General features: G+C 40.3%; 54 protein-coding genes and 1 pseudogene (1 of these 55 running past the window's edge). 14 read left to right on the top strand and 41 right to left on the bottom strand.

Annotation, left to right across the window (positions count from 1 at the left end; genetic code table 11):
- Both A5N88_RS18475 and A5N88_RS18470 read left to right on the top strand, forming a co-directional pair.
- Positions 1–212, top strand: the 3' end of a protein-coding gene (locus A5N88_RS18475; protein ID WP_066268694.1) for a YesL family protein. It extends 436 nt beyond the left edge of the window; only the last 212 of its 648 coding nucleotides appear in the window; its start codon lies beyond the left edge, outside the window; its stop codon occupies positions 210–212.
- A gap of 214 nt (positions 213–426) precedes the next feature.
- The gene (locus A5N88_RS18470; protein WP_066268692.1) at positions 427–1,254 is read left to right on the top strand and encodes an STAS domain-containing protein; all 828 of its coding nucleotides are present in this window, start codon (positions 427–429) and stop codon (positions 1,252–1,254) included.
- Positions 1,255–1,327: 73 nt separating this feature from the next.
- Here the strand turns inward: A5N88_RS18470 and A5N88_RS18465 are convergent, their stop codons facing one another.
- Together A5N88_RS18465 and A5N88_RS18460 are read right to left on the bottom strand one after the other, a co-directional pair.
- The gene (locus A5N88_RS18465; RefSeq protein WP_066268690.1) at positions 1,328–2,395 is read right to left on the bottom strand and encodes an AI-2E family transporter; all 1,068 of its coding nucleotides are present in this window, start codon (positions 2,393–2,395) and stop codon (positions 1,328–1,330) included.
- Between the two features lie 231 nt (positions 2,396–2,626).
- Positions 2,627–3,877 carry an aminopeptidase P family protein gene (locus A5N88_RS18460; protein ID WP_066268689.1) on the bottom strand — a complete coding sequence of 417 codons (1,251 nt, stop codon included), beginning with the start codon at positions 3,875–3,877 and terminating at the stop codon, positions 2,627–2,629.
- A gap of 412 nt (positions 3,878–4,289) precedes the next feature.
- Here A5N88_RS18460 and A5N88_RS18455 point away from each other — a divergent pair, with 412 nt between their 5' ends.
- Positions 4,290–5,339 carry an ATP-binding protein gene (locus A5N88_RS18455; protein ID WP_066268686.1) on the top strand — a complete coding sequence of 350 codons (1,050 nt, stop codon included), beginning with the start codon at positions 4,290–4,292 and terminating at the stop codon, positions 5,337–5,339.
- A gap of 160 nt (positions 5,340–5,499) precedes the next feature.
- Here the strand turns inward: A5N88_RS18455 and A5N88_RS25100 are convergent, their stop codons facing one another.
- Positions 5,500–5,673 carry a hypothetical protein gene (locus A5N88_RS25100; RefSeq protein WP_232317595.1) on the bottom strand — a complete coding sequence of 58 codons (174 nt, stop codon included), beginning with the start codon at positions 5,671–5,673 and terminating at the stop codon, positions 5,500–5,502.
- Positions 5,674–5,913: 240 nt separating this feature from the next.
- Between A5N88_RS25100 and A5N88_RS18450 the strand changes: the two genes are divergently transcribed.
- Together A5N88_RS18450 and A5N88_RS18445 are read left to right on the top strand one after the other, a co-directional pair.
- Complete coding sequence (locus A5N88_RS18450) at positions 5,914–6,492, top strand: hypothetical protein (RefSeq protein WP_066268685.1); 579 nt, start codon at positions 5,914–5,916, stop codon at positions 6,490–6,492.
- 369 nt (positions 6,493–6,861) lie between these two features.
- The gene (locus tag A5N88_RS18445) at positions 6,862–7,179 is read left to right on the top strand and encodes an RNA polymerase sigma factor (protein ID WP_066268684.1); all 318 of its coding nucleotides are present in this window, start codon (positions 6,862–6,864) and stop codon (positions 7,177–7,179) included.
- Positions 7,180–7,424: 245 nt separating this feature from the next.
- Here A5N88_RS18445 and A5N88_RS18440 read toward each other — a convergent pair whose 3' ends face one another.
- From A5N88_RS18440 to A5N88_RS25615, 16 genes are all read right to left on the bottom strand, one after another.
- Positions 7,425–8,252, bottom strand: a complete 828-nt coding sequence (locus tag A5N88_RS18440) for an anti-sigma factor domain-containing protein (RefSeq protein WP_066268683.1) — start codon at positions 8,250–8,252, stop codon at positions 7,425–7,427.
- Positions 8,249–8,812 (bottom strand): RNA polymerase sigma factor, encoded by a 564-nt coding sequence (locus A5N88_RS18435; RefSeq protein WP_066268681.1) that lies wholly within the window; start codon positions 8,810–8,812, stop codon positions 8,249–8,251. The genes A5N88_RS18440 and A5N88_RS18435 overlap by 4 nt, the downstream gene beginning before the upstream one ends.
- 144 nt (positions 8,813–8,956) lie before the next feature.
- Positions 8,957–9,451 (bottom strand): NUDIX hydrolase, encoded by a 495-nt coding sequence (locus A5N88_RS18430; protein ID WP_066268679.1) that lies wholly within the window; start codon positions 9,449–9,451, stop codon positions 8,957–8,959.
- 461 nt (positions 9,452–9,912) lie between these two features.
- Positions 9,913–10,878, bottom strand: a complete 966-nt coding sequence (locus A5N88_RS18425) for an ABC transporter ATP-binding protein (RefSeq protein ID WP_066268677.1) — start codon at positions 10,876–10,878, stop codon at positions 9,913–9,915.
- Complete coding sequence (locus tag A5N88_RS18420) at positions 10,875–11,849, bottom strand: ABC transporter ATP-binding protein (protein ID WP_066268675.1); 975 nt, start codon at positions 11,847–11,849, stop codon at positions 10,875–10,877. The genes A5N88_RS18425 and A5N88_RS18420 overlap by 4 nt, the downstream gene beginning before the upstream one ends.
- A gap of 6 nt (positions 11,850–11,855) precedes the next feature.
- Positions 11,856–12,785 (bottom strand): oligopeptide ABC transporter permease, encoded by a 930-nt coding sequence (gene opp4C, locus A5N88_RS18415; RefSeq protein WP_066268673.1) that lies wholly within the window; start codon positions 12,783–12,785, stop codon positions 11,856–11,858.
- 13 nt (positions 12,786–12,798) lie between these two features.
- Complete coding sequence (locus tag A5N88_RS18410) at positions 12,799–13,755, bottom strand: ABC transporter permease (RefSeq protein WP_066268671.1); 957 nt, start codon at positions 13,753–13,755, stop codon at positions 12,799–12,801.
- A gap of 269 nt (positions 13,756–14,024) precedes the next feature.
- Positions 14,025–15,731, bottom strand: a complete 1,707-nt coding sequence (locus A5N88_RS18405) for an ABC transporter substrate-binding protein (protein ID WP_066268670.1) — start codon at positions 15,729–15,731, stop codon at positions 14,025–14,027.
- A 305-nt stretch (positions 15,732–16,036) separates the two neighbouring features.
- Entirely contained in the window at positions 16,037–16,174 is a 138-nt protein-coding gene (locus tag A5N88_RS25095) for a hypothetical protein (protein WP_157090721.1), read from the bottom strand.
- 798 nt (positions 16,175–16,972) lie between these two features.
- Positions 16,973–17,608: a PAQR family membrane homeostasis protein TrhA gene (gene trhA / locus A5N88_RS18400; RefSeq protein WP_066268667.1), complete on the bottom strand. Its 636-nt coding sequence runs from the start codon at positions 17,606–17,608 to the stop codon at positions 16,973–16,975.
- A gap of 269 nt (positions 17,609–17,877) precedes the next feature.
- A complete protein-coding gene (locus A5N88_RS18395; RefSeq protein ID WP_066268666.1) occupies positions 17,878–18,078 on the bottom strand; it encodes a cold-shock protein in 201 nt (66 codons plus the stop codon).
- Between the two features lie 272 nt (positions 18,079–18,350).
- On the bottom strand, positions 18,351–19,181 hold the full coding sequence (locus A5N88_RS18390; RefSeq protein ID WP_066268664.1) for a carbohydrate ABC transporter permease: 831 nt from the start codon (positions 19,179–19,181) through the stop codon (positions 18,351–18,353).
- A 12-nt stretch (positions 19,182–19,193) separates the two neighbouring features.
- Complete coding sequence (locus A5N88_RS18385) at positions 19,194–20,123, bottom strand: carbohydrate ABC transporter permease (RefSeq protein ID WP_232317640.1); 930 nt, start codon at positions 20,121–20,123, stop codon at positions 19,194–19,196.
- A gap of 416 nt (positions 20,124–20,539) precedes the next feature.
- Positions 20,540–21,829: an extracellular solute-binding protein gene (locus tag A5N88_RS18380; protein WP_066268662.1), complete on the bottom strand. Its 1,290-nt coding sequence runs from the start codon at positions 21,827–21,829 to the stop codon at positions 20,540–20,542.
- Positions 21,830–21,988: 159 nt separating this feature from the next.
- A complete protein-coding gene (gene argH, locus A5N88_RS18375) occupies positions 21,989–23,527 on the bottom strand; it encodes an argininosuccinate lyase (protein ID WP_066268660.1) in 1,539 nt (512 codons plus the stop codon).
- 859 nt (positions 23,528–24,386) lie between these two features.
- Positions 24,387–24,554, bottom strand: coding sequence for a hypothetical protein (locus tag A5N88_RS25615; protein WP_198160319.1), 168 nt, complete (start codon positions 24,552–24,554; stop codon positions 24,387–24,389).
- A gap of 335 nt (positions 24,555–24,889) precedes the next feature.
- Between A5N88_RS25615 and A5N88_RS18370 the strand changes: the two are divergent.
- A pseudogene (locus A5N88_RS18370) lies at positions 24,890–25,629 on the top strand (AAA family ATPase).
- Positions 25,630–26,713: 1,084 nt separating this feature from the next.
- Here A5N88_RS18370 and A5N88_RS18355 read toward each other — a convergent pair.
- From A5N88_RS18355 to A5N88_RS25610, 3 genes are all read right to left on the bottom strand, one after another.
- Positions 26,714–26,914: a cold-shock protein gene (locus A5N88_RS18355; RefSeq protein WP_066268654.1), complete on the bottom strand. Its 201-nt coding sequence runs from the start codon at positions 26,912–26,914 to the stop codon at positions 26,714–26,716.
- A 247-nt stretch (positions 26,915–27,161) separates the two neighbouring features.
- Entirely contained in the window at positions 27,162–27,386 is a 225-nt protein-coding gene (locus A5N88_RS18350; protein ID WP_066268651.1) for a hypothetical protein, read from the bottom strand.
- Between the two features lie 45 nt (positions 27,387–27,431).
- Positions 27,432–27,581: a hypothetical protein gene (locus A5N88_RS25610; protein ID WP_198160318.1), complete on the bottom strand. Its 150-nt coding sequence runs from the start codon at positions 27,579–27,581 to the stop codon at positions 27,432–27,434.
- A gap of 292 nt (positions 27,582–27,873) precedes the next feature.
- On the opposite strand from A5N88_RS25610, the gene A5N88_RS18345 reads away from it, so the two are divergent.
- A complete protein-coding gene (locus A5N88_RS18345) occupies positions 27,874–28,350 on the top strand; it encodes a CarD family transcriptional regulator (RefSeq protein WP_066268650.1) in 477 nt (158 codons plus the stop codon).
- 923 nt (positions 28,351–29,273) lie between these two features.
- On the opposite strand, the gene A5N88_RS18340 is transcribed toward A5N88_RS18345, so the two are convergent.
- The 12 genes from A5N88_RS18340 to A5N88_RS18285 all read right to left on the bottom strand — a co-directional run bounded on the left by A5N88_RS18340 (position 29,274) and on the right by A5N88_RS18285 (position 45,188).
- Positions 29,274–30,509 carry an IS110 family RNA-guided transposase gene (locus tag A5N88_RS18340; protein ID WP_066268646.1) on the bottom strand — a complete coding sequence of 412 codons (1,236 nt, stop codon included), beginning with the start codon at positions 30,507–30,509 and terminating at the stop codon, positions 29,274–29,276.
- 383 nt (positions 30,510–30,892) lie between these two features.
- A complete protein-coding gene (locus A5N88_RS18335) occupies positions 30,893–31,525 on the bottom strand; it encodes a LysE family translocator (RefSeq protein ID WP_066268644.1) in 633 nt (210 codons plus the stop codon).
- A gap of 577 nt (positions 31,526–32,102) precedes the next feature.
- Positions 32,103–32,483: a hypothetical protein gene (locus A5N88_RS18330; RefSeq protein ID WP_066268641.1), complete on the bottom strand. Its 381-nt coding sequence runs from the start codon at positions 32,481–32,483 to the stop codon at positions 32,103–32,105.
- Between the two features lie 428 nt (positions 32,484–32,911).
- A complete protein-coding gene (locus tag A5N88_RS18325) occupies positions 32,912–33,664 on the bottom strand; it encodes a LamB/YcsF family protein (protein WP_066268640.1) in 753 nt (250 codons plus the stop codon).
- Between the two features lie 63 nt (positions 33,665–33,727).
- Positions 33,728–34,732 (bottom strand): 5-oxoprolinase subunit C family protein, encoded by a 1,005-nt coding sequence (locus tag A5N88_RS18320; protein ID WP_066268639.1) that lies wholly within the window; start codon positions 34,730–34,732, stop codon positions 33,728–33,730.
- Positions 34,732–35,439, bottom strand: coding sequence for a 5-oxoprolinase subunit PxpB (pxpB, locus tag A5N88_RS18315; protein WP_066268638.1), 708 nt, complete (start codon positions 35,437–35,439; stop codon positions 34,732–34,734). Before pxpB ends, A5N88_RS18320 begins: the two co-directional genes overlap by 1 nt.
- Before the next feature lie 243 nt (positions 35,440–35,682).
- The gene (gene pcp, locus A5N88_RS18310) at positions 35,683–36,330 is read right to left on the bottom strand and encodes a pyroglutamyl-peptidase I (protein WP_066268636.1); all 648 of its coding nucleotides are present in this window, start codon (positions 36,328–36,330) and stop codon (positions 35,683–35,685) included.
- Between the two features lie 16 nt (positions 36,331–36,346).
- Positions 36,347–37,111 (bottom strand): IclR family transcriptional regulator, encoded by a 765-nt coding sequence (locus A5N88_RS18305; protein ID WP_066268634.1) that lies wholly within the window; start codon positions 37,109–37,111, stop codon positions 36,347–36,349.
- A gap of 50 nt (positions 37,112–37,161) precedes the next feature.
- Positions 37,162–38,118, bottom strand: a complete 957-nt coding sequence (locus tag A5N88_RS18300; RefSeq protein ID WP_066268632.1) for a DUF979 domain-containing protein — start codon at positions 38,116–38,118, stop codon at positions 37,162–37,164.
- 3 nt (positions 38,119–38,121) lie between these two features.
- A complete protein-coding gene (locus tag A5N88_RS18295) occupies positions 38,122–38,823 on the bottom strand; it encodes a DUF969 domain-containing protein (protein WP_066268630.1) in 702 nt (233 codons plus the stop codon).
- A gap of 194 nt (positions 38,824–39,017) precedes the next feature.
- Positions 39,018–42,482, bottom strand: a complete 3,465-nt coding sequence (locus tag A5N88_RS18290; RefSeq protein WP_232317594.1) for a M14 family metallopeptidase — start codon at positions 42,480–42,482, stop codon at positions 39,018–39,020.
- A 552-nt stretch (positions 42,483–43,034) separates the two neighbouring features.
- Positions 43,035–45,188: a glycosyltransferase family 39 protein gene (locus tag A5N88_RS18285; RefSeq protein WP_066268628.1), complete on the bottom strand. Its 2,154-nt coding sequence runs from the start codon at positions 45,186–45,188 to the stop codon at positions 43,035–43,037.
- A 484-nt stretch (positions 45,189–45,672) separates the two neighbouring features.
- On the opposite strand from A5N88_RS18285, the gene A5N88_RS18280 reads away from it, so the two are divergent.
- Positions 45,673–45,879 carry a hypothetical protein gene (locus A5N88_RS18280; RefSeq protein WP_066268626.1) on the top strand — a complete coding sequence of 69 codons (207 nt, stop codon included), beginning with the start codon at positions 45,673–45,675 and terminating at the stop codon, positions 45,877–45,879.
- Positions 45,880–46,350: 471 nt separating this feature from the next.
- Here the strand turns inward: A5N88_RS18280 and A5N88_RS18275 are convergent, their stop codons facing one another.
- Positions 46,351–46,977 (bottom strand): NUDIX hydrolase, encoded by a 627-nt coding sequence (locus A5N88_RS18275; RefSeq protein ID WP_066268622.1) that lies wholly within the window; start codon positions 46,975–46,977, stop codon positions 46,351–46,353.
- A 149-nt stretch (positions 46,978–47,126) separates the two neighbouring features.
- Positions 47,127–47,267, bottom strand: coding sequence for a hypothetical protein (locus A5N88_RS25090; RefSeq protein WP_157090720.1), 141 nt, complete (start codon positions 47,265–47,267; stop codon positions 47,127–47,129).
- Positions 47,268–47,625: 358 nt separating this feature from the next.
- Here A5N88_RS25090 and A5N88_RS18270 point away from each other — a divergent pair, with 358 nt between their 5' ends.
- Positions 47,626–48,471, top strand: coding sequence for a C39 family peptidase (locus tag A5N88_RS18270; RefSeq protein WP_083953216.1), 846 nt, complete (start codon positions 47,626–47,628; stop codon positions 48,469–48,471).
- A 775-nt stretch (positions 48,472–49,246) separates the two neighbouring features.
- A complete protein-coding gene (locus tag A5N88_RS18260; protein ID WP_328006920.1) occupies positions 49,247–50,980 on the top strand; it encodes a S9 family peptidase in 1,734 nt (577 codons plus the stop codon).
- Between the two features lie 79 nt (positions 50,981–51,059).
- Here A5N88_RS18260 and A5N88_RS18255 read toward each other — a convergent pair whose 3' ends face one another.
- Both A5N88_RS18255 and A5N88_RS18250 read right to left on the bottom strand, forming a co-directional pair.
- Positions 51,060–51,692, bottom strand: coding sequence for an SdpI family protein (locus tag A5N88_RS18255; protein WP_066268617.1), 633 nt, complete (start codon positions 51,690–51,692; stop codon positions 51,060–51,062).
- A gap of 1 nt (position 51,693) precedes the next feature.
- Positions 51,694–51,975 carry an autorepressor SdpR family transcription factor gene (locus A5N88_RS18250; protein ID WP_066268613.1) on the bottom strand — a complete coding sequence of 94 codons (282 nt, stop codon included), beginning with the start codon at positions 51,973–51,975 and terminating at the stop codon, positions 51,694–51,696.
- A 492-nt stretch (positions 51,976–52,467) separates the two neighbouring features.
- Here A5N88_RS18250 and A5N88_RS18245 point away from each other — a divergent pair, with 492 nt between their 5' ends.
- Complete coding sequence (locus A5N88_RS18245; protein ID WP_066268611.1) at positions 52,468–52,671, top strand: heavy-metal-associated domain-containing protein; 204 nt, start codon at positions 52,468–52,470, stop codon at positions 52,669–52,671.
- 205 nt (positions 52,672–52,876) lie between these two features.
- On the opposite strand, the gene modB is transcribed toward A5N88_RS18245, so the two are convergent.
- Both modB and modA read right to left on the bottom strand, forming a co-directional pair.
- A complete protein-coding gene (gene modB, locus A5N88_RS18240) occupies positions 52,877–53,539 on the bottom strand; it encodes a molybdate ABC transporter permease subunit (RefSeq protein WP_066268610.1) in 663 nt (220 codons plus the stop codon).
- 2 nt (positions 53,540–53,541) lie between these two features.
- Positions 53,542–54,339, bottom strand: coding sequence for a molybdate ABC transporter substrate-binding protein (gene modA / locus A5N88_RS18235; protein ID WP_066268608.1), 798 nt, complete (start codon positions 54,337–54,339; stop codon positions 53,542–53,544).
- A 137-nt stretch (positions 54,340–54,476) separates the two neighbouring features.
- Between modA and A5N88_RS18230 the strand changes: the two genes are divergently transcribed.
- From A5N88_RS18230 to A5N88_RS18225, 3 genes are all read left to right on the top strand, one after another.
- Entirely contained in the window at positions 54,477–55,412 is a 936-nt protein-coding gene (locus A5N88_RS18230; protein WP_066268605.1) for a substrate-binding domain-containing protein, read from the top strand.
- Positions 55,413–55,813: 401 nt separating this feature from the next.
- Positions 55,814–55,972 (top strand): hypothetical protein, encoded by a 159-nt coding sequence (locus A5N88_RS25085; protein ID WP_157090719.1) that lies wholly within the window; start codon positions 55,814–55,816, stop codon positions 55,970–55,972.
- A 602-nt stretch (positions 55,973–56,574) separates the two neighbouring features.
- The gene (locus A5N88_RS18225) at positions 56,575–57,120 is read left to right on the top strand and encodes a DUF2062 domain-containing protein (RefSeq protein WP_066268603.1); all 546 of its coding nucleotides are present in this window, start codon (positions 56,575–56,577) and stop codon (positions 57,118–57,120) included.
- A 69-nt stretch (positions 57,121–57,189) separates the two neighbouring features.
- Here the strand turns inward: A5N88_RS18225 and A5N88_RS18220 are convergent, their stop codons facing one another.
- Entirely contained in the window at positions 57,190–57,522 is a 333-nt protein-coding gene (locus A5N88_RS18220; RefSeq protein WP_066268602.1) for an MGMT family protein, read from the bottom strand.
- Positions 57,523–57,671 lie beyond the last annotated feature (149 nt).

The following is a 57,671-nucleotide window of genomic DNA, read 5'->3' as shown; positions in this document are numbered from 1 at the left end:
ATAAGCTTCACATGACCCTGCTAAATGTCATTGTGGTCGGTGCCGTGCTGCTTTTATCCTTGCGCTTCTCATTCCTGCTAGTGGTTCTGTCATTTAGTACATCTGCCTATATTACAGCTTGGTTTTTTAATAAAAAGGTTAAGCTTTTCCTGCATACCATTGACGAGCAAAAAGCGGAAGACACTAGAAAGAAGCCTTATATGATCCTTTAGTTTAGAGAAGGGAAAAACAAGCATTCACGCTGTTTTTTCCTTTTCTTTTTTAGGCTTTTTTCCTAAACCTATCTGCCAGGCAGGGAAAAGAAACCCTTCTCACCTTTTTTGCGTTCAGCAGAAAAACACTATAAGATTAAAGCAGGAATTCCGATAAAAATAAAGAAATACATATAATGATTTGAACTATACAAACACGAGAGGAGTTTTCAACTTGGAAAAGACCTTTGATAATAAAAAGGCAATTATAGATTTTATTACAAAAAATAAAGTTTCTTTTGAAAAAAAGCTATTATCAGAAGCTGTTAATGTGGCAGAAAAAATTAATGATATTTTAAAGAAAGGGAATATTAATCTCTTAAAAAATGCTGAGAGATTAGTGGCGTATGTTGTTCAAACAAATGAAAAGGATTTGACTGAATTCGCGAAACAGGAAGGGATCGCCTGGGCACAGCATGCACTCACTCTTTCATTTAAGCTGGAATGGGTACAGGCGATTAGGAGGACGATATGGGATTTCCTCTTTCAATTCGAAAAGGAACAAAAATATCCTAGCAGCCACGAGGATTTTTTTCAGCTTGAAAAGACCATTAACGACAGCATCGACCAGTTTTTGAATACTTTTTTTATTAGTTATTCAGATTACAAAGATGAATTAATAAACAAACAACGCAAAAATGTTGAACATCTCTCCGTTCCCGTTATCCCGATCAGCCAAACGACAGCCATACTGCCTTTGGTTGGCTTCATCGATTCGTACCGTATGCAAACCTTAGAAGAAAAGGTGTTAACAGATATCTCCAAATTTAAAATTCGTACCATCATTATTGATCTTTCAGGAATTACAGATATGGACGTAGATGTCATTGACCATTTTCATAAGATATTAGACGGCATTGATATGATGGGCTGCAAAGCGGTCATAACAGGCCTGCGTGCCGAACTCGTCAGGAAGATGATTCACCTCGGTATTTCCTTTAATGACAAAGCCGAAACCAAGGGAACACTGCAGCAAACGGTGAAAAAATTTATTATAGATTAAAGGCCGGAGGGAATTCTCCGGCCTTTTCCTGCGTCTTTTTGTTTTCCCATCATGCCCGTCAAAAGGCAGATGGTCAATTCCGAAAATGGCGAAGCTTGTAAAACCTCAAGAAATTGCTGATGATAACTTTGACAACAGAGTATACCGGAATCGATATGAGAATGCCGACAAAGCCATAGATAGAACCTGAGATTAACAAGATCAAAATAATGGTAAGCGGATGGATGTTCAGCCTGTTCCCCATGATAAGAGGGCTAATTAAATTCCCTTCCAGCTGTTGAACAATCAACAATACCACAAGAACCTTGATCGGCATAAAAGTGCCCTGCATAAAACCCATAAGCAATGCGGGAACCACCCCGATGAGTGCCCCAACAAACGGCACTACTGTCATACATGTCGCAAACAAGGAAACAATTAATGCATTATCCAGTCCAATAATAAGATAGCCGAGAAATAACAGGGCCCCATCGGTAATGGCGATGATAAACTGGCCAATGGTATAGGAAGAAAGGGTTTTATCAACCTCCTGCAATATTTGGCTGCCCTCTTCCTCATGTTCGGCAGGGATAAATTTCAATAAATAATGCTTTAATTTATGGTCGTCCTTTAAAAAATAAAATAATATAAACGGAACGATGATAAAAACAGTAGCAATACCCGCAACAGTCTTAACAATATCGACTATGTTCTGGCTGGCCTTCATGGAAAAACTGCTTAAATAGGTTGTCAGCTTTTGTTCTGCGACCTCTAATGAAACAAATTTAGCATTATTTCTTCCTATAATGCTGCTGGATTCAGATGAAAGCTGCTTGATCTTCTCCGGAAGGTGCTGGGACAGCTGCACGATCTGCTGATTGACAATTGTGCTTCCATATTGGACGGCAGCATACACCACTCCAATGAACACAAGAAAAATAAATAGAATGCTTCCCGTCTTTGGTATGTATCTTGATAATCCATTAACAAGCGGGCGAAGTAGATAATAGAGTGCTCCTGACACCAGTATCGGAAAGAATATAGCCGCTATCAGTTTTTGAAATGGCCAAAGAAAATAGTCAATCTTTCCAAATAAATAAATGATAATCAGGACGAGTATAGTTCCCACTGCATATTTAAAAAAAGGTTTATTTATCCACATGGCTGCACCCCTTGCTAACTTCCTTCCCTAGTTATTCCACTGATCCCAATCAATTAAACAGACCTTTGCCAGTGTTTTGAATAAAATTTTTTGACTTGCTTTCTTTTATAATACCATGCTTCTCCCTGGAGGAGCCTTTAATTTGCAGGATGTTTGGGGCAATAGAGCCGATAAAAAAATCACCCAATTTCTATTTCTCTTGATGCAGAAATAGAAATTGGGTGAAACTTCTTATCTTTCTTCTTTCAAAAATGTCTCCAGCTCTTCCACTTCACGAATAAGATCTGCTGAAAGATTTTCATGGCCGTCCTCTGTTACAAGGACATCATCTTCAATTCGAATTCCGATGCCTTCTTCCTCAATGTAAAGGCCGGGTTCCACTGTCAACACCATTCCCGGCTCAAGGACCCGATCCTTGTAAATACCGACATCATGTGTATCCAAGCCAAGGTAATGGCTGACACCATGGTAGTAATACTTGCTGATTTCTTCAGGCTTTTCTATCAGTCCAGCCTCTATTAAGCCTTCTGACAGGACTTTTTTGGTATGCTCATTTAAAGCGGTGAATTTCAGGCCGGGTTTAATGATGGCAGTCGTTTCCCTAAGTGCCTTCAGAACGATATTATAATAGAGCTTTTGTTTTTCCGTGAAGGATCCATTCACTGGAAAAGTATGGCTGATGTCTGCATTATAGTATTCATATTGTGCCCCAAGATCTAATAAGACAAGGCTTCCGTCCTCCACAAGGGCATCATTATCTTCATAATGAAGAACCGTACCATTTTGTCCGCTTGCGCAAATCGTATGAAAGGCATGGTGCTTTACCCCGTTGGTTTTTAACGTAAAATCAAAATATGCTTCTAATTGATTTTCTGTCATGCCAGGCCTTGCATTCCTCATTAAATTACGAATTCCATCCTGCGTAATGCGGATGGCTTCCTTGATTCTCTCCACTTCTTCCTCTGTTTTAAAAATCCTCATTTCACAAATTTCAGAATATACATTTCTGATTGCAACAGAAGGGTAACGGCTTTGAATCTCTCTCGCAAACTGGTGAGCAGGAGTAGAGGCACTGTTCCATTCGCGCTTTTCCAAATCAAGATACAGAGATTCTATCTTTCCTGAGGACAAAATCTTCGCCAATTGAGTTTCAAAGTCTTCAAGAAAATGAATGCCGGAAATGCCTGATGCTTCCTGGGCCTCTTCTTTTGTCATTCGTTTTCCAATCCATTTTTCCAGCACCGGATCTGCTTTTTCGATAAAAAGGAACTCCTCTATCGCATTATTTGTTTTGGCCAGAAGCATGATAGGCTTTGGCTGGTCGATGCCAGTTATGTAATAGAAGTTGCGGTTTGGCACAAAAGCATATAGCTGATCAGCTGAAGAAACCGGTGCTTCCCCTGCAAATAAAATCGTTAGGGACTGATTAGGCAGCTTTTCTGCCAGCCGTTTGCGATTATGTGTAAAAAAAGACGTTTTCATAGCGCGCCTCCATTCATTATTTTATACCCTTCTATTGTATTCAATTTTCAAGCAATTCTCTATTAAAATGTTTTATCATGGGTAAAAAGGATTCCTCTTTCATTAGGAAAATGGTACATTAAGTTTATACATACTATTTTCATATGACCTTTGTACATAGGTATTTGCAGAGGTGCTTTTTATATAAAACCTGTTAAGGCCTTTCAATTCAAGGCAGTTTTTCCCCGAGGAATTGCTTATATCTCCAACAAAGTAAAAAGAGTCTTACGGTTAGCCCCGTACGGGCATTAAGTTTTTAACACAGCATTCCCCCAAAAAAGATTAATCTCTGGGTTTAGGTATATATATTTAATTCAATGATAAAGCAGTATTTAAGAAAAGAGTTACTAAATCTTTCGGAGGGTAGTATAGAATGGATGCCAGTACAAACAAAGTGAATTACCGCGACCTTATTCCCCGCAAAAATGGTTTTGTATTCAAATTTATTAAGGTGGGAGAACACTTTATTCATACCTATACAGAAGGAGACTTTCATGACAGGATAGGTATATCACCTTCTGCCATTATCGGAAAAACCTTATTTGAGTTCCTCCCAGAAGAACAAGCCAAGCAAAAACAGCATTTTTATGAAATAGCCTGGAGCGGAAAAACTGTCAATTATGAAGGCAGTGTTAATGACTGCTTTTACATTGCTTCATTAAGCCCCCTCATTGTCGATTCTAAGGTAGTAGAAGTAAATGGAACCGCTATTGATATTACGGAAGAAAAGAAGAATGAACGAAAGATACAGGATATGGATAAGCTTTCGGTCATTGGCCAGCTGGCAGCAGGAATTGCGCATGAAATCCGCAATCCATTAACCTCCATCAAAGGATTTGCTCAGATTATCCAAGAAAGAGTAGATCAACCTGATGTAAAGACGTATCTAATCATTATGCTGGATGAGCTTGAGCGCATGAACCAGATTGTTACCGAATTTATGGTACTGGCAAAGCCTCATGAAATTATAGACATAAAAAAAGTGGACGTAAACAAGCTGATCAGGAGTGTCATCCAGTTTATGGAACCCCAGTCCCTCCTGAAAAAAATAAGGATTCTTACAAGCTTTGAGTGCTCTATCACCGCTTTCCTTGATGAAATTCAACTGAAGCAGGTACTGATCAACCTTCTGCAAAATGCGATGGAAGCGAGTGAGTCAACGAAGAATTGCATCGAGATCAAGCTTAAAAGCATTGATGACCAGCATTATTTAATTCAGGTAAAGGATCAGGGGCCTGGTATGCCGCTTGAGAAGCAAAACCGTTTGTTTGAGCCTTTTTATACTACCAAAGAAAATGGAACGGGACTCGGTCTTTTGATCTGTAAACAGATTATTGATGCCCATAAGGGGAGCATTGACATTATAAGCCGGCATGGCGAAGGAACCGTTGTGAATATTTTATTGCCAAAAGTATTTTCGTAAATTTACCGAGAGTGGAGCAATAAAAATCAATAAAAGGATACCTCTACACAGCATGTTCCTGCGGGGGTCTCGCTTCCGCTTCCATCAACTTTGGATTCGGTTCTTACTCCAGGCTCTAATTGAGATATGAGAGAGTGCTCTAGTCATCCTGCTGGTTGATTTACGCTGCAAGCACTCGCTTTCCGCGGGGCGGTTGCGGAGCCTCCTCGTCGCAGGCTCCTGCGGGGTCTCCGTAAACACGCTGATCCCGCAGGAGTCTCGTGCCTTTCACTTCAATCAGCTTGGATTCATTTCTTACTTCAGGATCTAACTGAATTATAGGGGCGTGCTCCAATCATCCTGCTGATTCAGACACTCACCTTCCGTGTAATTTTGTTTCACTACTAACTCAAAAGGCAGCTCTGCTGTCTTTTTTTTATTGTTATAATAGTATTTCTTTTTCTAAGAGGAGCCTCTAATATTCTAAAAAGTTTAAAAAGTAGAAACAATGGGTAAAAATCTTCCAGAATGTTTTCATCACGTATACCATTCCTTGGCGCTTCTATAATGAACATTACAAAGGAGGCAAGAAAAGGTGAAATTTTTTTCTGGCTTAGCCATTTTTCTTAGTATTATAGCTTTTTCTATGTGTGCACTAGTGGGATGGACTCTTACATACGGCCTTCCGGACTTCCTGGATAATGCCATCAATCAAAAGAACAGCAATGGGACTGCACAGGTTGTAGAGGCCGCAAGTCTCAGTTCTTATCTTTCTCAGGAAATAAAAAAGCTCTCAACCTCTCAAATTGAATATCTCAGCCTTCACGATCCCGAGTATACTCCAAAAACATTTATCAAGGTACTGAATGAAGATTTTAACCAAATCGTCGCCTGGGGACAGGTAAACGAAATGGACTGGCGCCAAGCTGATATGGATTCACGATTGGTAGCCGTTTACACCAACTATTTTCTTCAAAACAACAAATTAAAGGGAAAAGCCCTTAATGATGATTTTACAAAGCTGAATCAATATGCATTGTCTGTCATCCAGACAAAGGATAAAAATGCCATCATCATGGAGCATCGTTTTTTACATGACCTTGATAAAGCTCTCAATCACAATACATCCACCGATACCTATGGTGTGACCGAAACATACGGTAAAGGAAAGTAGCCATTGTCCAGAAATTATTCTATTATCTCCTTTTTACGGGAAGGCTCTTCTCGTAAACTTCGTTGCTATTGAACACAAAATATCATTGTAAATATATGTTCAGTAATAAAACTTGTTAATAGCACACGGAATAATCCTTTGTACGTAAAGCAGCAATCTTTGCGTAAACAGCCCATAGGAAAGGCGGTGGACCTCTTTGTCCGCCGCCTTTTTTAGTGCTTGCTGCACTGGACCTTCGTTTCAGATCTCACATGGCTGAATAGATGCTTTAGTCCCGCTGGATGTGAAAATATTCTTACTATTTTTGTTTAAGTAGGTGAAATATATGGTAAATGAACATTATCAAATCTAATTATTGTAGAGGTTAAAATGAGAGTAGGTAAACTGGAATTTTTGGGCTACATTGAAAACATGGATACTGCCTCCTTTAAAAAGTGCTATGAGGAGTATGAATACCTTTTATTTAAAACCGCTCTGCGGCTTACCGGAGATACAGCCCTTGCAGAAAATCTTCTTTTTACCGTTTTCCGCTTTTTATGGGAGACGCCTGAATTTATTCGCAGCTCACAGGACAAGTACATCTCTACAATTCTTGTTAAGCTGGCCAATGAAATATTTCAGGAGTCTATCTGCATGTCTCCTGTCTCGTATCAAAAGAAAACTGCAATGGAAAATAGAAGTATATAATGTAAGCATTTGTTCATTGCAAGACTCAAGACTCAAGCCGGGTGAAATTTTATTTGCTTATCCTTAAACAAAAACAGATACCGGCGTATATCCGGTATCTGTCTTATTGAAGTCTGTTTACGTATAAATTGCTTCCTTCATACAATAACTACATCCGTATGTTGTCCATCTTGGCGGCAATCTTGTAAGCTATTTACAACTTTTAATTTAAAAGTCTTATAACTATTTGAAAAACAGCCTTTGGCCTAAAGCTTATTGCTGACGATAATTTTTCCCTTTGGCGTTTGGCTTTCTGGTGTAGGTTCAAGGGTAATGGCAATCGTATCCCATTTATGTTTACCCGAATATTGGATAGTAAACGTCACAGCCCCCTCACCTGTTTGATCTGGCACAAAGGTTCCTGCACGATAAGGTTTTCCTTTTTCGAGAAGCCAGACCTGATAAACCTGCTTCCCTTTAACCTCGGGCAGCTTGCTTGCCTGGACCACAAGCTCTTTTGTTTGGCTTTGGTTTAGAATCATGGCCGTTGCATCAATGTTTTGATGGCTGGCAGCAGGAATAAGCGGCACTTTTTGATCCATTTGATTCACTTCTGCCACTTGCTTTTGATGTTCCTCATGGCTTTTTCCCGTCGTTAAAAGGTACATGTTGCCCGCCAATGAAAGAAGCAAAGCAGCGGCTAAGGCTGGCATGATCCATCTTCTTGGCCTTTTCTCCTTGGAGTCTTGAAGCTTTCTGTAAGCAGCAGGCGGCTCTTCAGCTTTCTCTGAGGTCTCAGACTGCACACCAGGCAGGTCTCCCAAAACACTAGCTTGCTTCTCGTCCGGAGCAGACGGCTGCTTCCCGCTTCCTGCTGATAAAATGTTTCCTAAAATGCGCTCCTTCATGCCGATTGGCGGTTCAACCGAATCCACAGTAAAAGGCAAATCCTCTGTTAAAGCCTCTAACTCTTTTAACTCTTCCCTGCACTCCTCACAGGTTAAAAGATGGTTTTCAAATTCTTTTCTTTCTTTTTCCCCTAATTGCTGATTAAAATAATCAATTAAAAGATCACAAACCTTTTTCTCAGTCATTCATCTGCACCCCCTTCTCCTCTTGCTTCAATTTTTTTCCTTAAATGCTTTAATGCCAGCCGAATTCTTCCTTTCACCGTTCCAAGCGGGATTTGGCAGGTATCTGCAATCTCTTTTTGTGACAGTGCTTGAAAATAAAACAATTGGATTATATCCTGCTGTTCTTTCCCCAAATCCTTGATGGCACTTTTCAAAACAGCCGTTTTTTCCTTCCATTCTGCCTGCTCCTCAATAGCAGGCTCAGAGCTTTTCAAGGTTTCCATTTCCCCTTCCTTGAAGCCATCCTCTTTCTTTTTCCTTATTTGATCTATACATACATTTCGGGTAATGGTCAGCAGCCAGGAGGTGAATTTTCCTTTGCTGGAGTCGTACATTCCCTTTTTGGTCCAAAGCTTGATAAAAACCTCTTGGACTACTTCTTCAGCTAAATCAGCCTGCCCTGTCATTTTATAAGTGAAGGAAAACAGGAGCCTTTCATAGCGTTCATACAGCTCGCGAAGTGCCTCCCTGTCATTCTCCGCCAAACGGTTATACAGCTCTATATCATTTGGTTTCATCATTCTCTCCTCATCAGGAAATACGTTTATTACAAGCATAACAAAGTAAAAATTTGAATGCGAATACGGAACTACTAAGCTAACGTTTTAAATGAAGAAAAAGATGACTTTTTTTAAAAAAATCATCTTTTTCTATTGATACGAAACTTATGGCATTTCCTTTGTATCCTTTAATGCCTCCTCCAGTACGACTAGTGCAAGGGCATGATCATCAATGACATAGGGAATTTCCTCCGGCTCTACCCATACACGCGTAGCTGATTCCAGCTCGCGCCGAAAAGGAAGACATTCTGTCACATCCATGCGGAAAAACGCCTGATAGCCCACCATTGGATATTTTCCGTTTGGATCAAACAAGGGGTTCTCATCGTGACTCACTTCTATAGAGCCGAGATATTGAATCGTGCCTTTCACATATCCCTCCTCAAATGCCTCCCTATGAAAAGCTTCTTCCGGTGTCTCCCCATTCTCCACATGGCCGCCGGGAAAATTAAATCCTCTCCCTTTTATGTATGCAAGGAGAATATTCTCCTTATAAAAACACACTCCGTGAACACTCGTTACGGGTTTCCCTTTTAAAGGAAAATGCCGTTTCCATGTCAGCTTGACTCTATGGCCGTTCCAATTTTCAATGATTTGCATATCATCTTTCCTTTCCGAAAATAAAGTGAAAGTGGAGAAGTGTTGAATTTTGGTAGTCTCCGAGATTGGCCAGTTTTTTTATTGGGTTAAACAGGGCTGGCAAATTTCAGAGCGAGAACCTTACGGCAGAACAACAAGAAGGACATTCTACACTATTTTGTCAGACCCTTTTCAAGCCCCGTTTTCAAATTTCACTTTCCATTCTCAATTTAACTTCTCTTTTCCTTTTAAAAAGACCTTTTTTGGTATAAAAAGGTGAGCCGTAACTGCAACCAGGGCAAATAGCGGAAACCCAGGACATGCGCACAAGCAGGAATGAACTCTTTATTTTATGTTTTTTTATTAATCGGGTAAAACAGGGGACTAATCGGGTAAAACAGGTATTTATACCTACTCATCACACAATAAAAAACGGCCCCCCGCATCCCAATTGGACGCATGGAGCCGTGTTTTTTAATTTCTCATGCAAAGTGGCAGGCTACAAAATGCCCGTCCCCAGCATCTCTCAAAAGCGGGACGCTTGAACGGCAGGTTTCCTGAGCCAGCGGGCACCGCGTATGGAAGCGGCAGCCTGCTGGGGGATTAGCCGGACTTGGTATGTCCCCTTTTAAAATGATTCGTTCTCTTTTAATTGTAGGATCCGGGATGGGAACCGCAGATAAAAGTGCCTTTGTATAAGGGTGGAGCGGTGCTGAAAACAGGCTTTCCCTCGGAGCCATTTCTACGATGGTCCCCAGGTACATAATCGCAATTTTTGAACACAGATGCTCGACTACACTTAAATCATGAGAGATAAATAGATAGGATATCCCCTTTTTCTCCTGAAGATCACTAAATAGATTAATAATCTGCGCTTGGATCGATACATCCAAAGCAGCCACCGGTTCGTCCGCCACGATGAAATCAGGATTTAACGCAATCGCGCGCGCAATCCCGATCCTTTGGCGCTGTCCCCCTGAAAATTCATGCGGAAACCGGTTTAAATGATACTCACTCAGACCGCAAAGCTCAAGCATTTCCAGAACCTTTTCACGGACCGTTTTTCTGGTTGCCAGCTTATGCTCAATCAGCGCTTCTCCTATAGACTCGCCAATTCTCATCCGCGGATTTAAGGAGCTGTATGGATCCTGAAACACCATCTGCATTTTCGGACGCCATTTGCGAAGCTCTTTTTTCGAAAGCTTATGCACATCCTCGCCATTAAATAAGATGCTTCCCTCTGTCTTTTCGGTCAAACGCAGAATCGCACGGCCTGTGGTGGTTTTGCCGCTGCCGGACTCTCCCACTAACCCGAAGGATTCCCCTTTTTCAATGGTAAAACTGATATCATCCACTGCTTTTACATGGCCGGCGGTTTTACCGAGAAGGCCATCTGTGACAGGAAAATATTTTTTCAGGCCTTTTACTTCTAATACTGGTGTACTCAAGGTGTTTTCACCTCCTCATATAAAAAACAGGCAACAGACTGGCCGTTTTCATCCTGTTTCAGAGCCGGCATTTTCACCCTGCAAATCTCCATGCAGTGCTCGCAGCGGTCATGAAAATAGCAGGAGCTCTCCAAATCAGCCAGGTTTGGCACCTGTCCAGGGATCGAATACAGCCTGTCTTTACGGCTGCCTAGTACAGGCTTTGATTTCAAAAGCCCCTTTGTATAAGGATGCTTAGGATTCTTAAATAACTCAAGGACAGGGCCCTGCTCAATGACCTTTCCTGCATACATGACGACAACATAATCCGCCATTTCGGCGACCACTCCAAGATCGTGCGTGATCATCAGAATGGACATATTAAATTCTTTTTTGATCCGGCGCAAGAGATCCAGGATTTGAGCCTGGATTGTCACGTCAAGAGCCGTTGTCGGCTCATCCGCAATCAGTAGCTGCGGGTTGCAGGAGAGAGCGATGGCAATCATAATTCTTTGCAGCATCCCGCCGCTTAGTTCATGGGGATAGGAATTCATGATTTCCTTTGCCCGCGGAATTCCTACAAGGGTAATGAGTTCAATGGCACGCTCGTACGCCTCGAGCTTGGTAACCGCCTCATGCTCCAAAATAGTTTCTGTAATCTGTTCCCCAACTGTAAATACTGGATTCAATGAAGACATCGGCTCTTGGAAAATCATCGAAATGTCTTTCCCGCGCAGTCTCTTCATTTCTTTTTTATCTAATGTCAAAAGGTCCTGTCCCTGATACAAGATCTCTCCCCCTGCAATTTCTCCGGGGGCAGAAACAAGCCGCATCATGGAAAGGGCCGTAACACTTTTACCGCACCCTGACTCACCCACTACACAGACGGTCTGGCCTTTTTCAATTTGAAAACTGACATCATCCACTGCTTTTACGGTACTCTCATCTGTATGAAAATATGTTTTTAACGATTTTACTTCCACTAAAGCCATGCATGATCACCTGCCATTCTGTTTTGGATCAAGGGCATCGCGCAGCCCCTCACCAAATAAATTCACTGCAATTACGGTCAAAAAGATGGACACACCTGGAGGAATCCACAGCCATGGACGTTTTTGGAAATCAATGATGGAATTGGCCGTATCAATCATATTTCCCCAGGACGGTGTTGGAGGAATAACCCCCATGCCTAAGAAACTCAATACCGATTCGCTTAAAATCGTTCCTCCTACACTCAAGGTTGCTACCACAATCAAAAGCGGGATTGTATTTGGCAGTAAATGATGAAGGATTTTTCTGCGGTCACTCAGGCCCAGCACCTCAGCAGCCTGCATATAAGCCTGCTCCCGAAGGCTCAAAATCTCTCCGCGTACCAGCCTGGCAAGACTTGGCCAGCCGGTTATGCTCAGCATAAACATGACCACATAAATTCGGTAATCGGATGGAACCTTCCAATCTGATAAAATAGCCCCCAGCACCAATAGAAGCGGAAGTCCTGGAATTGACATCAATACATCCGCTATCCTCATAATGATCTGGTCGACAATTCCCTGATAAAAGCCTGAAATGGCCCCCAGCAGCGAACCGAGTAATACAGACAGAAGCATGGAGAAAATACCGACCGTCAGGGAGATGCGTCCTGCCAGCATAAGTCGTGTCAGCACATCGCGTCCCAATTCATCTGTCCCCAGCCAGTGGGCAGCACTCGGCGGCTGCTTAATAATCATGACATCCGTATCATCTGAGAGATAGGGAGAGAAGAATGGGCCGATAAAACAGAAAAGGCACATGGCGATCAAAAAGATCAGGCTCACCATAGCAAGCTTGTTTTTTCTCAAGGCTCTAAGGGCATCTCTCCAGGGTGAGGAAATTCTGGTTTTATGGATTTTTAATTTTTTACGGTTTCTTACATCAGCTGCTGTTTGCATACCATACCCCTCCTTACTTCAAGCGGATTCGGGGATCCGCTACTGCATAAAATATATCCGCGAGAAAATTGGCCAAAATGGTGAGAAACGCAAGCAGCATGGTAAAGGCCATTAGAACAGGGTAGTCGCGGTACCCCAATGCGTCCATATACAAGTGTCCGACTCCCGGCCAGCTGAAAATTTGCTCTGTTATGATAGCGCCGCCAAATAATCCCGGCAGTTCAAAAGATAACAGCGTAATAGCTGGCAGCAGGGCATTTTTCAAAGCATGCTTGTAAACGACCTTTTTTTCATTTAACCCTTTGGCACGGGCCGTACGGACATAGTTCTGGCCAATGGCCTCAATCATGCTGGTCCGAAAATACCTCGTCAGCGACCCAACACTTATTGCCGTCAGGACAAAGACAGGCAGGATCATATGCTTCCCAACCTCCAGCACATATGCCAGTCCTTTGGTTGTACTTCCCACTTCCGTCATTCCGCCGACCGGAAGCCAATTTAGGTCAACGGCAAAGTATTTAATCATCAGCAGGCCGAAGAAAAAAGAAGGAAAGGCCATGCCGGCAAAAACAAAAAAGGTGACAATGCCATCAAACAAGGAATACTTTTTCTGAGCAGAATAGATTCCAATAATCAGCGCAATGGTCCACGTCAGGATTAATGTAACCACTGCAATAATAAACGAATTCCATATATACGTTCCCAAGAGGCTTGTTACTGGCTCCTGGAATTGGAGCGAGTACCCGAAATTCCCCTGGAGCACCCCTTTTAACCAGATAAAATAGCGGACAATAATCGGCTTATCAAATCCGTACAAGACTTTTAATTCATGGACGCGTTCCGGTGTAAGCCTTGGATTGGAATCGATAAAATCCCCAGGAATAAGCGAGAAAAGGAAAAAAATAATGATCGATACACCCAATAGCGTCGGAATCATCTGAATCAGTCTTCGGAGGAAATACTTTTTCATAAAATCTCACCCCTTATTAGAAAAGCATAAGCGCCTTGCCCATCGGCGTACGAATTCCGTAGTCTCCGACTGAGATAAAGGAAACTAGATGTTAACTTATCGCAGGGAGGAGACGGAGAAATCCGCTAGCCGATGGCGCTGGAGCTGGACAGTTAAATATTTTATTTGATAAAAAATTTTACGCTTATCCTTAAAAAAGGCTGACCGGTTAGAAACAGAATCCGCTTAGGAATCTGCCTCCGAACATCATTGGTCAGCCTCTTAATCTATTACTCTTTAATTGATATTTTCGGTAATGATGTAAGAATACCATTAAATGGATCTGGTTCAAGACCCTTTATACGCGAATTATAGGCAGCAAGCGCCTTGCGGTAATACAAGAAAATGTACGGCGGATCATCGCTGATTTCTTTATACAGCTGCTTATAGATTTCTTTCCGCTTCGCAATATCCAGCGTGCTGACACCTTCATTGATCAGCTGATCCACTTTTGGATTGGAATAGCCGCTTATATTCTGGCTGTTATTTGATAAAAATTCCTGAAGCGGTTCACTTGGATCAATAATTTGGGACGTTCTGACAGCTGCCAAATCGTAGTCCCCTTTATACGCCTTATCTAATAACGCATTGAAATCCACAATTTCAGGATTAAAATTAATCCCAAGCTTTTTAAAGTCTTCTTTGGCGATAGAAATGAAAATATCATTTCCGAGACCTGTAGTAGACGTTAAGTAAGAAATGGAAAGCTGCTTGCCATCCTTTTGGCGAATTCCGCCCGAGCCCACTTTCCATCCAGCTTCATCCAACAGCTGCTTCGCTTTTTTCAAGTTGTATTGATATGGGTTAACATCCGGTGTATACGCCCATGAAACCGGTGAAATCGGTTCATTTGCCACCATGCCGTTCCCCTGGAAGATAGCATTGACGATTTTTTGGCGCTCAAGTCCATAGATTAAGGCCTGAGTCACACGCTTATCCTTTAGGTACGGCTTTTTATGGTTGACCATAATATAGCCATAGTCACTGGAGGTATAGAGATCGAGATTGGCAAAACCGAGACCCTTTAATTGGTCCAGCGTGTCCTGGTCTGGCGTGAATCCATCATAGTCAGTTTCACCTGTTTGGAACAGCTGCACTTTTGTATCAGGTGAAGTCACTTTATAAATGAAATGCCCTACCTTTGGTTTTCCGGAATAAAAATGAGGGTTTGCTGTAAAATCGACTTCCTGGCCTGGCACATATTTATCCAATACGTATGGACCTGCCCCCATTGGTTTAGAGAACAATGGTTTTAGATAGTCAAGCTTCCCTTTTTTATATCCTTTTCCATAATAGTCCTTGGATAATACAGGACCGCCAATCAGCTCTAATGCCTGTGCATTTACTTTTGTAGTGGTAATTTTTACAGTAAGCGGATCGACAACCTGTATACCGGAAACGGAGGCTGCATTCCCTTTTTTATAGGCATCCGCACCTTTTATGTATGCTTGGGAAAGATCTGTGTCCCCATCGTAGGCTGGATCTAAAAGAAGTGTAAGTGTAAAGGCAACATCATCTGCCGTAAGCGGCTTTCCATTGCTGAAGGTTAATCCCTTTCTCAAGTGGAATGTATACGTTAAATTATCAGATGAGATATCCCAGCTCTGTGCGAGATCCGGTATCGGCTTGCCTGTTTTATCAAAGCTAATGAGCTGTTCAAACATAACGGAAGTGACATTTCCATCCCAGCCATTGTGGTAGAAGTATGGCAGAAATACGCCTCCCGGATTGGAAATGGCTGCTACGAAGGTATCTTTTCTGCTATTTGCCTGCGCTGGGCTCTTTGAAGGGTCTGACGCAAGGATAACCTGATCCTTCATTTTTTGAATATCAGTGCTTTTTGTTGCCTGTTGAGAATCTGACGCTGTGTTGCTGCTGCATGCCGCAAGCATAAGTGAGCTGCCTATGACAGCTGCAGATAACCACTTTATTTTCATAAAGCTCCCCCTCTATTCTTTCGGTTTACATTCAGGAAAGCGGTTCTCTTTTTAATCCCGACTATCCTTATGTGTTTTACGGATATTAATATTACTTGATGACTATGTAAAAATCAATATAAATTTCAATAATTTGGTTTAGTTTTCTTTTTCTGCTACAGATATAAACTTATTCCTACTCTACAAAAATAATACCCTCGAATAATCAGCAGACTATTTTATAGCATTAACGCACTAAAGGGGTCTGACCCCTTTAGTGCGTTAATGCAGAAAATCCCTAATTTCTTTTAGAGCCCTTTCGATCCTTAAATCTTATTTTCCAGCAGTGTGAGGATGGCACTCAATAAAATAATTGCCAGGATAAGGACAGCAATCCGTAATTTTTTATTCCGATCCTGCTTTCTTTTCATTTCCTCTGGCGTTAGCCATCGGTGTCGCGGCATGATTTTTAACCCCCGTATTTCCTTTTTCCCGTCCACTTCTTATTATATCGAAAAAATATTCGGTCTTTTTATATGCTGTTGTATTCATTTTTAATATAATTATTCAAAAATTCTCATAACGTTATACCCAGAAATATATGTATTATTTCCAAATAAGGATTAATTTACAATAATATAAAATACTGAACGAGCCCAGCTGATGATCTGCTCCTTCATGTTTAACAATTCTTTACACTTTCTTTACCTTTTCTTCATCATTCTTATCTACAATAAAGGAGTACAAAGTGATAGTGACCCCTCTCACTTAGTACTCCCTAATCATAATTACATTGCACCCTTTTTTATTGACCGAAAGGCTTACCCTTTGTCAGAACTATACCTATATCACTTCACCGTGCCGAATAAAAGAAGGAAAGCCTTTTGGTCAATTAAAATGAAAACCAATTATTTAGCCGCTTCTTCCACAAAATAACCAGCATATCTAAAAAAAGAAGTTCGTGCGAATATACAGCTAATTATTTTACAAATGATGCACATGCTTAGAAAAAACTAGTTTATTGCCTTCAAACATGGTATGATAGAAATACCATTTTTACTAATACCTTTTTAACCCCTGCTGTTCGACCGCAGGGGTTTTTTTTACCCCTATGCCCCTATTAAATTCTTCTGCAATTTTCTCTACCAAATCTCGAATGGCTTATTAGCCAACATCATCTTTATCATTCTCAAAAAACCATAAAAAAAAGGCCAAATGACTGGCCGCGTTAAGCTCTATTTCACATCTGAAGTAAAAACAAATTATAGATACAAAAAGATCGCAAAAAAGTGGCAAACCGTGCCAAAAAGAACGAAGATATGCCAAATCATATGATGAAACTTAAATCCTCTCCAAATATAGAAGATGGAACCCAGTGTATACAAAATGCCCCCTGCTACTATAAGCGCAATCCCTTGCCTGTCGACACCCTGCATGATAAATTTCCATACAAACATAATCGACCAGCCCATTGCCACATAAAGAATGGTAGAAGTAAATAAGTACTTTTTTACAAAAAAACACTTAAAAACCGTTCCAAAAACCGCAAGACCCCAGACAACACCAAACAGAGTCCAGCCCTGCCACCCTTTTACCACCATAAATAACAGAGGAGTAGAAGTTCCTGCTATAAAAAAGTAGATGGCGGAGTGATCCATAATTTCAAAGATATCCTTTGCCTTTCCAGCACGAAAAGAATGAACGAGAGTGGAAGATAGATACAAAAAAAACATCGTAGCGCCGAAGATTGTAAAGCTTACTATTTGCCACACATTGCCGTGAATACTGGAAAAAGTAATTAATAGGACAAGTGCTGCAATACTTAAAATCGCACCTACTCCGTGTGTAATGGAATTTGCAATCTCTTCTCCCTTTGTAAATGTATGAGTGTTTGCCAAGCTGCCATCCCTCCCAATTTCAGTTCCTTACATAAAGCTGTTTTCACATCTATTTCCGCAACGGGCGAATCCGTATGTTGTCTGTCTTCGTGGCATCTTTTTGTAGGCTATTCACACCTTGTAATACTAAAACTTAATTTCAAATCATTTTTTTGTCCATTAGCAACAAAGTTTACGAAAAGAGCCTTTATAAAATAACAACCATGTTAAAAAGAGCCAAACATAATAAAAAGGTGAAACTTCCTGCGAAGCATCACCTTTATGGTCATTTATGCTTTTTGTACATTTACTGCTTGAGGTCCGCGTGCGCCTTGCTCAACGTCAAATGTTACTTTTTGGCCTTCTTCAAGAGTTTTGAAGCCTTCACCTTGAATAGCTGAGAAGTGTACGAATACATCGTCTCCACTTTCGCGCTCGATGAAACCAAAGCCTTTTTCTGCATTAAACCATTTTACTGTACCATGTTCCATTTTTTCTTGCCTCCTAGTGCTTTAACACATAAATAGTAATATCGTTTTTATTTTACCCAATGTATAGAAATTTAAACAAACCTTTTTATTTCTAAACATTCAAATAAAAATAATTATCTTAATAATAGCATATTGGAGGAAAAAAAGCAATTTTTTTGAGGCAGGCATCCTACCAAATAGGAATTAAATCCCGTTCCTTAATAATTCAGTAATGATATTCTTTGCAACAATGGTAGAATTCATGGCCAATAAAATCATTCTCTGTACATTCGTTACCCCTTCACTCCTGTCAGAGCAATCCCTTCTACAATTTTTCGCTGGAAAATAAGAAAAACGATAATCATCGGGATAACAGCAAGAGTACTCATACCCATAATGGTATTCCATTGAATCCCCCCCGAATCACCAGTCGCATAAAGGGAAATTCCAACAGGCAGCGTCCTTAATTGTTCCGATGATATACAAATGACCGGCCACAGGTACGCATTCCAGTTTCCCAAAAACGTTATAATTCCTAATGCAGATAATCCCGGTTTTACCTGAGGAAGTGCCACACGCCACCAGATGTTAAATTCACTCATTCCGTCCATTCTGGCTGCATCCAGTAAATCATTCGGAATCCCCATCATAAACTGCCGCATGAGGAAAATACCAAATGCTTCTATTAAACCCGGGAACATGATTCCCAAATAGTTATCAATCAGATTCACTTTTGTTCCCATCATATACCATGGAATAACCAGCATTTCTGTTGGAATCATCATCGTGCTTAAAATCAAAATAAGGATGGCCTTGCCTCCCGGGAATGTATATTTTGCCAGCGTATAGCCAATCAGCGAATTAAACACTAAACTGCTAATGGTCACAACGGCACCAACGATGATGCTATTAAGATACCACTGCAAATAGTCTGTTTTCTGTAAAATGAACGTGTAGGCAGATAGATCAAGTTTTTTGGGCCAGAATGAAAAAGTATAAAAATCAGGAAGGCTTTTAAAGGAGGATACAACCATCCAAAGAAATGGAAACCCTACAACGGCCACTCCTGCAAGCAAAAAAATATGGATCAGCCAATATGGCCCTTTCCCTTTTTGCTTTTTCACCCTTCTCACCTCCTAATATTCATAGCTTTTATTGAGGATTTTCATTTGCAGGAGTGTCACCAGTAAAATAAAGATAAAGAGAACGACTGCAACCGCTGATGCATACTGCATATTAAAATCCTGGAATGCATTTTTGTACATATAGACCACCATGCTGATTGTACTGTTCAACGGACCGCCTGCATCTGCACTGCTTCCTCCTGTCAGGTTTTCAATTTGTGTAAAGGTTTGAAGCGCCTGAATAACACCCGTAACAGCCAAAAAGACGATCGTAGGATTTAAAAGCGGCAGCGTAATCCTCCAAAAGATTTTCCAGCCTCCTGCCCCATCCATCTGGGCGGCTTCATATAATTGTTTTGGAATCCCCTGGAGCCCTGCCATAAAAATCAGCATGCTGAATCCCATTGACTGCCAAATCATTACACCACTTACACACAGTAAGGCTTGCTTTGGATCGGATAGCCAGTTTTGTGGATGAATGCCTACTAAACCAAGAAATTCATTTAAGAAGCCGACATTCGGATCAAACATCAAACGCCAGACCCAGCTGACTGCTACAACCGAAGTAATGTAGGGCAAGAAATAAATCATCCGGTAAAACCAGCGGAAATGATGAACACGCTCGATGGCCAAGGCAATGATTAACCCCAGAGCCATTTGCACGGGAACAGTAATGATAACGTATTTAACTGTATTCCAAACCGCTTTACAAAACACCGGATCCTTCATGAGCTTTTGATAATTTACCAGCGTAAATCCACTTCCATCCTGGTGGGAAAAGGACATGGAAAAGGAATACAGGGTTGGTACAATACGCACACACAAGAAAAATAATAAAGGAATCGCTAAAAACGAGTAGGCAGTCAGAGCCCGCTTCGTTTTCAGCTTTAACGGCGGCAGGCTGTTCTTTTTTGTATACTTTTTCTTCATAACTTCGCTCACGGCAGACAAATTCAAGCCCTCCTTTCTTATTAAGAAAAGCGCAAGCGCCTTGCTCATCGGCGTACGGATTCCGTAGTCTTCGACTGAGATAAAGGAAACACAGCGAGGTCCTTCACGAGCTGTTGTTGACTTATCGTAGGGAGAAGACGGAGAAATCCGCTAGACGATAGGCGCTGGAGCTGGATAAAGACTTGCTTGGTTAAATGGATTCACTTTCTTATGCTCTTAAAAGAAACGCTTGGAGTATACTTCCAAGCGTCTTGTGAATTTTGCTTTTAAGTGATACTAAACAACAGAGTCCCGAGTCCCGCTTTATGCCATAACATTCTCCTCATAGCCCACACTTTTCCCGCAGAAAACTTCTTTTTCACAATCACCATGGAATCTAAGCTGAACCTATTTATCAAAGCCGGTCTTTAGTTATTTTGGAAATAATCATCCCGGATCTGTTGCTGCTCTTTAACGAGAGAGTCGAAGGTTTTATCAATAGGCTCGTTGTTTAATAGGATTTTATCAATTTGCGAAGACATGGAATCCCGTTCTTTTGCTTCATCCACAAAGAAGGTTGCATGAGCATATTTCAAGCCTGCAACAAACGGACCGTAAATAGGGTCGTTGTTGATTGTTTGGTCATTGGCAAAGGAAGCAGCTGCCGGGATTTCGCCCACATTTTTGAGCCAATCCTTCTGGGTATCATCTGAAATGAGGAATTTGATAAATTTCTTTGCGGCATCCATTTTTGCACCTGATACTCCCTTGGCAATGCCGTTCGTCCAATAGGAACCGAAGTTTGACTCAATCCCGCCCTCTTCTTTTACAGGAAGCGGTGCAACCCCCCAATTAAATTTTGCTGCATCCTTTATCGCAGCAATATCAAAGGAGCCATCGATAATAATGCCGGCTTTTCCTGCTTTAAACGCTGTATTATAATCTGTCAGGAAATTAGGCTCCCCGATTTTTTCTTTCTTCTCCATGTTGATCCAATACGTAAAGGCAGCCAGGCCACTCGGCGAGGAATTCCATTCTACTTTTTTTCCATCGGCGCTGAATGGTTCAACACCCCACTGGCGAAGGAGGACCTCTTCAAATGCATGATATCCCTGGCCATTTACATCCCAGGCAAAGCCTTCCTGCCCAAGCTTCCCATTACTGTCCCGCTTCGTCATCTTCTTGGCATCCTGAATCAGCTCATCCCAGGTTTTCGGAGGGGCATTCGGGTTCAAACCCGCTTGTTTAAACATGTCTTTATTGTAGAATAAGGCAAGCGACCGTACCGCGATTGGCAAAGTATAATACTGGCCGTTTATTTTTGATGCTTTAATCATTGGAATGAAGTGGCTTTCAATACTGGAGGTACTCATCAAATCCTGAGGTATGGGCTGAAGATAGCCTTGTTTTACATATTGAGGCAGCCAGCCGTAATAAAGGTTCATGATATCCGGACCTTTACCGGCATGCATGGCAGCAGCAACCTTTTGATTATATTGGTCATAAGGGAAATCCTGGGCAACGATTTTAATATTCGGATTCTCTGCTTCAAATTTTTTAATCAAACTATTCATCTCTGTAACTTTCGCAGGGAAGGTATACTGCCAATACGTGAGGGTTACCTTTCCGCCGGAAGAAGTGTCACTTTTTCCGCAGCCGGCAAGTACTAAACCGAGCGCAAGGACCACAACAAGAAATGTAAACACACTTTTTTTCAATGATAAAGCCCCCTTATTAAGTAAACTGAACGATATCCTTTCGATATGGTTAAGGATTACTTACTGATTTTCCGGGTAAAACCAGCCGGAAAGTGCCTCACATTAGGAACTTGCTGCACTCCGTCTCCTACAACGAACGTGAACGATTGGTATGCAGCATTACACTGATTTTGTATCATCATCTTCTTTATTCGAGTGGCCAAAGCCTTGTATCAGCTGATCAAGTCTTTGCGTACATTCATCAATCGAGTCTGCTTCAGCCTTGAGTGCTTTTATGTTCTCTCTTAGACGTTCCTTCCTTACAGCAATCCCCCGTTTCATTTCCTTCGGGGCAGGTCCGCCCGGGTGCGACCGAATTTGGACGAAATGGCCGGGATCCATCGCAGTACGAACCACTTCTTCCGGCAGATTCAATGGATAGCCCACCACTCCTGCTGCAGCCTCATCTACCAGGCGCGATGTGACATGGGTGGCATTCAACTCTCTTTCAAAGGAAATCCCTACAACCTTACTGGCAATTGAATGGGCGGTACGGAAAGGAATCTTTGTTTCTCTAAATATGGTGTCCGCTAATTCTGTAATAGCTGCAAAGCTTTCTTTTGCCCTCTTTTTTAATAGTGCTTCATTCACTTCAATGGTTCCGACGACTACTTTTGTTAAACGAAACACCTGGCTAATGAGGGCTAAGCTTTTCCATAAATAAGGCTGCAGATCATCCTCGGTATCGTTGATATCTCCATACGGAGTGTTATGCAGCATTTGCAGGACGGTTTGGGCATTGCCAATTCCGCTTGAACTCAATGCACGAATATGCTCCAGCGATACAGGATTTCTTTTTTGCGGCATAATGGAGCTTGTTTGGACATAAGGATCAGCAACTCGAATAGCAGAAAACTCCTGCGAGGACCACAATAAGAGATCCTGTGAAAAACGGCCAAGATTAATAAAAGCTAACTGAACAGCCGCTGCGGCTTCTCCTAAATAGTCAGCACCGCTAATCGAATCGTAGGCATTCTGGACGATGCCTTGAAAACCCAATAGTTCGGCTACCCTTATGCGGTCAATGGGAAAACCTGTCGTGGTAAATGCAGCTGCCCCGAGCGGACTCAGGTTACACGTATCATAAGCCGCCTTTAGTCTTTTAAAATCACGTTCCACTACATCGTACATTCCCAGGAGATAATGAGAGAATGTCATTGGCTGCGCCTGCTGCGTATGGGTATGCCCTAAAACAATCGTTTCTTTATAAGTATCGATGACCTCCAACAGGGTTTCTTGAAAGGCTAGAAGCTCCTTCATTGCACTCTGAAGCTGATCGCGGAGAACCATTCTATACATGGCTACACCCATATCATTCCGGCTGCGGGCGATATGAAGACTTCCGCCAATTTCACCAGCAGCGTCCATAATTTTACTTTCGACCAGAAAAAAAAGATCCTCATATTTCCCATCATAAGTGGATTGCATCAAGGTAACTTTATCTAATCCTTGAATCCCTTCTGCAATTTGAGCAGCTTCACTTTCCGGCAATATCCCTTGCTCCGCCAGCATAATAAGATGGGCTTTATGAATGGCTATCATCGGATCCAGCAAAAACCGTTTTGCCTGTTCATATGCCGGTGCTAATACAATCTCGGAATACGTAGCTCCTGGAAAGGCCCTTCCTTCTTTTTCAAAAATCTTCTCCTTAAAACTCAATTCACTGCCCCCTTTTAAAGGCTCTTCTAACCGGGAATGGACTGTGAGGAACGCACTAAACTTAATTTACTGTTACAGAAACGGAGGGAATAATGGCTTCATTCAGCTTCAAGCTTTCCTAAGGACCTTTTAAAAACTTCCTTATTAACCCATAATATATTCAATTGTTGTCCATGGAAGAATTTTATTTTTACGACAATATCTGTATGATTCATCCATTCAGATAAAATAAAAAAGCAGTCATCTGATAACGGGTTCTGTTTTGAAGTACAAAAACACAATTCGCTCATCATTTTGTACGATAAATAACATTGAAAATCGAAGTAAAATAACAGTAGAAAAGTACAGTGATTCGTTCACTGTGCCTTTTAATATATAACGAATTGAATTTTCTAAATGTTCTACGGAGGTTTGTGCTAAACTTGAAGCAAGAAGTTTGTGAAGGTACACACTTAAACTCCCTCAGTTAGATTCATTTTTCTCGTGAATACTCGCTTATTCGCAGAATTTCAAACCACTTGTAAGAACTCCCCTAAATCCTCCATGCAGTGTCACAGCTTCGCTTGTTATACGAGATCGAAGTCCCAACCAGCCTCAATCATGTTTCTACAAGTAGGGGGTGAACGGTTTAGCTGACGGGGTCTATGCCCCACGGGCAGTTACGTTCTACCCTGGCTACTGATATAATAAGACCAAAATAAATAAGGTCAACCAGAAATATTTAGCATTCTGGTTAACCTTATAATACGAACGGGGCAGGTTAGCGTAAGAAGGTGGACCTTATTCGCAATTCGCCCAAATTACAAACAAAAAATTGAACTGCAACAAAATACAGTTCAATTGACAAGTATTATTCATTTTAAGTTCTAAACAGGGAAATGACATTGTTGTAAAAAAATCTTTCCCATCTTGCCAATAACCCATTTCCATTTTCGCCTCTTTGGATTTCAGTTTCGTGCTTCTTATGAAATTCTGCTATTCGTTTATTATGCTCTTTGTGCCATTGGTGGAGGGCTACCTGCTTCATTTTAATCCCTCTTTCGTTTTTTTCTTAATTATATTTGTAAAGTGATAAAAAAGAAAGTGATTTCAGGGCTCCCTAAGCTTTGTTGAGCAATACGTACTGCGTTCAATCCCTTTCTTCCACTAACGAGACAGGTTAGTGGAAGAAGGAAAATTCATTTACATAAAAGAATACAATATTTAAAGGGTGCAATCTGAAGAATAAGATGATAATTCCTTTTACGATGTACTGTTTAAAATTGAACAAAATAATTTATTAACAATGGTAATCTTTAGGATGGTGCAGGATTTATAAGTATTGTTTAGGAATTTCTTACATTTAAAGGAGTGTGTAGTTATTTGTTTTTACGAAAAATTACTCTTTTGAGAGAAGAAGTTACAGATTTTAATACATACCCTTTCACTGTTCCTGCTATAAGAGGAATGAAAACATTGGACTTAGATAGCGAGGTAACATTTTTTGTAGGTGAAAATGGGTCTGGTAAATCCACTTTGCTTGAGGCTATTGCGTACAAGTGTGGATTTAATGCTGCAGGTGGAGGAAGAAACAATAGATATGATGTAGAATCATCTGAAGCTGTTTTGGGAAATTACATTCGTTTGTCTTGGTTACCAAAAATCAGTCAGGGTTTCTTTTTAAGGGCTGAAAGTTTTTATCACTTTGCTTCTCATCTAGATCAACTATCCGAGGAAGATCCAACTTTTAATTATCAAGGATATGGAGGCAGGTCATTACACCACCAGTCCCACGGAGAATCTTTTTTATCATTATTTTTAAATCGCTTTTCAAATAAGGGCATTTATATATTAGATGAACCAGAGGCAGCATTATCACCAGCTCGCCTATTAGCATTTATGAGGATTATTTATCAATTGGTGAGTAGTGGAAATTCTCAATTTATCATTGCTACACATTCGCCAATTCTTCTCGGGTATCCAAACGCAAACATCTTTAGTTTTGATTCCGATGTAATTGAAGCGTTAGATATGAAGACACAGAACATTATCAAATAACGAAGGGATTTCTAAATAGAAAGGAACGGTATCTAGAAGAATTATTTTTAAATAGTGAGGACTAATAAAAATATAGACTGAATTACTCAAAGAACGGGCGCTAAAGTTGCGGATTAGGCTGTCATTGTTGTCACCTTTTTTCTTCTTGTGCTAAAGGGGCAGTTTACTTGAATAAGAAGTATGAAATAAAGGATTTAATTTACCATATGCAAATAATGAAGAATACTCAAGTATGATAATGAAGAAAATAGTTAGTTGTTAAGAAACTATAAATTTATTCTAATAAAAATGTAAGTGAGGGTGCATAAATTGAATCTACTCAAGCGTTTGTGGTATTTGTTGATGATTATAGGAGTTGTAATGTTCTGTATCCGTTCACTCTTAGTCCCACCTGAAACTTCGTTTACGTTATGGCTTACCAGATTGGGCTATCTTTTCTTTTTTTGTGGTGCCATTTTAGGTGGAGTTGAAGAATATATGAAAAAACACAAAATTTCTGCCTACATTTTGTTTGGGATAGGCATCCTTATAATTTTTGATTTTGTTTGGTGGAAGTATATCTTACGTTGGAACAGTTAAAGTATACTACGCTTACTTGGCTAACTGGTGCAAGACATTAAGAACTGGCTCCGAATTTCGGTGGCTTTTTTTATTGAAGTAACGGGCAGGTTAGTGGAAGAAGGATTTCCCAATTTTTGTATAGAATAAAATAAAATTAATACTTTAATAAAGATAATTATTTAGTTCATTTGTACTGGAACGAATCTATTTATTGTTAGGAGGTGTAAAATGAAAGAGTTTTTTATTTCAAAGACTTTTCTAATATCTTTTGTCATAATGTTAATCCTCTGGGGCATTCAAATGGATACTACAGCCACATTAATTAATTTTATTGCTTTAATATGCCTTTCAATTCTATTAGCCTCAATTATTACCCTAATACTTAATGCCATTAGAAAAACAATAAGACATAGTTGATTTTTAAAAAATGCTTTGTTTTTACGCGGCAATCTTTTTTCTTATGGAACTAACAGGAATCTTAATCCACTCCTTACTTACTCGTTGAGTAGGGTTTTTTATTGAAATGTTCTAGAAATACATAAAAAAACAGGCTCTATAAATAGAACCTGTTTTTATCATTTTATTAGATTAGGCTGCTTGAACGTTAGCAGCTTGAGCGCCACGAGCACCTTGCTCAATGTCAAATGTTACTTTTTGACCTTCATCTAAAGATTTGTAACCTTCACCTTGGATAGCAGAGAAGTGAACGAATACATCTTCTCCAATTTCACGTTCGATAAATCCAAAACCTTTTTCTGAATTAAACCATTTAACTGTACCTTTTTCCATTATTGTTGCCTCCTAGTGTGTAACCACACAATGTGTTACTATCCCTGCCCAAAGTGTTCATCAAGATGAAAAGTCTACACTTATGCTATCCTTTACACCGAACAAAAATAATCCTTTTTCATCATAACAGGAAACAAAAAATTTTGCAAATTTTCGAACTTTAACTGAAATGTTACTCAGCTATAAGGCAAGTTGGTTTAAGACCGAGTGTCATCATGTGTACTACCGAAAATAAAAAAGCACCCGATTATTCGGGTGCATACTTCATTATTCCATGTAAATAAATTGAGTATTCTCGCTGTATTAACTCTCTCAATTTAATTTTTCCTTCGCTTTCTAATTCTTTAACCAATTCTTCAATCATATTTTCATCATCTTTTGTAGCCTTAGGAATCTCTAATGAAAACATGTTACTTCGACTGGCATTGCGTAGGTTTTTTAATAATTCAACTTTATTTAATACATTCAGCATAAATCATTCCTCCTTGGTTCTTTCGAGTAGGTGTTAAAAAAAGCGTTAATCAGACATACTGACTAACGCTTTGCCAAGTAAAAAAATATCTTGTTGGATGCTGCTCCGAACTTGGTTATCGCTACAGTTATTAAGTTCAATTAGTAAACGCCCAAGTTCTTTAATAAATAGTAAGCATTCAAATTCACTTACCATAGCGTACTCTCCCTTACGTAGGATAGAAACACTATGTCAACAAAGACTATCACAGTCTTCATATATATACAATCGAGTAATCTAACATAAAAAAGCTGTGGAAATACAATAGCAAATTTGACATACGGGGGAAAATTAACCTTCCCTTTATTGGTAATCCGACACGATTCATATTGTTTTTACTTTTTTTGATTTTTTAAGAAAAAGTAGTTGACACTAAAAATAAATTTATGATATTATTAAAAATTTGATAAAAAATAATATATGTGTTAAGGTTAAGAAGGTTACATATATGGAGGTGGATTATTTGTTTCAAATTGGCGATAACATTGTTTATCCAATGCACGGAGCAGGTATAATTAAAACCATAGAAGAAAAGGAAATCTCAGGGGAAAAACAACAGTATTATGTCATAAAAATGTTAATTGGTAATATGGAAGTCATGATTCCTACGGGTAAAATTTTGATTTCAGGTATACGCCCTGTTACTGACATAATTGCATTAGAACACATCATAAACATTTTTCATCATGGAGAATCAGCTAGATTACTGCCGTGGAAACAAAGGTACAAAGTGAACACGGACAAAATAAAAACGGGTAAAATACAAGAATGTACTGAAGTTGTACGTGATTTAATGCGTATGAAGAAAGAAAAAGCACTTAATACAAGTGAAAAAAAAATGTTAGATAATGCACATGAATTCTTGATTAGTGAATTGGGATTAATTAAAGGCATTACTGAAAATCAAATAAAAAGTTTCTGTTAAGGTTAATTTAAGATAATGTATTACATCTCCCGAAAATATACTGAATTTTTTGGGGAATATGTTTATTATTAAAAGTAAATCTTTTTAAAGACATTCAACTTCTCCAACTAACTTTTAGAGCATTAACCTCTTTTGTTATTTCTACAATCTAACCCATTTTTATTATTTAAATTTCCGTTACGAACCTTTGAAGTTTCATCAAACAACTCGATAAATCACTTGATTTTTGCAATCCTGATTCACACTGGCACGGACAAGGAGCCGTAAGGATGAAAGAGAGGTAGGGCTTTCATTGTTTTAGGAATACAATATATTATTTAAGTCATTATTTCTAGAAGAAAAAACAATCAATCTCACTTCTATCTTTAAGAATTTTTTACATCTACTTGGACAGTGAAAAAACGAATTGGTAACACCAAATGGTCAACTACAAAAATGGTTTCCAGACCAGGAAATCATTTTTTATTTTATTTACATAACAATATTAAAGATTACTGATGATGGTTTTAAATCCTTTGATGAAGGGCAAAATGAAATCTCTTTAATCTTTCATAATTAGTATAAAAATAAGCGTGATTCTTACAATTGTTAAATGATTAAAATTTGTTTATTAATGAACAAATCTAATAAAATTGTCCATTATCTATGTGAAATAATTTATGTATGTAGTCGAAGGGTTGAACAGGGTGGGAATACCTTTTAGCTCCACAAAACCTTCCAAAAGCAAACTAACGGAAGGTTATTTGGCATGGACATTTTTAGTATATCATGAGGTTATAAATCTTTTTATTGAAAAATGTTGACAAACTATTAGCTGGTTTAGCTTAAGTACATTCTTTCACATTCTGATTTTGTAACTATATATTCCTCTACACCATAATCCACTATGTTCTGCAAAACATCATTTTAGTTTAAATATGGTTCTAAGCTATATCTTGGAAAGTCGATTTGCTTTTTAATAAGGCAAAAATCCAATGTAAGAGCTTGTTCACACAGGCGATAACTGCTACTTTAAAAGGTTTTCCTTCCTCACGTTTTTTATCGTAAAACTCACGTAACTTTCTATTCCGAGGAATGATCTCATCGCTTGTTTTGCTCTTACGACAGTCACGAATCGCACAACGAACAGCCATATATAAGGCGTGACGAAGTCTGCTAGACCCTCTTTTAGTGATTCGGTTTATGGTAGCTGTAAACTTTCCAGACTCGAAAACGCTAGGGTCAACTCCTGCGAAAGCTACAAGCTTTTTTGGATTCGTAAATCGATCTATCTCTCCAATTTCAGAAATGATCGTGGCGGCGATCTTTTCTCCAATTCCAGGGATAGATTTGATGATATTATATTCTTCAATTTCCTTAGCGAGGGCATCTATCTCTGACTCTAATGTGGATAGATGCTCTTTGTATTGAAGAATGATGTTTATATACATCCTTAAACTCAATATATGACTCTGATAAACAGTCTTTTCAAACGGATTTCGGATTGCGGCAGCTTTAAGCTGTACAACTTTTTCCTTTGCCCATCTAGATGACCGACTTTTACATAAACTAGATATTTTATCTGCCAGTGTTTCTACACTTACCTCTAAAATATCTTCAGACGAGGGAAACTCTGAAAGAGTTAAGAGTGATATGACTGAATATAAGTCACCAAAAACACCTCTATATTCGGGAAAAACTTGGTCCAGATTTGCTTGAAACTGTAGCTTTGTTTGGATCAATACCCCAGTTATATTCTCGTGCTGTCTTGTAAGATTTCGAAGGTTTAAAAGTTGAACTCCTCGTTTCTTATACGGCTCCAGCTCCTCTTTATAAAATAGTTCGCATAGATGATAAGCATCAGCCGCATCTGTCTTTACTTTCCGAAGGCTTGAACTTTTAGCCTTATAAGAAATCAATGGATTAATGATTATCAATAAATATCCACGGTCCTCCAAGTATTGAACAACAGGGGAATGATAGTGTCCTGTTGCTTCAAGGACGATAGGTGGTTTCTGACCTGTTTCTCTCTTTACTTCCTCCAGAAATTCCACAAGTAAACCAAGACCTTCAAGCGTATGAGAAACTTTAAAACTCTTACGATAAGGTTTGCCTTTCCCTAAAAATGCTTGAACCTGACTTCCTCCTTTTGATACATCCAGACCTATGACTGGATTCATTTCTAAATCCTCCTCCTAAACTAGTAATTGCCAGTACCCCTAATTCCTCCATGCAGTATCACAGCTTCTCTTGTTATACGAGATCTAAGTGTCCCAACCAGCCTCAATCATGTTTCTACAAGTAGGGGGTGAACGGTTTAGCTGACGGGGTCTATGCCCCACGGGCAGTTACGTTCTACCCTGGCTACTGATATAATAAGACCAAAATAAATAAGGTCAACCAGAAATATTTAGCATTCTGGTTAACCTTATAATACGAACGGGGCAGTTTAGTGGAATAAGGAGAAGAATCCCTTCAGCGGTACATCTGAAGGGATTCTTCCTATATATGAATCGACTTAAACTTGAATATTTGTGGGGGGCATTGTTGGTTTAATTAAAGTTTAGTTAGGAGCTTTTGTTTGCAGTAGTTTAATACCCATGCCGATAAAGATCATTCCTGTAATTTTGTTTAAAACCATTCCTACTTTTTGGTTTCCTCTTAGTTTTTTTGTAACATAAGAAGAAAAATAAGCAACAAATAAACACCATAACAACCCAGTGGTTGTAAAGGTCAGTCCCAGGATGAGAAATGGGATGGGTCCCGAAGCCTTTGTATCTATGAATTGTGGAAGAAACGCAATAAAAAACAAAGATACTTTTGGATTTGTAAGACTCGTCAAAAGTCCTTGCACGTATAGTTTCCGTATATTTAGCTTGTCGGGTGCAGTTGCCTGAAACGTTGCATTGGATTTATCAAGTAACATGCGAATCCCTAAATACACTAAATATATAACACCAATAATCTTAATTGCATTAAATAAGAAAACAGATTTTACAAGTATCATTGATAAACCAAACGCAACGAACAACGTGTGAGTCAAAGAACCGGTAATAATGCCCAAAACAGAATATACACCAGCTTTTCTGCCTTGTGACATGCTTCGCCCAACAATATACATAGTGTCTGCACCAGGAATTAAGTTTAACAAAATTCCTGTTAATAAAAATACTCCATAATGAGTTATACCGTACATAATAATCATGCACCTCTTTCTATTTTTAGGGTGCCCTTATTGATATTACAGCATTTTGTATGATGATAAAAGACTTTTTCCCTAGCTATCCTAAGATTGTGAAAAAATGTACTTAAATTATCGGGTGCTTTAGTCAAATATGACATATAATAGAAAAACGACTCGATCAATAAATTCGAGTCGGTTTTTGTTTGTGATCATAATTCCAGGTGTTTATCTGCCAATACCATTTTCTATCCGTCTAGTTTGGCTCCCAGCAATTAATTGGAGAGGGAAAAAGATTATGTATTCGCAGCGTTACAGAACTTTCTGTAACATCACTTTTTAATGTGCGAATTGGTATACCAAAAAGGGGACCAATTCTAAAAAAACCCCTTTATATCAATATAAAAAAGGGTATCCAAAATCGCTGTGAATTGATACCCTTTTTCATATACTTTTTTTAATTTTGTACTCGAAAACAGAACCCGTTAGTCATCTGACTGCTTTTTTCCAATCTATCTATTCTTTTTTAAACGTCCATTTACTATCTGGGTAAAGGTTTATGTGCTGATAAAACAAAAGCTGCCCCCTTCACCTAAGCTTTTCTGGACTTCACTTTTTCCTTTTCCCGGAAACGCAAGGCCGACCAGGTTTCATCAATGGACACATTACTGACAGGCCGAAATGGCGTCTGATCCTGAAGGAATGCCGCTAAGATGTCCCGGTTAATATCTGTATTTATTTTCGAGCTCTTTTTAGGAAAAGCAATCCAAAAAACGGCATCCTCTTCTATGTGCGGCAAAATACGGGGCAGCCACTCCTCTACATCCTGTTTATGATGAGCAAAAAGCAGGGCAAAGGTCCACTTTCCCTCCGAATCCTTTGCGGAAATATCCGATTCATATCCTTTCGGAGCATTCAACACCATCGCACTGCCCTCTTTATAGCGCAGCTTTTTTAAAACCTCTTGATCCATCTAATTCCCCTCCCCTGTGATTGGCAGCAGTAATATAGTAAATGATTGAACTAGATAGGGCTGTCTGATGATAGCCGCCAAAGAGATTGTCCAACTTTTTGACAGCTATGGTCCAATAGTGGCAGCTACTAGCTCACCAAAAATGCCTTATTAAAAAAATAACCCCTATCCAAATCGGAATAGAAATGAGGCAGCCCCATAAACAGCCTTTCGCAAAAGCTCCATCCTGTTCCATAAAAACACCTCTTATACCTCTATTCCCCTAGTATATCCTTAAGCCCTACAGGAAAAAACTCAAAACCCTACTTCTGCAGAAAAATATCACTTTTTCCCCACGTTATCTCCGTCCTAAGGATTTGTTTCCATGAACAGGAATTAAAAACAGGCCATAAGTGGTCTAATTGATCCAATCAAACAAAGATTGAGGACTATCGGGCACGAACTTCAATTCCCTCTGCTTCGAGAGTGGAACGAATTTTTTTGGCAAATTCAAGCGCATGAGGACCATCCCCATGAATGCAGATCGTATCTGCCTTAACGATCGCATCGTCCCCCTGTACAGAGCAGACGCGGCCTTCCTTTACCATTCGAAGGATTTGATTGATTGACTGTTTGTCGCTGGTTATAAATGCATTGGCATGTTTTCTTGGTGTTAATGTCCCATCCAGCTGATATGTTCTGTCTGCAAATACTTCATTAGCAGTGTGTAACCCGAGCTTTTCTCCCGTTTTGACAAGGGTACTTCCTGAAAGGCCAAATAAGATTAAATTGGGGTCCGCTTTGTAAACGGCCTCGGCAATGGCTGCCGCAAGCTCCGAATTCCTTGCCGCCATATTGTATAATGCCCCATGCGGTTTGACATGCTTCAACCTTCCCCCTTCCGCTTGGACAAACGCATGAAGAGCTCCGATTTGATAGAGAACCATATCATAAGCTTCTTGCGGAGCAATGTCTAAGTTTCTGCGTCCGAATCCGATTAAATCCGGCAGTCCAGGGTGGGCGCCAATCGCGGCGTTCTTTTCCAATGCCCGCTTAACAGTCTCCCTCATCGTTGAAGGATCCCCGGCATGAAAGCCGCAAGCAATGTTGGCTGACGTAACATAATGTAAAATTTCTTTGTCATTCCCTTTTTGATACGCACCAAAACTCTCACCTAAATCACAATTCAGATCAACAAACATATTCCCACCTCTTCCCAGATACTGCAGAGACCAAAATTATTGCAACTAGCCAGCAGCCTTTGTTTAACTGCGTGTAATAAGTTTGATCCCTTGTGTGACTGTTTTTATCATGACTTCTCTTTTTATGATTGCTTGCTGTGCTTCATGCAGCTTAATTTCCTTAAATTGAATCTTTTCCCCAGGTTTTCTCTGAGCTAAAATAGGCAAATCAACAGAAGCAATGAAACCGATCTTTGGATACCCGCCAGTGGTTTGCCGATCTGCCATGAGAATGATTGGCTGCCCATCAGACGGAACTTGAATCGTTCCTGCCGTTACTGCCTCAGAAAGAAGCTCCACCGGCTGTTCCAATTCCATTTTTGTCCCGGTTAACCTATATCCCATTCGGTCGGATTGAGGAGTAATTTGAAAAGCTTGTTCAAAAAAGCAGCGCCTGCTTTCTTCTGTGAATTGTTTGAACTGTGGCCCTCGAATGACACGAACGGTTTTATCTTCATATAAAGGGAGAATGTTTTTACCAATGTACCAGTCTGTAGTGATAAACGGGGATTCTTCATTTTTATTAGCTAATAAATCAAATAGTTCTAAACTATTCGCTTTAGGCTCTTTCGTTTCCAGGTAATCTCCTTTTTGCAGAGTACGGCCTTTATATCCCCCAATTCCTGCCCGTAAATATGTACTTCGGCTTCCGAGAACGTTGGGTACATCCAGACCGCCTGCAATGCTGATATAGGCCCGGCAGCCTTTTTTTGCATGTGCAAACTCTACTACACTATCTTTTCTCACCAAGACGGGACGCCAATTTGGAACTAGGCTGCCGTCAATCATCGCAGAAAAATCACTTCCGCAGATGGCAATCAGCTTATCTTCATGAAATTTTAGTTTTGGTCCTAGAAGAGTGATTTCCAGCACTGCTTCGTTCAAAGAATTACCGACCAGAATGTTAGCCAGCCTAAGGGCAAGTGTGTCCATTGCCCCGCTTACAATGATACCGTACTGCTGATAACCCAATCTCCCTATGTCTTGTACGGTTGTACTAAGCCCTGGTTGAAGTACTTCAACACCCATTAATCTAACCCCTCCCACTGATCGTATTCTTCGCGTGTAATCGGGCGAAAACGTACGGTGTCTCCAGCGCGCAGCAAACAGGGTGAATTTTTACCAGATCGAAATAATGACAACGGCGTCTTCCCAATAAGCTGCCAGCCTCCAGGGCTTTCAATTGGATAGATTCCTGTCTGTTCTCCGCCGATTCCCACACTGCCTGCGGGAATTGTCAAACGGGGAGAATGACGTCGGGGGGTGGCGATTCGTGAACTCATCCCCCCTAAATAAGGAAACCCAGGAGCAAACCCAAGCATATAGGTAAGGTACTCCTTCTCAGAATGGATACGAATCACCTCATCCTGCGTTAGGCCATTATGGATCGCAACATCTTCTAAATCCGGTCCGAATTCCCCCCCATAGCAAACAGGAATCTCTATTACTCTCGCTTCTTTAACCTGTCCGTTCGAGAGTTCTGATACAATTTTTCTTAATTTGTTAAGGACCCATTCGTATGGGAACTGTGCTCCCATATGAAAAAAATAGATTGGATCATAATAAACAGATACAGTTGTAAATCCTGGAACCATTTCTATCATCCCATCAAAGGGGTGTTCCTCTAAATAACTGGATAAAGCCATTACTTTCTCATGTGTTATTCTATCAATACGATCACCCATGCTGACAACAATTCCTGAATCCCCGAGAGGAGAAAATTGAACGTTATCCATTTTTCCACCTCCTTTATTCAGTTGGAATTTTAATAGGATAGAAGGAAAGGATCTTTTCGTAAACTTTGTTGCTATTTAACACAAAAAAATATGAAATTCACAGGCTCTGTAATTAACCTGTGAATTGCTTACGAAAAGATGCCAAGAAGACGGAAGAAATTCGGATTTATTTTTTGTACGTAAAGCAACAATCCCTGCGAAAACAGCCAAAGAAAAGAGGAGTGTTTATATCATCCCCACTTTTTAGCTGATTTGGCCGCCAAGAGAAACGATGTCCTTTTCATATGTTACGGCTGCTTCTATTGCTGCCTTTAATCCTTTAACAATGGTTTCTAACGCCATGCTCGGCTGACTTGGATTTTTCACGGCCTGCTCCGGAAGGAATGGAATGTGAATAAATCCCCCCTTTATGGAGTTATTCATTGAAGCAAGCAGATCCATTAACCCATAAAAAAGATGATTGCAAACGAATGTACCCGCCGTTTGCGAGACAGAAGCAGGAATCCCTCTCTCGTTCATGACTTCCACCATTGCCTTAATCGGTAAAGTGGACCAATAAGCCGCGGGGCCTCCTTCAACAACAGGGGTATCAATAGGCTGTCTGCCTTCATTATCTGGAATACGAGCGTCATTCACATTGATTGCTACACGTTCAACAGTAATAGCGGAACGTCCACCCGCCTGCCCAATACAAATGACGATGTCAGGCTGGGTTTCAGAAATGGCTTTTGCCAAAACATCAAGAGACTTATTGAATACCGTTGGAATCTCCCAGACGTTTATTTCATATTTTTCTGTAACGGTTCCCTCCAACTCTCTTATAGCTTCTAATGCTGGATTAATAGATTCTCCGCCAAACGGTTCAAAGCCAGTTAATAAAACCCTTTTCATCGTTCTCCCTCATTTCTTATTCATTTCCTTCCTGGTAACCCAATTGAAAAGATATTTCCTTTGCGGCACTCTTTAACAGTTCAATTAATTCTGGATGCCGTTCCTCACCAAAGCGGGAATCAGGACCGGCAATACTAAGTCCCGCTGCCAAACTGCCCGTATGATCAAAAATGGGTGCTGCTATTGAGATTGTTTCATTTTCCAATTCAGAATCACTTATTGTATACCCATTCTCTCTCGCATCTGCCAACACTTCCCGCATTTGATCCTTATCTGTAATGGTCCCGCTGCCGATTGGCACCATTTTTGTTTCACATACATAACGTTCTTGTTCATCCTCATCTAAAAAGGCAAGTATGATTCTCGAACAAGCCCCTGCATATAAAGGGGCTCTTCGGCCAACTTTTGTGTAAAGCCGAACGGGATGCAGCGTGTCTACTTTTTCAATATAAATGGCATCATTGCTATCCTTAATAATCAAGTTAACGGCCTCTTTGGCCCTATCTCGAAGTTCCTTCATGATGGGCAAGGCAATTTGCCGGATATCTAATCGTTCAGCAACTAACTGGCCAAACTGTAAAAATTGAAGCCCCAGCTTATACCTGCCTTCATCGTTTTTTTGCAGAAATCCCATCGTTTCGAACGACCCAGCCATCCGATGAACAGATGTTTTCGGCACACCTAAAAGTTCAACCATTTCATTTAATGTCAGCACTGAATGATGTAAAAATAGATTCAACACATCCATTGATTTTACAACGGTTATATTTTTGTTTTGCATCCCTTGCTCCTTTTTTCTGCTAATCTTCCATATTTTTCAGGGGCCCGCCTTTATTTTAGGGAGAACAAATACATAAACAGAATATTCACCCCTAAAATAATCAGTGCCGTCGGAACCTGAACACGTATGACCTGGTATTTATCCTTTAAATCAAGCAAGGCGGCGGGAACAATGTTAAAGTTTGCAGCCATGGGGGTCATCAATGTTCCACAATAGCCTGCAAACATTCCCAGTGCCGCTACATGGTTTGCATCCACTCCAAACTTGCCAATAAGAAGCGGTGCAGCGATTCCCGCTGTCATAACCGGAAAGGCAGCAAATGCATTCCCCATAATCATAGTAAATAAGGCCATTCCAATACAATAAGCAAACACTACCCAGAAAAGAGAGTGGGTTGGAATAACACCGCTTACTAACTTTGATACAACGGTCCCGACACCAGCAGTCGTGAAAATCGTTCCTAACGTTGCCAACAGCTGCGGAAGTAAAGCAGCCCAGCCTATGGACTCCAGCAACCGCCTTGATTCCTTAACAGCAATGACCGGTGAGCTCTTTGTCATCCATAATCCAATAATAAGGGCTGCAAATGCAGCAGCACCCAACGATACAAGCGTTAGACTGGTTTGATCTAAAAAGAAGCTTCCGAAGATCTTTACTCCTTTAAGACCTGTAGATCCTGCAATCGTTAAAATAGGAATGATGAGCGCAGGAATGAAGAGCTTGTTGCCAAATCGTTTACGGTTATTTCTTCTTTCTTCTTCACTTGGCTCATTATAGCTGCCAAGCTTTATTCCGCCTGACCCGGCTATCAGCACAAGTGCAATTGCGAGAATCCCCATATAAAAAGGCGGGATGACCTTGCCAAATAAAAGCGATACCCCATATAAGCAATAGAAAAGACCCGAAGTGAAGCGGCGCGGATTTTTACGATCTAAAAATGTATAAATACTTCCTGCTGTCGTTATAATCCCAATAAAAATATAAACATCTTCAATGGAAAGAATCATAAGCTACATCTCCTTACTCTTCGGAACTTTTTGGCTGATGCTTTTACCTAGACTGCGATCCAGTGATCGATCAAATAAATATAAACGAATACCGTGCACAATAAGGGCAGCTATTGCAGTTGGAATTGCCCATAAGGCCATTTTCAACGGATCAGAATGAATATGATTTTGCTGAAAAAACCCTTGCATTAACAAAATCGCACCCACTGCCACAAATACATCCTCTCCAAAAAACACGCCAATATTGTCTACTGCTGCAGAATGGGCTCGAATTCTTTCCCTTACTTGATCAGGAACTTCTCCATATTTAGCCTCTGCAGCTCCTTCTGCCATTGGTGCAACAAGCGGACGGACCATTTGTGCATGGCCGCCAATCGAGGTAAGCCCAAAAGCAGCAGCAACTTCTCGAATAATAAAATAAAACGTCAGTATACGTCCTGTCGTTGCAGCTTTGATTTTAGCAACAACACTTTCCGCTTGATCCCGCAAACCATTTCTTTCAAGAAGTCCGATAATCGGCAACGTAACAATAAAGACCGCCATGTATCGATTGGTCGTAAAGGCTACACCAAACTCTGTAATAATATTATAGAGAGACTGATGGGCAACAAGCCCTGTGACAAGACCCGCCGCCGTCACAACTAATAAAGGATTTAAACGGATGATAAAACCAATAATAACGATAGCAACACCTATTAAAACCATATTCAAAAACTCCTTTGCATTTTTTTAAAAGGCTTTTTTCGTAAACGTTGTGCTAATGACACAAAAAGGGATTAAAAACCCGAATTCAGTATTAGAAATTTAAATAGCTACAAAAAAATGCCGCGAAGACAGACAACATACAGAATGATTCTTTCTGTGTAAAGTATCAAATTTGCTTTCCCCTAGCATGGAGTCTAAAGCGGCCGAACTCGTTCAAGCCCAATTCGGATTGTTCCATTTTCTAAATGTTCACGCCTAAGCTGAATGTTCAATTTTCTTTCTTTCATCCAGTCAATGATTGCTTGATGAACGACATGATGGGCATGTTTACATGCAGCCAATTCCTTGTCATATACGGTTTCGTCGTTCACTTCTGTCATTAAATCCGCTGTTACCCATTGGCTGAACCGTTCGACCAAGTCATGAGAGTCAATATTCGCTTTACTTTCTCGTGTATAAGCAATACTGCCGTGTGATAATTCAACAGGAAAACGAATGTCATCAAAGTTGTTACCCCACCGCCTATAAGTGTTGAGCCACATGGTATTGTCATTGGCAACCCTTTTGTCTTCCTCGAGTCTTTTTGTTAAAAAGGAACGAAGGGAATCATATGCATCACGTTGGCGTGGGGAAGCCTCCTTTAATTCACGCCAAATGGTATACATCCGGCTGCTTGGAATCCAATAGGAAACTGGAAATCTTGGCGGGCTATTATAACCGCTAAAAGGCTGAATCCATTCATGGGATGGTACCCCATGATCATCAAGAACAACATCCGGTGCCCAGCGCTGCCATACGAAAGGATAAACCCTTGCTTCGCCAAACGGGGCATCCGGCTTGAAGCGATACTTTGCATACTCAATACCGCACGCATTATATCGAGCAGCATGCAGCTTCCAAAATGGATGTTCCGCTGCCATTTTGGCATGTAAGGCAGCTCCGTCAACATTTTCAAGCGGAACAATAACAAGATTTATTCTTTTCAATAGCTCATTTCTTCCCGCATACTTCTCAATTAACTGAAGTGCAGCATTCGTACTGGAAACTTCATTAGCATGATGCCTTGCATTTAGAAAAAATGTCGGCTTATATAGACAGTGTTTTTGAAAAGAGGAGAGAGTTTCTCCAGTTATCCCCTTAGCATACAATTCGACAAGCCAAATCCATTGCCCATTAAAAGAAAAATCAATCGGGAAAGCTTTTCCATGCATCTTCTTTTTGTTTATCTGCAGCCACTTTTCAACATCTTCATTCACAAACACATCATGATCAAGTGACTTTTCTTTTAATCGTTCTACACAACCTGCTGTATAGTTTAGACCCGGTTCTGAGCTCGCAAGCCACTCGCCGCACTCTTTTTCTAATTGATGATTGTCAAATCCACTAAATAAAAACGTTAATTCGTTCCTACACTTTGTTAACTTAGTAATTCTCACATGATTCATGGTTTCTTGAGGAAACATGCGGATTGTCTTTCGCTCCCCGCTTTCGTAAACAATCTCTGCTTTTGGTTCAGTAACCATTGTGTACAAAGCAATCTCTGCTTTTGGCTTCATGCCACATTTTTTATGCATAAACGGTAAAATGGCCCCAGGTGCATCCCAGCCTGGATCCCCAGCCTGTTTTCCATGTTCGTGCAAAGCATGCAGTGTGAAAAAATAAATATCTTCATGCAATGCTTCCAAAACTGAGCTCACTTCTTCAATGTGAGGAATTTTTATATCTAACGCATCCATTTCAACGTGACACTCAAGTCTTGAAAATTTTGGAATTCCCTTATGACTCCCGATTTGTTTGACCAATTCAGGCAGCACAAACCCTTGGTACCATAACCAGAATCGATATGGGTTGGTTTTAAAAGACTGACTTGCAAGTATCTCTTTTGCACCTTTTTGATAAATCCGGCATCCAGCAAAAGGTATCATGACGTTTCCATAACCTGGTTGACTCATCATATAAGGACAGCTTTCTGCCCATCCATCCCATTTAAACGAGGCTAGCACGCTGCCTTGCTTGCCCCTTGCAATTACCTGAAACATTGGTGCAGAAGGTTCATCATTTAACGTAAGATTGATCCTTTCTAACGGTAACGACAATTCTTCTGATAAAATCGCATCAAACGGATACATTTCTTGCAAGAAACGATGAACAAGGTCCAAATGTTTCTTCTTTGGTTGGAAAGCTCTAGCTTGTATTTCAATGGTATGCAGATTATTTTCTTGTTTTAAAAATGGCAATACTTCTTTCATTGCCCAATGCAGGCCAGATTTATTTGCATCTCGATGAATAAAATCCGATTCTATTCCCCAGCCCTCTTTCAGAACTCTTTTAAAATGCACGCTCCATTTAATAAAACTATCACCGCTAACTGAAGTGGTGATTTCAATAGAGAAATTCTTATTTAAGATTCCCAAGCTATCAAACTGAGGAAGAGTATGTAACAAATAGGATTCTATATCTGCCAGTTCCCCGGAGTCCTCCCAGTGAACGGTCCATATTGGCTTTTCTTCTTCAACAGATAAAACAAAGGGAAAATCCTGGCTCCCTTTTTCCGTTAAATACCGATTCCAAAACTCAGAAGGCTTCGATAAATTATCAGGAACGATAAGATGATTTACTTTTCTGACTCTTGATTCTGTAAAAGCTCTCATACCCAACTGAGCTCTAGCGTAAATGTCCCTATTCAAACTTTTAAGTGCACTGAACCGCTGGATCCACGTATCCCTTTCCATGCCGTTAGTTGAAAAGTATTCATTAATTATTTCCCGAACTTCTTTAACTATTTGATTTGGATGTGCTCTTATACGAAGTGCGGGTTTACCTTCAACCTCATTTATTTCCCATTCAATTTGGCCGTTCGTCGCTTCCTCTGCTTCCCAACAAATTAAGAATCTCTGACCATTTTCTTCATTCATGCAAGTGGTCAACGGAAAGCATACATATCCAGCGGACTGGGCCAAACTTGCTGCCATTTCAACATTAGCAATCGTTAAATTTAAATGGGAGTTCCTTATTCTCATTGAAACATCAAGGGTAGGATGTATTTCTCCTTCTATCTGTTGGTAAAGCCCTTCCGTTGTAAAAAGTGTATGCAGCGAATAGCACTCGAGTGGCTTTACACCTTGTTGTAATGAGGGCTGTGGCAAAACATTCATTTCTTTTGGTATGAATAATAAAGACTCTCCTTTGCTGTAAACATCGACAAAATGGTCTGTTACAAGTGATCTTGCAGCATGCAGGGTCATCTTCGGCGAGGTTCCGGTAATAACAAGCAAAGATTGATTTTCGTCTTGACTAACATACAGTATTCCTGATTCCTCTTGCAGTTCATTTCGAACAGTTAATAGGGGCTCTGATCTTTTACCGAGAACTCGAGCTAAGTATTCGCTCTCATAACCAATTACCAAATGCAGGTTTGGCCTTCCTCTGGTGGGTGCAGAATCCAATTGATCAAATATAAACAGATGGTCAAAAATTGGAAGGGGCAGATCAGTTAAATGCAAGCCAATTCTTCCGGCTATCTCTACCATTGCAGCAGACTCCCAACTTGTTCGATGAGAAGGAACAGTAACTCGCGCACACATTCCAGCAGGAGCTTCTTGCTCATCAATAGAAAAAAAGAGGCCTTTTATACTCCATAATTCTCGTAGATCCATCATGTTATTCCCAGCTTTCATTGTTCCATTTTTCGGAACTCATATTCCGAATTATTAATTAAATCTTAATATTTATAAAACTAAAAAACAACAATTTTTATCACAAAATAACTCATACTAGAATTTTAATCATTCATAAACATAGATTCTAACTGATAAAATACACGTTAAAATAAGGCTCTGTTAAATTTCTATGTTAATAACTGCTCGTTTTTTAGCTCATTTGCCAAGAAAGAAAGAAACAAAAAAGCAAATTTTTTTGCTTTTTTTGTTTCTTTCTTTCCTGGCACCTTTCAGCTGTGCTGAAAGGCGTGTGAAACAGCCGTTTCACACGAATGAGCTAAAAAACAACAGCGTCCTATAACAACAAAGCCTAAAATAAAATAACAACACCGCAGTACCAAGTACTGCGGTGTTGTTTTTAGTATACTTATTTTTTTAAAAAAGAGGGATACGTAAGGAGCCTATTCCCTACTCCTTTAACGTATCAATCAAAGTAATATGCTTTTCATAATAGAAACCACTTAATTTCCAAGTAGTTACAATATGCCGCTCTTAAGCTTTTTTGTACACATACAGCTGCTGTGAACCGCCTCTTCCATTCATAAAATTCCCTCCGCCTGCAGATTTGCTGGCAGATGCGTTAGAGGAACTCCAATCCTTGCTTGGAACTGCGGTACAGTTGTTTTTAATCCAATCCGTTACACTGGAGTTTCCGCCCATTCCTCTGGATGAAATCAAGAAATACTTAACTTCTCCTGCTTTAGCCATTTTAGCGAGTTTTTCAGGAGTGATTGCAGGATCGCTTCCCATAAATCCTCCCATTGCCATAACGGCATAGTTGGTTTTCTCCATAAACGGATACGCAGCGGTAGCACTTTCAGTAGCCAGCATGAATTTTTCTCCATGATAATTCTTTACTAAATACTGGATGAGCTTCGTATCAGCCTGGCCACCCATTTGGCCCATACCACCACCCCAGTTTCCTTGTGCAGCACCCTGCCATTGTCCAGCAGACGCTCCATTTGCCCGCGGTGTCCAGCCTGCTCCATTTTGGCCTCCACCAGATCGAAATCCTCCCTGGCCACCGTTACGCATTCCGCCAAAATGTCCATAGCCGCTTCCCCCCTGGGAAAAAGCCATTTTTGCACCTTGCATACCGCCAAATCCTCCAAAACCTCCACCAGAAGGGCCTGCTACAGGCATGGTACTATTTCCGCCCTGTATCACCGTGATCAGCCCCCAGCTAAATGGCAGGATCAATAAGGCGATCACTCCAGACAGCCCAAATGCATGGACTTTCTGATTATACTCACGCTGCATCATAAGGATTCCAAAGACTGCAATCCCAGCAACGAATACAACTGCTGTCCATACTTGTGAAACAGCTCCATTATTCTCGTAAAGAATGACTGCTTCAAATAAGAAGGTTGCGAGAATGGAAAACGGAAGCAGATAGGAGCTCCACCCTTGTTTTTCCTTAAATAGCTTTGATAAAACAGTCCAGCTGATCCCCGTTAGTGCAGCGATGGAAGGACCCATCATACTCATATAATATTGATGGAAGAAACCTGCGACGCTAAAAAAGATCATCATCGGGACAAGGCACGCAGCCCAAAACAGTGCGAATTGATGCTCCATTGTAAATGACTTCGTCTTTCTGAAGCTAACAATCATACCGATAATTCCAAATAGGACGAGCGGCAGAAGCCAGCTGATTTGCCCTGACAATTGCTTAGAGAACAGACGCAGAACTCCAGGCGTTCCTGTTCCGAATGAACCGCCCATTCCCATGCCGCCATAGAATTGACTGGAACCGTTTCTTGAATTTCCACCGGTATTCTGTACATGATGATTCGTTTCGGAAGAAGCATGCGTTTGAGAGGCTGCATGATTTTGGGACTTAGCATGTCCGCCAAAGCCGTTATGCTGGCCTGTTAACCTTGCCAAGCCATTATAGCCAAAAGCAAGCTCCAAAACAGAGTTTGTTTGACTGCTTCCTATGTATGGACGCTGATCCTTCGGTGTTGAGTCCACAATCACTGCCCACGAAAAAGAAACGGCAAATAACACCACAGTAGCAAGAATTAATTGAACAATTTTCTTTGTCCATTTAACTTTGAATGAAAGCAAATAAAATAAATAAAAACCAGGCAATACCATATACGCTTCAAGCATCTTGATATTAAAGCCAACCCCGACCAGGGCAAGACTCGCAATAAACCAGCCAAGACTTTGCTTATCTGCTGCTTTCATCAGCATCCATGTCGCAATTAATATATCCAGTACTAAAATACTGTCTACATTATTTGTTCGTACCACAGCCACAAAAATGGGTGTAACGGCTAGTACCAGACTTGAGATCAAGGCTGCCGTTCTGCCAAATTTCGGCTTTACAATAATATACATCAGTCCAACCGAAATAACTCCCGCCAATGCCTCTGGCAGCAGAACACTAAAATTGCTCCAGCCAAAGATTGAGGCACTTAAAGTCTGCAGCCACAAGGCCACAGGCGGCTTATCCACTGTAATAAAGCCAGCCGGATCAAAAGAAGCATAAAAGAAATTATGAAAGCTCTTCATCATACTCTTTACCGCAATCGTATAATATTCATTTGAACCAGCCTTACCAATTTGGAAAAAATTTAAAAAACAGGACAATAGCAATATTCCAGCCAGCAGAATATCAAATCTGGGCTTCTTCTCCATAAGTCAGTATCATCTCCTTTTCACTGCAACTTTTCATTGCTTAACTCATCATAAAAGACAAAATTTAAATTTCCATTAAACCATCATAAGAAAGAAAATAAAAAGAAGACAGTTTTTAAATTTAGTGGAATTTTTTCGCTTACCAAATCAGAAATAACTTAATAAAGAGTTGATTGATGTATTTTCCAAAGTCAAAAGAGGTATTCGACGGAGAGCTTAAGAAGGAAATAAACGCTAGAAAGTGAATCTTTTAAATGGGAATATGTTCTATTTCGGGCTCGATAAAGGCACAAGGATAAATGGCGAATTTTAGTTTTTGAAGGTCATCGGCATGATGAATAATCAATAATGGGGAGAAGCAAGTATGATTGAATTACTGCATTTTGATCAAAGAGATTGCCTGCAAAATTTTTACATAACAAATACCATCTTTAATGCGAAAAGAGTGGCCGTTGGCGTTTGTAGGTAAGGAAGAGGATATACAGTGGCGGACAATCCAGAGACTCAGCCAGCTTCTTTAGTGTTCGTAGAAAACAATACTGTAATCTGTCACGCTGCTATCCCCTGGAAGTATATAAATTATGGAGCCCGCACATATAAAGCATTCGGGTTAAGTGATGCTATCACCATTCCATTCTATCGTCAGCAGGGATTCGGCTTAAAACGGAGAAAGAAGCTTATTCATTTATAGAAAAGAAAAAACCTGATATTAGCCTCTTTACTTGTGAACCTGCGTTAGTACATTTTTATTCACAAGGCGGCTGGGACTATAAACATACTCTAAATCTCATAGGAGGTACTCGGAACAAACCCTTCAAGAGCTAGATGAACGGAAGCTATGGTAGAATTCATATTCACTTAGTCAGCATTTCAAGGGGAATGCAGGTGTATAACAGTAGATTAGAGCTTTTACTGGGTTAAGGACAAGCTCAGTATAAAGATAACACCAGTTCATTTCTACTCTTAGTGTGATAACGTGTGATGCACGGGCGGCTAATGGACCCTTAATTGGACATTTGCACTTCAATAATGAACCCTTTATTTTAAACTATACCCGTCTTTTTAAAAGTGAGTAGCTTCGCTATATAAAATGGCGGTTAACAACCTATTGTGCGTTCTCTATGCATCTTCAAAATCAAGTGAAGCCGAGGCACAGCCAGTTTTATGTGGCAAGGCTGGACTGAATAGAGCTAAATACGGTTGGATAGTATTCAGGAATATGATAAGCAAAATCATGTTTACCCACCTGCAGACTCACCTGTTTACGGGATCCATCCTCAGATTGGCTGAATCCACTCGCCTCGACGTCTTTTACTTTACCTGTAAACAGCTTTATCGCATCATCTAATTTTATTTTTACAATGCCTGTTACTTCATCGGTCTGCAAACTAAATTGCTCGATTGCAGCGTCTGTTTCAAAATAATAGACATGGCAAAACTCACGGTCCGTGAGACCATTTGTATGTATTTCCTCTTTAAACAGTCCAATTGGATGGAGATCCGTATATAAAATCTTTAATCCAATCTCTTCCTCGATTTCTCTTATTCCTGCTGCCGGAGATTCTCCTGCCATTAAATGGCCGGCAACGGCAATATCAAAACAGTCGGGAAAAACCTTTTTTCCAGGATGCCTTCTTTGAAAAAGAATATAAATACCATCCTTTTCCCGTTTTACCACATGACAATGGAAGGTTTGGTGCCACTCTCCCTTTTCATGTACTTCTTGTCTTGACGCTGTACCCTTTGGAACAAAATTTTCTGTAAATATATCTAATTGTTCTGTTTCCATAACAGTCTCTTTCTTTCCCTATTATTTATTCCTATATGTTTGATTGGGTATATTCACGTAGTATGTAGACGTTCTTTTCGGTCTTGGATTATGAACTTCCAATGCCTATTCTTAGGAGATTGATTCATCCTCTATATTGCAGCCAGGCATTAGTGCTGAGATGAGATAACGGTCCTTAGACACTCTTCTTTTAGTGTCTTGGTCTTCTTACAAAGCTCTACAGGTATTCCTTTATTCAAGAGAGCTTCTGCAATTTTTCTAATTGATTTGGAGTTGCTTTGATTCCTCATTCTCTCAGCTCCTTAAGATACTGGTTTTTCAAAAAAGGGCTTACAAACAAAATATTCCGTAAACTAGTTTTGCAAAACAAGCATACATTTATATTACCTTAATTTAATTAATATTTGATTAAGTTCAGAAAATCTCCATAAAAAGTTTACAATTTACAAACGTAACGGTATATAAAAAAACAAAGTACTGAATTATTTCATTATAGCATTCTTTATCTCCTGCTTTTTTTGGAGGAATGTTTGTACAGTTTTTCTATTTCCCGCTCCCTCTTTCTCATTAACTGTAAATTAATTCTTCTTTGCTAACCTGAATGCTAACTTCCTTATATGGAGGTAAGAAAGCAGAGAGGGCTTAGCTATGAAAAATTTAATCTTTACAATTCTATTGGCCGTTTTGATTGTTTGTGCTGCTGACAAACGATTTATTAATACTGGTAAACCCATTATTCAGCAGGTTTCCAAGGAGACCGCCAGCACATCGCCTATCCTAAAAACGACTAAAGTCCATACACAAGCAAAAGTCCTGAAAGCTCCAAAACAAAAAGTGAGTAAAAAGCTTGCAGTCAAGAGCCTTCCACGCCGGAATCCATCTGCCCATTCAGCCAAAGCAGCAAACAGAACAGAACTATTAAATGTACCCTTATATAATCAGATGTCTTCTCCCCGGCTTTATAATGGATGCGAGGTAACGAGTCTTGCAATGGTGCTGAATTACAATGGCTATCATGTGACTAAAAATGAGTTGGCTGAAACCATTCACACAGTACCGCTCTATTATCAAAACGGAGAAAACGGAAATCCCAATGAAGGCTTTGTGGGGAATATGCAGGATGGTCCCGGTTTAGGGGTCTACCATGGCCCTATTCTCAAGCTTGCACAAAAGTATGCCGGCAAAAAGGCAGTGGATTTAACCGGTTCACCTTTCAGTAAGATATTGAAACAAATAGACCAAAACCATCCCGTTTGGATTATTACCACCTCTACCTTTGCACCCGTAAGTAATTTTAGAAGCTGGAAAACACCGGAAGGATTGATTCAAATAAGCTTTAGCATGCACAGTGTTGTGATAACAGGCTATGATCAAAAACACATTTACATAAACAATCCTTATGGGATAAAGAATCAGAGAGTAGATCGTCAAAGCTTCATTAAAGCCTGGGATCAAATGGGAAAGCAAGCCATCACAATTACCAGACATCCTTGATAACATTGGATTAATAATTAATATATTTTCTTGCCATACTCCCTTAAGTTTATAACTATATTGCCATCCGAAGCTCTAAGGCTTCCTTATGTCTGGTATATTCTTTTATCCCTGCTACTGTTTACAACCGAAATCCATATTTAACTGTTGATTCCCTTCAAGAGGTTCTGGATGGCTGTCCAGGTAGTCTGTAAAAAAGAACAAATGATGCCACAGCTCCTTTTTATACTCTACTGAATACAATAGTTGGGTTTTAGCGTGGTAGTCTCGATCTTCAAATCTAACAAAATAATTTTTCAGGCAGCCCCTGCTCTCTGCAAAACTTTTTCTTTGTTCGAAGAAATTTTCCCTTCCCTTCCTTTGTTTAAGGTACCAGTCGTACCTCTTCTTTTGCCAATCCAAGTGTCATTCTAAGCACCTATCCTTTTAGATTAAATATTCCGAAAACAAACCACAAGTTGATTTCCGCTGCAGGCAAGATTAACTGTGCCCTCATTATAACAAGAAAGAACAAATGTTCGCAACTGTTTTTATCAAAGTTTTTTAGTGCCCTGGAAAATGAATGAAAAAAATTAAAGATAGTTCGTAAGATTGGTATTCACACTGGAAATTTTTCAGGATAAAATGAATAAAGATAGAATATATAAAATTTTTTAAAAATAATTAGCGTTTAAGGGAGAGGATATTTCTGTTAACTTTTACAAAGCCTGATATTAAAAATTTTTACCGTACACTTAACATTCAGGGTTTTGCGGTCAGCCCTGACGAAAAGCAGGTGGTATTCAGTACAAATTTAAATGGGAAATACAATCTGTGGGCAATGGATCTGCCAAATCAATTTCCGTATCCTCTATCATTTATTGATCAGGACTGTCATGGTCTCCGTTACTCGAACGATGGAGCATTTATCATTTGCTCTTTTGACGAGGACGGAAACGAAAATTCACAGATTTATGCCCTCCCATCGCAAGGCGGAGAGCTTGTACCTCTCCGCTATGAAGAGGGACAGCGGTTTATGGATCCCATTTTTGCAAAGGATAATAAAACACTCTACTATACTTCCACAAAAAATAACGAAACCTACCTGAATATTTACTCCTATGACATTGAAGAAGAAACAGAAAAAATAGTTCTAAAAGGAGAAGAAGCACCTACATATCTGGTGACGGTCTCTGAAGACCAGGCGAAGCTGGTCTATCTCAAAGTGTTCGCAAACACTTATATCAAGGGGTATCTCTATGAAAACGGCCAGTCCCATTCCCTTACTCCAGATACAGATGAACAATTTACTGTATTGGACGCTGTTTTCGCCAATGATGAATTGTATTTTGTCACTACGTTTAAAGAAGACTTCTCCTACCTGGCTAAATTTGATTTACATACTCACACGTATTCAAAAATTCTTTCTCTGGACAAAGAAGATGTAACATCGGTTCAGTATTCCAAAGCCAACCATTCCATGTATTTGGTTTCTTCTAAAGGTGTGAATGATTATTTCTATCAATATAGCTTGGCAGACAATAAACTCACGAAGGTGGGCATTCCGGTTTCCGTGGTTCAATCTGTCGTTATTGCAAAGAGCGGTTCCCTTTACTTATCTGGAGGAAGAGCCACTGCTCCAAATAACCTTTTTACAAAGCGTGCCGATGAAAAAGAATGGACGAAACTAACCACTTTGGCTGTTCCGGCCGTTAAAGAAGAAGAATTGGTTGAGCCTGAAATCATTACATATCCTTCCTACGATGGATTGGCGATTGAGGCACTTTTTTTCAAGCCGCATAAAGACCAAGACAACGGATATGTCATTCATTGGCCGCACGGAGGCCCTCAGGCTGCCGAAAGAAATCATTTCCGTTCCTTGTTTCAGTTTCTTGTGAATCGAGGCTACAGTATTTTCGCTCCAAATTTCCGTGGATCAACAGGTTATGGATTGCGTTTCATGAAGCTGGTAGAAGGAGACTGGGGTGATGGTCCTCGTCTGGATAATATCGCGGGCCTTGATTATCTATACGCCAACGGGCTTGCCGATAAGAAAAAAACCCTTCTCTTTGGCGGCAGCTATGGAGGCTACATGGCGTTGCTGCTTCATGGCCGTCACTCAGAGTATTACAAGGCGGTAGTTGATTTATTTGGTCCTTCCGATCTTTTTTCCTTTATTGAGTCAGTGCCAAACCATTGGAAACCTATGATGAAACAATGGGTAGGCGATCCAGTAAAGGACAAGGAAAAACTGATTGCTTTCTCTCCGGTTACCTATCTCGAAGGCATGACAAAGCCGATGCTCATTATCCAGGGAGGCAATGATCCGCGCGTAGTAAGGCAGGAGTCGGATCAGATTGTGGAAGCACTCAAGCAAAAAGGGCGCAATGTCGAATATCTTGTCCTTGATGATGAAGGCCATGGCTTCTCGAAAAAGGACAATGAAATAAAAGTCTACAGCAGGGTTTTGGAATTTTTTAATCAATTTATCAAAGAAGAGGCCCCAGCTGAAACTGTTCCAGCAAAATAACAGTGCTGCCGATTTATCATTTTTTCTCACTAAAAACCCGTCAAATTGGCGGGTTTTTTAAGTTTATAAGTGTACTATTTTATGACGTTTTTCTATATAGCTGGTAAGAATATAAGGTAGTTATCAAGACGACAATTAATAAAATAAGCAAAAAGGATGTCCCTGCTGCTCCTGCTGGCAAAAAGACCGTTAAAACACTCAAGAAGCCTCCTGCCATAAATATTTTCCCTCCAAAGCGGTGCGTTTTTTTCCAGTTTTCCGGGTCATTTAAAGTCCATGGTATGCGTATTCCCATAAAGTAGTTAGGTTTTATTTGCGGCAAATAGTTCCCAATGACGATAAACAATGCACCCACTATCAAGCCGGTAATGCTGCCCATTTTAATGTTATGGCCGAGTGCAGATAAAATGATCAGTATATTAATGGTTAAAAACAAAAGTAACATGGCCATGTTAATAATGAAGTAGCCCCGGGAAAATTTTAAATAATTCTCCTTTTTGGGATCAATCTTCGGTATAACGACTAACAATAGGTATGGCAGGCACATGATTCCGAGTGAAGTAAGCATGGCGCTAAACTTTGTGGCATATCCATTTACTTTTCCATTTAAGTCCCAATGGACAGGCATTTGATCCGGCAGCTTAGAATAAACAGACAACCACAAAATAACAGCTGCTGCAATAAAAATAATGGGAAGAAGATGCTTTTTCATTTTAATCCTCCTGATCCTTTTTATCCTGTACATTCGCAAACCGGAACGCCCAGCTGATAATATCCTGAAATACTGTCGTATTTAATGAATATACGACAAACTGGCCTTTTTTCTCGTCATGTACAAGATCGGCATTCTTTAAAACTTTTAGATGCTGAGAAATGCTTGGTTTTGTCATATTAAAATGCTCTGAAATTTCCCCTGCTGATAAATCCTTTTCCTTTAACAGATCGAGAATTTTTCTTCGGGTGGGATCTGATAATGCTTTGAAGGTATCATTCATAAAACCATCCCTCATTCATTTTAGTATTTAGTTAATTAACTAAATACTAAATCTTTCACATGACTTTGTAAAGCCTAATTTTTCATATATTTTGCTATTTTGAGGATATCAATCTTGGCAGCTCCATACATTTATATAGCAAAGTACTTTTCGTGAGCTTTACTGTTATTTGTACTGGATGTAAGTTGTACGCTTGCTTTCAGTCAAATTTCTTAAAGAATGAACGAAAAATTGCCAGAATGATCTGCTTCGTATTCCTTCGTTTGACTTTTGATTTGGTTGGGAAAACTATTACAAAGGAACTGATTCATTGTACGGCTCTTTTTAAGCTTCGTTCCTTATAATAGGGGATTTTTCCGGTTACAGCCTTGTTGAGCAATGATTTTTATCGGAACAGAGTTAAGGAAAGCCTGCAAACGCACAATGTAAGAATAAACATTGCGTTTAAACGCAAGGGATACAAAACAGCCCTTAGTAAAGGAGGCGTATTGTATGGCAGAAGAAACCATTTTTCTCAGTGGTGCTTCATCCGTCCAGCCAATTCAGCAAATTGAACAGGTTTTAAATCAGCTTGATGGCATTGAAAGAGTATTAGTGGATACTGCAGATGGAGAAGTAAAAGTTGAATTTGATGAAAAAAAAATATCACGGGAGCGCATTTTCATTACCCTGCAGCAGCACAACATTCAATTCTAGCTGAGATCATACTTCAAGTGCATCTCTATACAGAATAATGATCGTCCATACAAATGAAAGAGGGGGCCAGCGAAAAACCGCTGGCCCTCTCTTTCATTTGTATCATTTGTTCTCTTCATTGCGTTAAAGCAAAGAAGGGGTCTGACCCCTTCTTTGCTTTAATGCTGCACTCCACAAAAGGGGTCTGACCCCTTTTGCGGATTTGTCATGCTTTAGATTGAAAGAGGTGCACACTGACAAGCATGAGAAAAGAGATGGCAACCATGCAAATGACCCAAAGCCAAGCAAGCTGCATATTTCCGGCGTCAATCGCAAGGTAAATGGCCGTAGGAGCTGTTTCGGTTTTCCCGGGGATGTTCCCTGCAAACATGAGGGTTGCCCCGAATTCGCCAAGGGCACGGGCAAAGCTTAGAACGGCACCGGAAACCAGGGATTTAGCAGCCAGCGGTACTGAAACAAACAAAAACACCCTGAACTCGTTTGCCCCATCCACACGCGCCGCATTTTCAATATCTCCATCAACCGCTTCAAAGCCTGTTTTAGCCGACTGATACATTAATGGAAAAGCAACAACTGTTGCTGCAATCACAGCTGCCCACCATGTAAAAATAACCGGCTGCTTGAATACCCATTCGACAGCCTGTCCTACAGGGCTATTTTTGCCAAAGACAACAACCAGTAAAAAGCCGACAACTGTGGGAGGCAAAACCAACGGAAGAAGAAAAATAGTGTCTAGCGCTGCCTTCCCTTTAAAACGGACCACCGCCATCCACCTAGCAACAAGGATGCCAAGCACAAACACGATCATTCCTGCTGAAACAGAAATTTCTAGGGACAGAAGGACAGGTGACCAAAAATCCTCCATGATGGCTATTGTACTTCCTTAAATCCGTATTTCTCTAAAATTTTCATCGCTTCGCCGGATTGCAGGTATTGATAAAATTCCTTTGCTTGCTTTAAATGTGAGCTGTTCTTGATAACACCTGCAGGATAAATAATGGGATCATGGCTGCTATCAGGAGCAGTCGCGGCAATTTCAACCTTTTTTGACGTTAATGCATCTGTTTTATACACGATTCCGGCATCCACATTGCCTGTTTCTACATATGTAAGAACCTGGCGTACATCTTTTCCGTATACAATTTTCCCTTGAAGCTGCTTCCAGACATGATCATGCGTCAGCACTTCCTTACCGTATTGGCCTGCCGGAACGGACTCTGGCGTGCCAAGAGCAATTTTTCCGGCTTTCGCTAAATCATTAAAAGAGTGAATATTTGTTGAACCCTTCGGAACGACCAGTACTAAGTCATTTCCTACGATTGCTTTTCCTTCCCCCTTTTTAATGAGCCCTTGCTTCACTAAAAGGTCAAATTTATCCTGTGCGGCAGAAAAAAAGATATCCGCAGGAGCTCCCTGAGAAATTTGCTGCTGCAACGCACCTGATGCGCCAAAATTAAAAGTCAGTTTTGCATCAGGATATTTTTTTTCAAAGGATGGCTTCATGTCAGTCAGCGCATTTTGAAGACTGGCTGCAGCCGAAACCGTCACGTCTGCTTTTTTACTTGAGCTTTGTGCCGAAGACGTTCCGGTTTTACCTTTTGAACTACACCCAGATAACGCAAGAACCATGAGTATTGCTGAAATAAAAACAATATGTAATTTCTTCATCTTTCAACTCCCTTTCTAGCTAATTATAATTAAATATAACTAATTATAACTAGATATAACCAATTGAAAAAGCAATAAGCATGAGCTTTTTCTTTTTTCACACTGATAGGATAAAATAGTAAACGGAGGGATGCACGATGCAGAAAGAGCTTTCCTATACAATAGAAGAAATTGCACAGCTATTAAAGGTATCAAAATTAACCATATATGATTTAGTAAAAAAAGGGGAACTTCCCGTTTTTCGAGTAGGAAGGCAGATAAGAGTTGGAGCAGATGACCTTGACCAGTATATCCAGCTTCAAAAAACCGCTCCATCTCAGAAAATAAAAGCACCGGCACATGTTGAGACAACCGTCCCCGAATTCCCATCAGAATCCATCATCATCAGCGGACAGGATATTGTACTGGATTTACTGGGGAAGCATATAGAGGAGATTTCGGGATTAAAAACCCTCCGCTCTTATGCGGGAAGCCTGAACAGCCTTCTCTCCATGTACCAGGGGAAAGGCGATATTGTAAGTCTGCATCTATATGACGGCGACACAGGCGAATACAATCTTCCTTATGTAAAAAAAATATTGGGCAGCTTTCCTTACATAGTGATTAATTTGCTGTCAAGAAAGGCCGGCTTCTACGTTCAAAAGGGAAATCCAAAGCAGCTAACAGACTGGAAAGACCTTAAACAAAAACAGATCACCCTTGTCAATCGAGAGATTGGTTCCGGTGCGCGTATCCTTCTGGACGAAAAACTGAGAATCCACCAAATACCCGCCAAAAGTATCCATGGCTATAGCAGAATCGAATCCAGCCATATCAGTGTGGCGTCAGCCGTAGCAACCGGTACTGCCGACGTAGGAGTAGGAATTGAAAAAGCCGCAAAGATGGTCGAGGTGGATTTCATTCCCCTTACAATAGAACGCTATGATCTGGTCATTTTAAAGACTCCAGAAAACGCACGTTTAATCCAGGCTGTGAAAGAGTCATTAGCATCAGCTGCCCTGCAGTCTGAAATCCATTCTCTTGGGGACTATGATGTTTCACAAATGGGAAAAGTACTTTATGAAACCCTTTAACGAAGAAAAGCGCAAGCGCCTTGCTCATCGGCGTACGAATTTCAGAGTCTTCGACTGAGATAAAGGAAACACAGCGAGGCCCTTCACGAGCTGATGTTGACTTATCGCAGGGAGTAGACGGAGAAATTCGCTAGCCGATAGGCGCTGGAGCTAGACAATGAAAAGCGCAAGGCATGTTGAGAGGATACGTGGGAATCCTCCGAGAAAAAGAGAGTTAATGAGAACCCCCACGCAGTACCTTGCGACGAGTGCTCTCCGACCGCCTACAAAAAACGAGTGCCTGAAGTGAAAATCAGCCAGCAGGAAATACAGGGCACTGCCTTTACCTCTGTATAAGCCCATTATGAAACTGATCCCAAAGGTAATTGAAGCGGAAGGCACGAGACTCCTGCGGGATCAGCGTGTCAGGGAAGACCCCGCAGGAGCTTGCGACGAGGAGGCTTCCCGTACGCCCCCGCGGAAAGCGAGTGCCTGCAGCAGAAATCAACCTGCTGGATTTACACGGCACTGCCGTTGTCTCTGTTAATGCCCATTATAAAACTGGTCACTTTGTTGATTGAAGCGGAAGGCGCGAGGCTCCTGCGGGATCAGCGTGTCAGGGAAGGCCCCGCAGGAGCTTGCGACGAGGAGGCTTCCCGTACACCCCCGCGGAAAGCGAGTGCCTGCAGCAGAAATCAACCTGCTGGATTGACAGACAAAATCAACAAAGCCAAAATAAGTCTACACCACCCATACCATTACAGCAAACTGCTAATACTCTAATGAGACAAGATGAATTCCTTCTTATCTTCCAATCAATAGGCAAAAAGACATAATCAGCTATTATTTTGTATTACCGCTTCCGCAATATGCCAGAGATGGCTAAACCCTTGTCTACCCAAAATATTCTTATTAATTTTCTTAAAACGTTATAGCCACAGCCATTTAAAAATGGTTTAATAACGTTATACAGAAAGTAACAAAGCTTGCAGTCTCCCTTTGTGATGAGTACTGCCGCTGCCTAAGACAGATTGGGGAAATTTTACTAGAAGAATATTAAAAAGGAAATGAACTTTTTTTCATCATTCATGTCCTTTTATATATAGGAGGAACCCCTGTTGAAAAGGATCCTCCAATCTGTACGGATAAAGAAAAAATTTTTTAGAAAGACGGAGATGATTCAGTGAAAAAAGAGCAAAGGCACTACAACATCTTCCAGAAATTCCAGCGCCGGTTAAAACTGAATTTCCTAAAGCTCTTTCGCTCCCCTGGCGGAGCAAAAAAGGTTTCTCTTGGATTCGCAATCGGGTTCGGTCTTGAGATGTTCGTCATTCCAACCGCATCGCTCATCTACATCCTTTTCTATCCCATCGTAAGGATAGCACGCGGTTCACTGCCCGCCGCCATTATTGGCAATGTAGTAGGAAAACTGACTTTCCTGCCCGTAATTCTGCTCCCATTTGCCAAGAAAATTGGCTCCTTTATCTTTAAAAGCAAGAAAGATCATTCCTCCCTGCATCATCATTCTATTACGGATTTATTACACGGAGATTTTGCGGTCGTCATCGATTTGCTTCATGGAGGGCTCCATATTTTAATTGGAATGGCCATATTCGGCGTCATTCTTGGAGTGATTTCTTACTACGTAGTGGGTTATTTCTATAATAAAGAAAAGCAAAGGCGGATTGCAAAGGTGTCAAATGCAAGAAGCCGGCGTGTAATGGACTAAAAAAAATTCAGCAGCTACCTAATCATTAGGATTCAGCACTGAATTTTTTTTATTTATATACGCCTGCATTTACTTTTCAAACAGGCATGATTCACTTAATGGATGATGCTGATATACGCTTAAATCAATCATTCGCTCATTCATAAATTTTATGCCTTCTGCTTCCAGCTCCATTTTTTGTATCATCAGCGGCTCATCCTCCCGAAAAGCAATTTCCCCCTTTGTATTAAGAACTCTGTGCCAAGGCAGAGCGTGGGCCCTGCTCATGGAATGAAGTATTCTGACAACTTGCCTTGCTCCCCGCGGACTTCCAGCAATACGGGCTACTTGTCCATATGTCATAACCTTGCCTGAGGGAATTTGTTTAATCACTTCAATCGCTCTCTCTGTAAATCTTTCCATAGAAAAGTTCCTCCCTTCGTTTCATCTCTCATTTTTTTCTTCAGCGTCTGTATTCCTCCACCCTCTCTGCCATCCCAATCTTTAATAGCCCATTTCAATATTTCACGAGATACGCTCAATCACACTCTTTGATAGCAGTCATATTGGAG

This window comes from Heyndrickxia acidicola, from assembly GCF_001636425.1.
Lineage (GTDB): Bacteria > Bacillota > Bacilli > Bacillales > Bacillaceae_C > Bacillus_AE > Bacillus_AE acidicola.
Note: the sequence above shows the minus strand (reverse complement) of the source record. Positions and strands in the feature narration are given on the sequence as shown.

What these genes read in the sequence shown, in the direction of transcription:
- A5N88_RS18465 (WP_066268690.1), bottom strand. Translation starts at nt 2,395, where the DNA reads ATGTGGATAAATAAACCTTTTTTTAAATATGCAGTGGGAACTATACTC.
- A5N88_RS18460 (WP_066268689.1), bottom strand. Translation starts at nt 3,877, where the DNA reads ATGAAAACGTCTTTTTTTACACATAATCGCAAACGGCTGGCAGAAAAG.
- A5N88_RS18455 (WP_066268686.1), top strand. Translation starts at nt 4,290, where the DNA reads ATGGATGCCAGTACAAACAAAGTGAATTACCGCGACCTTATTCCCCGC.
- A5N88_RS18445 (WP_066268684.1), top strand. Translation starts at nt 6,862, where the DNA reads ATGAGAGTAGGTAAACTGGAATTTTTGGGCTACATTGAAAACATGGAT.
- A5N88_RS18440 (WP_066268683.1), bottom strand. Translation starts at nt 8,252, where the DNA reads ATGACTGAGAAAAAGGTTTGTGATCTTTTAATTGATTATTTTAATCAG.
- A5N88_RS18435 (WP_066268681.1), bottom strand. Translation starts at nt 8,812, where the DNA reads ATGATGAAACCAAATGATATAGAGCTGTATAACCGTTTGGCGGAGAAT.
- A5N88_RS18430 (WP_066268679.1), bottom strand. Translation starts at nt 9,451, where the DNA reads ATGCAAATCATTGAAAATTGGAACGGCCATAGAGTCAAGCTGACATGG.
- A5N88_RS18420 (WP_066268675.1), bottom strand. Translation starts at nt 11,849, where the DNA reads ATGGCTTTAGTGGAAGTAAAATCGTTAAAAACATATTTTCATACAGAT.
- opp4C (WP_066268673.1), bottom strand. Translation starts at nt 12,785, where the DNA reads ATGCAAACAGCAGCTGATGTAAGAAACCGTAAAAAATTAAAAATCCAT.
- A5N88_RS18410 (WP_066268671.1), bottom strand. Translation starts at nt 13,755, where the DNA reads ATGAAAAAGTATTTCCTCCGAAGACTGATTCAGATGATTCCGACGCTA.
- A5N88_RS18405 (WP_066268670.1), bottom strand. Translation starts at nt 15,731, where the DNA reads ATGAAAATAAAGTGGTTATCTGCAGCTGTCATAGGCAGCTCACTTATG.
- A5N88_RS25095 (WP_157090721.1), bottom strand. Translation starts at nt 16,174, where the DNA reads ATGCCGCGACACCGATGGCTAACGCCAGAGGAAATGAAAAGAAAGCAG.
- A5N88_RS18395 (WP_066268666.1), bottom strand. Translation starts at nt 18,078, where the DNA reads ATGGAACATGGTACAGTAAAATGGTTTAATGCAGAAAAAGGCTTTGGT.
- A5N88_RS25615 (WP_198160319.1), bottom strand. Translation starts at nt 24,554, where the DNA reads ATGAAGCAGGTAGCCCTCCACCAATGGCACAAAGAGCATAATAAACGA.
- A5N88_RS18355 (WP_066268654.1), bottom strand. Translation starts at nt 26,914, where the DNA reads ATGGAAAAAGGTACAGTTAAATGGTTTAATTCAGAAAAAGGTTTTGGA.
- A5N88_RS18350 (WP_066268651.1), bottom strand. Translation starts at nt 27,386, where the DNA reads ATGCTGAATGTATTAAATAAAGTTGAATTATTAAAAAACCTACGCAAT.
- A5N88_RS25610 (WP_198160318.1), bottom strand. Translation starts at nt 27,581, where the DNA reads ATGGTAAGTGAATTTGAATGCTTACTATTTATTAAAGAACTTGGGCGT.
- A5N88_RS18345 (WP_066268650.1), top strand. Translation starts at nt 27,874, where the DNA reads ATGGAGGTGGATTATTTGTTTCAAATTGGCGATAACATTGTTTATCCA.
- A5N88_RS18340 (WP_066268646.1), bottom strand. Translation starts at nt 30,509, where the DNA reads ATGAATCCAGTCATAGGTCTGGATGTATCAAAAGGAGGAAGTCAGGTT.
- A5N88_RS18335 (WP_066268644.1), bottom strand. Translation starts at nt 31,525, where the DNA reads ATGTACGGTATAACTCATTATGGAGTATTTTTATTAACAGGAATTTTG.
- A5N88_RS18330 (WP_066268641.1), bottom strand. Translation starts at nt 32,483, where the DNA reads ATGGATCAAGAGGTTTTAAAAAAGCTGCGCTATAAAGAGGGCAGTGCG.
- A5N88_RS18325 (WP_066268640.1), bottom strand. Translation starts at nt 33,664, where the DNA reads ATGTTTGTTGATCTGAATTGTGATTTAGGTGAGAGTTTTGGTGCGTAT.
- A5N88_RS18320 (WP_066268639.1), bottom strand. Translation starts at nt 34,732, where the DNA reads ATGGGTGTTGAAGTACTTCAACCAGGGCTTAGTACAACCGTACAAGAC.
- pxpB (WP_066268638.1), bottom strand. Translation starts at nt 35,439, where the DNA reads ATGGATAACGTTCAATTTTCTCCTCTCGGGGATTCAGGAATTGTTGTC.
- pcp (WP_066268636.1), bottom strand. Translation starts at nt 36,330, where the DNA reads ATGAAAAGGGTTTTATTAACTGGCTTTGAACCGTTTGGCGGAGAATCT.
- A5N88_RS18305 (WP_066268634.1), bottom strand. Translation starts at nt 37,111, where the DNA reads ATGCAAAACAAAAATATAACCGTTGTAAAATCAATGGATGTGTTGAAT.
- A5N88_RS18300 (WP_066268632.1), bottom strand. Translation starts at nt 38,118, where the DNA reads ATGATTCTTTCCATTGAAGATGTTTATATTTTTATTGGGATTATAACG.
- A5N88_RS18295 (WP_066268630.1), bottom strand. Translation starts at nt 38,823, where the DNA reads ATGGTTTTAATAGGTGTTGCTATCGTTATTATTGGTTTTATCATCCGT.
- A5N88_RS18290 (WP_232317594.1), bottom strand. Translation starts at nt 42,482, where the DNA reads ATGATGGATCTACGAGAATTATGGAGTATAAAAGGCCTCTTTTTTTCT.
- A5N88_RS18285 (WP_066268628.1), bottom strand. Translation starts at nt 45,188, where the DNA reads ATGGAGAAGAAGCCCAGATTTGATATTCTGCTGGCTGGAATATTGCTA.
- A5N88_RS18275 (WP_066268622.1), bottom strand. Translation starts at nt 46,977, where the DNA reads ATGGAAACAGAACAATTAGATATATTTACAGAAAATTTTGTTCCAAAG.
- A5N88_RS25090 (WP_157090720.1), bottom strand. Translation starts at nt 47,267, where the DNA reads ATGAGGAATCAAAGCAACTCCAAATCAATTAGAAAAATTGCAGAAGCT.
- A5N88_RS18270 (WP_083953216.1), top strand. Translation starts at nt 47,626, where the DNA reads ATGAAAAATTTAATCTTTACAATTCTATTGGCCGTTTTGATTGTTTGT.
- A5N88_RS18255 (WP_066268617.1), bottom strand. Translation starts at nt 51,692, where the DNA reads ATGAAAAAGCATCTTCTTCCCATTATTTTTATTGCAGCAGCTGTTATT.
- A5N88_RS18250 (WP_066268613.1), bottom strand. Translation starts at nt 51,975, where the DNA reads ATGAATGATACCTTCAAAGCATTATCAGATCCCACCCGAAGAAAAATT.
- A5N88_RS18245 (WP_066268611.1), top strand. Translation starts at nt 52,468, where the DNA reads ATGGCAGAAGAAACCATTTTTCTCAGTGGTGCTTCATCCGTCCAGCCA.
- modA (WP_066268608.1), bottom strand. Translation starts at nt 54,339, where the DNA reads ATGAAGAAATTACATATTGTTTTTATTTCAGCAATACTCATGGTTCTT.
- A5N88_RS18230 (WP_066268605.1), top strand. Translation starts at nt 54,477, where the DNA reads ATGCAGAAAGAGCTTTCCTATACAATAGAAGAAATTGCACAGCTATTA.
- A5N88_RS18220 (WP_066268602.1), bottom strand. Translation starts at nt 57,522, where the DNA reads ATGGAAAGATTTACAGAGAGAGCGATTGAAGTGATTAAACAAATTCCC.